54 protein-coding genes are annotated in these 51,469 nt (G+C 68.4%); 19 read left to right on the top strand and 35 right to left on the bottom strand.

Annotated elements, in window-relative coordinates; translation table 11 throughout:
• The coding region (locus tag CHC08_RS39730; protein ID WP_245878852.1) for a M28 family metallopeptidase at nucleotides 1-1,310 on the bottom strand (1,310 nt) is incomplete at its 3' end.
• An 84-nt stretch (nucleotides 1,311-1,394) separates the two neighbouring features.
• Entirely contained in the window at nucleotides 1,395-2,948 is a 1,554-nt protein-coding gene (locus tag CHC08_RS39725) for a M28 family peptidase (protein WP_245878851.1), read from the bottom strand.
• Nucleotides 2,949-3,177: 229 nt separating this feature from the next.
• On the opposite strand from CHC08_RS39725, the gene CHC08_RS39720 reads away from it, so the two are divergent.
• A complete protein-coding gene (locus tag CHC08_RS39720; RefSeq protein ID WP_089212554.1) occupies nucleotides 3,178-3,363 on the top strand; it encodes a PspC domain-containing protein in 186 nt (61 codons plus the stop codon).
• Nucleotides 3,364-3,378: 15 nt separating this feature from the next.
• Nucleotides 3,379-4,017 (top strand): lipoyl(octanoyl) transferase LipB, encoded by a 639-nt coding sequence (lipB, locus tag CHC08_RS39715; protein WP_089212546.1) that lies wholly within the window; start codon nucleotides 3,379-3,381, stop codon nucleotides 4,015-4,017.
• Between the two features lie 34 nt (nucleotides 4,018-4,051).
• Here the strand turns inward: lipB and CHC08_RS39710 are convergent, their stop codons facing one another.
• Together CHC08_RS39710 and CHC08_RS39705 are read right to left on the bottom strand one after the other, a co-directional pair.
• Nucleotides 4,052-5,611 (bottom strand): amino acid permease, encoded by a 1,560-nt coding sequence (locus CHC08_RS39710; protein ID WP_089212545.1) that lies wholly within the window; start codon nucleotides 5,609-5,611, stop codon nucleotides 4,052-4,054.
• Nucleotides 5,608-6,561: a phosphotransferase gene (locus CHC08_RS39705; protein WP_179282486.1), complete on the bottom strand. Its 954-nt coding sequence runs from the start codon at nucleotides 6,559-6,561 to the stop codon at nucleotides 5,608-5,610. Before CHC08_RS39705 ends, CHC08_RS39710 begins: the two co-directional genes overlap by 4 nt.
• A 75-nt stretch (nucleotides 6,562-6,636) precedes the next feature.
• On the opposite strand from CHC08_RS39705, the gene CHC08_RS39700 reads away from it, so the two are divergent.
• A complete protein-coding gene (locus CHC08_RS39700) occupies nucleotides 6,637-9,300 on the top strand; it encodes a GcvT family protein (protein ID WP_179282485.1) in 2,664 nt (887 codons plus the stop codon).
• 133 nt (nucleotides 9,301-9,433) lie between these two features.
• Here CHC08_RS39700 and CHC08_RS39695 read toward each other — a convergent pair whose 3' ends face one another.
• From CHC08_RS39695 to CHC08_RS39650, 11 genes are all read right to left on the bottom strand, one after another.
• Entirely contained in the window at nucleotides 9,434-10,741 is a 1,308-nt protein-coding gene (locus CHC08_RS39695) for an MFS transporter (protein WP_089212543.1), read from the bottom strand.
• Nucleotides 10,738-11,343: a winged helix-turn-helix domain-containing protein gene (locus CHC08_RS39690; RefSeq protein WP_089212542.1), complete on the bottom strand. Its 606-nt coding sequence runs from the start codon at nucleotides 11,341-11,343 to the stop codon at nucleotides 10,738-10,740. The genes CHC08_RS39695 and CHC08_RS39690 overlap by 4 nt, the downstream gene beginning before the upstream one ends.
• A gap of 294 nt (nucleotides 11,344-11,637) precedes the next feature.
• Complete coding sequence (locus tag CHC08_RS39685) at nucleotides 11,638-12,300, bottom strand: HAD-IA family hydrolase (protein WP_089212541.1); 663 nt, start codon at nucleotides 12,298-12,300, stop codon at nucleotides 11,638-11,640.
• Nucleotides 12,221-12,871, bottom strand: coding sequence for a thymidylate synthase (locus tag CHC08_RS39680; protein WP_143653546.1), 651 nt, complete (start codon nucleotides 12,869-12,871; stop codon nucleotides 12,221-12,223). The genes CHC08_RS39685 and CHC08_RS39680 overlap by 80 nt, the downstream gene beginning before the upstream one ends.
• A gap of 51 nt (nucleotides 12,872-12,922) precedes the next feature.
• Nucleotides 12,923-13,564, bottom strand: a complete 642-nt coding sequence (locus tag CHC08_RS39675; protein WP_143653545.1) for a hypothetical protein — start codon at nucleotides 13,562-13,564, stop codon at nucleotides 12,923-12,925.
• 331 nt (nucleotides 13,565-13,895) lie between these two features.
• Nucleotides 13,896-14,693 (bottom strand): STAS domain-containing protein, encoded by a 798-nt coding sequence (locus CHC08_RS39670; protein WP_089212538.1) that lies wholly within the window; start codon nucleotides 14,691-14,693, stop codon nucleotides 13,896-13,898.
• 174 nt (nucleotides 14,694-14,867) lie between these two features.
• Nucleotides 14,868-15,824 (bottom strand): hypothetical protein, encoded by a 957-nt coding sequence (locus CHC08_RS39665; protein ID WP_089212537.1) that lies wholly within the window; start codon nucleotides 15,822-15,824, stop codon nucleotides 14,868-14,870.
• A 175-nt stretch (nucleotides 15,825-15,999) separates the two neighbouring features.
• Nucleotides 16,000-16,788: an aminotransferase class IV family protein gene (locus CHC08_RS39660; RefSeq protein WP_218825709.1), complete on the bottom strand. Its 789-nt coding sequence runs from the start codon at nucleotides 16,786-16,788 to the stop codon at nucleotides 16,000-16,002.
• A gap of 90 nt (nucleotides 16,789-16,878) precedes the next feature.
• Complete coding sequence (locus CHC08_RS39655; protein ID WP_089212536.1) at nucleotides 16,879-17,163, bottom strand: YiaA/YiaB family inner membrane protein; 285 nt, start codon at nucleotides 17,161-17,163, stop codon at nucleotides 16,879-16,881.
• Between the two features lie 48 nt (nucleotides 17,164-17,211).
• Nucleotides 17,212-17,349 (bottom strand): hypothetical protein, encoded by a 138-nt coding sequence (locus tag CHC08_RS50105; RefSeq protein ID WP_179282484.1) that lies wholly within the window; start codon nucleotides 17,347-17,349, stop codon nucleotides 17,212-17,214.
• Nucleotides 17,346-18,290: an oxidoreductase gene (locus CHC08_RS39650; RefSeq protein WP_089212535.1), complete on the bottom strand. Its 945-nt coding sequence runs from the start codon at nucleotides 18,288-18,290 to the stop codon at nucleotides 17,346-17,348. The genes CHC08_RS50105 and CHC08_RS39650 overlap by 4 nt, the downstream gene beginning before the upstream one ends.
• 141 nt (nucleotides 18,291-18,431) lie before the next feature.
• On the opposite strand from CHC08_RS39650, the gene CHC08_RS39645 reads away from it, so the two are divergent.
• From CHC08_RS39645 to CHC08_RS39635, 3 genes are all read left to right on the top strand, one after another.
• Nucleotides 18,432-19,010, top strand: a complete 579-nt coding sequence (locus CHC08_RS39645; protein WP_245878850.1) for a TetR/AcrR family transcriptional regulator — start codon at nucleotides 18,432-18,434, stop codon at nucleotides 19,008-19,010.
• Between the two features lie 270 nt (nucleotides 19,011-19,280).
• Nucleotides 19,281-19,832, top strand: a complete 552-nt coding sequence (locus CHC08_RS39640) for an RNA polymerase sigma factor (RefSeq protein ID WP_089212534.1) — start codon at nucleotides 19,281-19,283, stop codon at nucleotides 19,830-19,832.
• On the top strand, nucleotides 19,829-20,716 hold the full coding sequence (locus tag CHC08_RS39635; protein WP_089212533.1) for a hypothetical protein: 888 nt from the start codon (nucleotides 19,829-19,831) through the stop codon (nucleotides 20,714-20,716). Before CHC08_RS39640 ends, CHC08_RS39635 begins: the two co-directional genes overlap by 4 nt.
• A 178-nt stretch (nucleotides 20,717-20,894) precedes the next feature.
• Here CHC08_RS39635 and CHC08_RS39630 read toward each other — a convergent pair whose 3' ends face one another.
• Entirely contained in the window at nucleotides 20,895-22,466 is a 1,572-nt protein-coding gene (locus CHC08_RS39630) for an amidase family protein (protein WP_218825708.1), read from the bottom strand.
• Between the two features lie 298 nt (nucleotides 22,467-22,764).
• On the opposite strand from CHC08_RS39630, the gene CHC08_RS39625 reads away from it, so the two are divergent.
• On the top strand, nucleotides 22,765-23,139 hold the full coding sequence (locus CHC08_RS39625) for a hypothetical protein (protein ID WP_089212532.1): 375 nt from the start codon (nucleotides 22,765-22,767) through the stop codon (nucleotides 23,137-23,139).
• A 140-nt stretch (nucleotides 23,140-23,279) separates the two neighbouring features.
• Here the strand turns inward: CHC08_RS39625 and CHC08_RS39620 are convergent, their stop codons facing one another.
• Together CHC08_RS39620 and CHC08_RS39615 are read right to left on the bottom strand one after the other, a co-directional pair.
• On the bottom strand, nucleotides 23,280-24,134 hold the full coding sequence (locus tag CHC08_RS39620) for a TIGR03619 family F420-dependent LLM class oxidoreductase (protein ID WP_245878849.1): 855 nt from the start codon (nucleotides 24,132-24,134) through the stop codon (nucleotides 23,280-23,282).
• A gap of 473 nt (nucleotides 24,135-24,607) precedes the next feature.
• Nucleotides 24,608-24,895, bottom strand: coding sequence for a winged helix-turn-helix transcriptional regulator (locus CHC08_RS39615; RefSeq protein ID WP_245878848.1), 288 nt, complete (start codon nucleotides 24,893-24,895; stop codon nucleotides 24,608-24,610).
• A 73-nt stretch (nucleotides 24,896-24,968) separates the two neighbouring features.
• Between CHC08_RS39615 and CHC08_RS39610 the strand changes: the two genes are divergently transcribed.
• Nucleotides 24,969-25,262, top strand: coding sequence for an alpha/beta hydrolase family protein (locus CHC08_RS39610; RefSeq protein WP_179282482.1), 294 nt, complete (start codon nucleotides 24,969-24,971; stop codon nucleotides 25,260-25,262).
• A 182-nt stretch (nucleotides 25,263-25,444) separates the two neighbouring features.
• Here the strand turns inward: CHC08_RS39610 and CHC08_RS39605 are convergent, their stop codons facing one another.
• The 7 genes from CHC08_RS39605 to CHC08_RS39580 all read right to left on the bottom strand — a co-directional run bounded on the left by CHC08_RS39605 (nucleotide 25,445) and on the right by CHC08_RS39580 (nucleotide 30,947).
• Nucleotides 25,445-26,254 (bottom strand): SAM-dependent methyltransferase, encoded by an 810-nt coding sequence (locus CHC08_RS39605; RefSeq protein WP_089212530.1) that lies wholly within the window; start codon nucleotides 26,252-26,254, stop codon nucleotides 25,445-25,447.
• Nucleotides 26,255-26,398: 144 nt separating this feature from the next.
• On the bottom strand, nucleotides 26,399-27,343 hold the full coding sequence (locus tag CHC08_RS39600; protein ID WP_089212529.1) for a ribose-phosphate diphosphokinase: 945 nt from the start codon (nucleotides 27,341-27,343) through the stop codon (nucleotides 26,399-26,401).
• A 73-nt stretch (nucleotides 27,344-27,416) separates the two neighbouring features.
• Entirely contained in the window at nucleotides 27,417-28,682 is a 1,266-nt protein-coding gene (locus CHC08_RS39595; RefSeq protein WP_089212528.1) for an RNA polymerase sigma factor, read from the bottom strand.
• Nucleotides 28,683-28,834: 152 nt separating this feature from the next.
• On the bottom strand, nucleotides 28,835-29,209 hold the full coding sequence (locus tag CHC08_RS39590; RefSeq protein WP_089212527.1) for a YciI family protein: 375 nt from the start codon (nucleotides 29,207-29,209) through the stop codon (nucleotides 28,835-28,837).
• Nucleotides 29,210-29,276: 67 nt separating this feature from the next.
• A complete protein-coding gene (locus CHC08_RS39585; RefSeq protein WP_089212526.1) occupies nucleotides 29,277-29,969 on the bottom strand; it encodes a DUF998 domain-containing protein in 693 nt (230 codons plus the stop codon).
• Nucleotides 29,970-30,372: 403 nt separating this feature from the next.
• The gene (locus CHC08_RS52035; protein WP_245878853.1) at nucleotides 30,373-30,510 is read right to left on the bottom strand and encodes a response regulator transcription factor; all 138 of its coding nucleotides are present in this window, start codon (nucleotides 30,508-30,510) and stop codon (nucleotides 30,373-30,375) included.
• On the bottom strand, nucleotides 30,474-30,947 hold the full coding sequence (locus CHC08_RS39580; RefSeq protein ID WP_245878847.1) for a response regulator: 474 nt from the start codon (nucleotides 30,945-30,947) through the stop codon (nucleotides 30,474-30,476). Before CHC08_RS39580 ends, CHC08_RS52035 begins: the two co-directional genes overlap by 37 nt.
• Nucleotides 30,948-31,056: 109 nt before the next feature.
• Here CHC08_RS39580 and CHC08_RS50100 point away from each other — a divergent pair, with 109 nt between their 5' ends.
• From CHC08_RS50100 to CHC08_RS39565, 3 genes are read left to right on the top strand one after another with little or no spacing between them, the layout of a single operon-like run.
• The gene (locus CHC08_RS50100; protein WP_089212525.1) at nucleotides 31,057-31,311 is read left to right on the top strand and encodes a cell division protein SepF; all 255 of its coding nucleotides are present in this window, start codon (nucleotides 31,057-31,059) and stop codon (nucleotides 31,309-31,311) included.
• A 3-nt stretch (nucleotides 31,312-31,314) separates the two neighbouring features.
• Nucleotides 31,315-31,878: a GNAT family N-acetyltransferase gene (locus CHC08_RS39570; RefSeq protein ID WP_089212524.1), complete on the top strand. Its 564-nt coding sequence runs from the start codon at nucleotides 31,315-31,317 to the stop codon at nucleotides 31,876-31,878.
• Between the two features lie 57 nt (nucleotides 31,879-31,935).
• A complete protein-coding gene (locus CHC08_RS39565; protein ID WP_179282481.1) occupies nucleotides 31,936-32,418 on the top strand; it encodes a GNAT family N-acetyltransferase in 483 nt (160 codons plus the stop codon).
• Between the two features lie 133 nt (nucleotides 32,419-32,551).
• Here the strand turns inward: CHC08_RS39565 and CHC08_RS39560 are convergent, their stop codons facing one another.
• The gene (locus CHC08_RS39560; RefSeq protein ID WP_089212522.1) at nucleotides 32,552-33,094 is read right to left on the bottom strand and encodes a GNAT family N-acetyltransferase; all 543 of its coding nucleotides are present in this window, start codon (nucleotides 33,092-33,094) and stop codon (nucleotides 32,552-32,554) included.
• Between the two features lie 49 nt (nucleotides 33,095-33,143).
• Nucleotides 33,144-33,494 (bottom strand): DUF1801 domain-containing protein, encoded by a 351-nt coding sequence (locus CHC08_RS39555; RefSeq protein ID WP_179282480.1) that lies wholly within the window; start codon nucleotides 33,492-33,494, stop codon nucleotides 33,144-33,146.
• 353 nt (nucleotides 33,495-33,847) lie between these two features.
• On the opposite strand from CHC08_RS39555, the gene CHC08_RS39550 reads away from it, so the two are divergent.
• Nucleotides 33,848-34,714: an alpha/beta fold hydrolase gene (locus CHC08_RS39550; protein ID WP_218825707.1), complete on the top strand. Its 867-nt coding sequence runs from the start codon at nucleotides 33,848-33,850 to the stop codon at nucleotides 34,712-34,714.
• Nucleotides 34,715-34,853: 139 nt separating this feature from the next.
• On the opposite strand, the gene fxsT is transcribed toward CHC08_RS39550, so the two are convergent.
• The 7 genes from fxsT to CHC08_RS39515 form a co-directional block, all read right to left on the bottom strand.
• Nucleotides 34,854-38,744, bottom strand: coding sequence for an FxSxx-COOH system tetratricopeptide repeat protein (fxsT, locus tag CHC08_RS39545; protein WP_143653544.1), 3,891 nt, complete (start codon nucleotides 38,742-38,744; stop codon nucleotides 34,854-34,856).
• A gap of 4 nt (nucleotides 38,745-38,748) precedes the next feature.
• A complete protein-coding gene (locus CHC08_RS39540) occupies nucleotides 38,749-39,963 on the bottom strand; it encodes a TIR-like protein FxsC (RefSeq protein WP_089212519.1) in 1,215 nt (404 codons plus the stop codon).
• A 122-nt stretch (nucleotides 39,964-40,085) separates the two neighbouring features.
• A complete protein-coding gene (locus CHC08_RS39535; RefSeq protein WP_089212518.1) occupies nucleotides 40,086-42,374 on the bottom strand; it encodes an FxsB family cyclophane-forming radical SAM/SPASM peptide maturase in 2,289 nt (762 codons plus the stop codon).
• Between the two features lie 19 nt (nucleotides 42,375-42,393).
• Complete coding sequence (gene fxsA / locus CHC08_RS53085; protein ID WP_143653543.1) at nucleotides 42,394-42,567, bottom strand: FxSxx-COOH cyclophane-containing RiPP peptide; 174 nt, start codon at nucleotides 42,565-42,567, stop codon at nucleotides 42,394-42,396.
• A gap of 1,023 nt (nucleotides 42,568-43,590) precedes the next feature.
• Nucleotides 43,591-43,857 carry a hypothetical protein gene (locus CHC08_RS39530; protein WP_143653542.1) on the bottom strand — a complete coding sequence of 89 codons (267 nt, stop codon included), beginning with the start codon at nucleotides 43,855-43,857 and terminating at the stop codon, nucleotides 43,591-43,593.
• 462 nt (nucleotides 43,858-44,319) lie between these two features.
• On the bottom strand, nucleotides 44,320-44,517 hold the full coding sequence (locus tag CHC08_RS39525; protein WP_089212516.1) for a hypothetical protein: 198 nt from the start codon (nucleotides 44,515-44,517) through the stop codon (nucleotides 44,320-44,322).
• A 568-nt stretch (nucleotides 44,518-45,085) separates the two neighbouring features.
• Nucleotides 45,086-45,622 carry an NUDIX hydrolase family protein gene (locus CHC08_RS39515; protein ID WP_089212514.1) on the bottom strand — a complete coding sequence of 179 codons (537 nt, stop codon included), beginning with the start codon at nucleotides 45,620-45,622 and terminating at the stop codon, nucleotides 45,086-45,088.
• A gap of 245 nt (nucleotides 45,623-45,867) precedes the next feature.
• Here CHC08_RS39515 and CHC08_RS39510 point away from each other — a divergent pair, with 245 nt between their 5' ends.
• The 3 genes from CHC08_RS39510 to CHC08_RS39500 are packed head-to-tail and all read left to right on the top strand — an operon-like array spanning nucleotide 45,868 to nucleotide 47,125.
• Complete coding sequence (locus CHC08_RS39510) at nucleotides 45,868-46,224, top strand: VOC family protein (protein ID WP_089212513.1); 357 nt, start codon at nucleotides 45,868-45,870, stop codon at nucleotides 46,222-46,224.
• Complete coding sequence (locus CHC08_RS39505; protein ID WP_089212547.1) at nucleotides 46,221-46,574, top strand: ArsR/SmtB family transcription factor; 354 nt, start codon at nucleotides 46,221-46,223, stop codon at nucleotides 46,572-46,574. The genes CHC08_RS39510 and CHC08_RS39505 overlap by 4 nt, the downstream gene beginning before the upstream one ends.
• Nucleotides 46,575-46,600: 26 nt before the next feature.
• Complete coding sequence (locus CHC08_RS39500; RefSeq protein ID WP_089212512.1) at nucleotides 46,601-47,125, top strand: SRPBCC domain-containing protein; 525 nt, start codon at nucleotides 46,601-46,603, stop codon at nucleotides 47,123-47,125.
• 141 nt (nucleotides 47,126-47,266) lie between these two features.
• Here CHC08_RS39500 and CHC08_RS52620 read toward each other — a convergent pair whose 3' ends face one another.
• Entirely contained in the window at nucleotides 47,267-47,395 is a 129-nt protein-coding gene (locus tag CHC08_RS52620) for a hypothetical protein (protein WP_275937239.1), read from the bottom strand.
• 108 nt (nucleotides 47,396-47,503) lie between these two features.
• Between CHC08_RS52620 and CHC08_RS39495 the strand changes: the two genes are divergently transcribed.
• The 4 genes from CHC08_RS39495 to pgi all read left to right on the top strand — a co-directional run bounded on the left by CHC08_RS39495 (nucleotide 47,504) and on the right by pgi (nucleotide 51,038).
• Nucleotides 47,504-47,860, top strand: coding sequence for an ArsR/SmtB family transcription factor (locus tag CHC08_RS39495; RefSeq protein ID WP_089212511.1), 357 nt, complete (start codon nucleotides 47,504-47,506; stop codon nucleotides 47,858-47,860).
• Nucleotides 47,860-48,324, top strand: a complete 465-nt coding sequence (locus CHC08_RS39490) for an SRPBCC family protein (RefSeq protein ID WP_089212510.1) — start codon at nucleotides 47,860-47,862, stop codon at nucleotides 48,322-48,324. The genes CHC08_RS39495 and CHC08_RS39490 overlap by 1 nt, the downstream gene beginning before the upstream one ends.
• A 10-nt stretch (nucleotides 48,325-48,334) precedes the next feature.
• Nucleotides 48,335-49,117, top strand: coding sequence for an alpha/beta fold hydrolase (locus CHC08_RS39485; RefSeq protein ID WP_089212509.1), 783 nt, complete (start codon nucleotides 48,335-48,337; stop codon nucleotides 49,115-49,117).
• A gap of 286 nt (nucleotides 49,118-49,403) precedes the next feature.
• Nucleotides 49,404-51,038, top strand: coding sequence for a glucose-6-phosphate isomerase (gene pgi / locus CHC08_RS39480; RefSeq protein WP_089212508.1), 1,635 nt, complete (start codon nucleotides 49,404-49,406; stop codon nucleotides 51,036-51,038).
• Nucleotides 51,039-51,469: the final 431 nt, after the last annotated feature.

Raw genomic sequence — 51,469 nt, 5'->3', positions numbered from 1 at the left:
AGGAAGTCGGCGCTGGAGGCGTTGGAGCCGTGCGCGAGATACCAGGAGAACGACAAATTCAGCGTTCCGCTCGGCAGGGTGATCGCGGGTGAGCGGACGCTGGTTGTGCCGCCGTCGAGGTCGTAGTCGCCGGCGGCCGCGCCCGCCAGTCGTCCGGTGACCAGGTCGTTGGAGCCGCTGACGGTGGTGCCGAGCTGCTTGGCACCACCGGAGGTGGTGGCCTCCGGGTCACCGCGCTCCCACTGGCCGAGCGTGGCGGTGTCGGTGGCGCCGGGGTTGGTCGTCCAGCCGGTCGCCGTCTCGAAGGTGTCGGAGTAGACCGTCGTCGGCGGGGTGGGCGGGGTGCCCGTGGCGATCGTCCACACCGCGTTGGCGATCGCGTCGGCGTTGCGGTTGAGCGCGGTGTCGTTGATGTTCGCCGTGGTGTCGCACGCCCGGTGGTAGCAGGCGTCGAACGCCTGCCCCGCCGTACCGCCCCAGAGGGTCGCCTGGGCGCTGGACTTGATGCCCTCCGCGCCGGTGAAGGTGCCGCCCGCAGGGATTCCCACGCTGATGAACGGCCCGTAGTCGGAGCGCCCGTCGAAGTCGGTGCCCCGGGTGGGCACGCCGATCGAGGCGAAGTAGGCCTGGAGCGTCGCCTCCAGCTGCGCCGAGCCCGCCGGGCCGGGACCCGAGCCGGTGCCGTCGGAGTTGTCCCCGTCGTAGAGGAAGTAGCCGGGGTTGGGCGAGCCGACCATGTCGAAGTTCAGGTAGCCCTTGATCTTCGTCCGCTCGGAGGAGGGGAGGTTGTTGACGTAGTACTGGGAGCCGCGCAGGCCCAGCTCCTCGGCTCCCCACCAGGCGAAACGGAGGTGCTTGGTGGGTGCCAGCGCCTGGCGGGAGACCTCGAGCGCGGTCTCCAAAATGGCGGCGCTGCCGGAGCCGTTGTCGTTGATGCCCGGCCCCGCGGTCACGCTGTCGAGGTGTCCGCCGACCATGAGGATGTCGTTCGGGTCGCCGCCCGGCCAGTCGGCGATGACGTTGTAGCCGGTCGCGCCGCTGTAGGTGAACGGCTGGAGGGTGGTGGTGAACCCGGCGCCGTCCAGCAGGCCCTTGACGTAGTTGGCCGAGGCCAGGTGCCCCGGCCGGCCATGAGCGCGGTTACCGCCGTTGGCGGTGGCGATGGACTGCAGCTGGGTCAGGTGTGCTTTCACGGCGGTCAGCGAGATGTCCGGTGGGACGGCTGCCGACGCGGCCGTTGTCGGTGCGGTGAGTGCCAGGGGGATGGCCAGGATCACTGCCATGCCCATGGCCTTCGGACTGCGCATCATGCTCCTCGGGTTGGGAGGGTGGGGGGTCCCCGAAGCGGCGCGCATCCCTTGCGGGGATGCGCGCCGTACAGCGTGGTGGTGCGCTTAGATGGCCGCGTCCTCGGGCGCCTGCGCGGCAGGCTTCGCGGCGAGCTTGGAGAGGGTCGTCGCGGCGGGGGCGGGGATGGAGGAAAGGTCGTAGGCGAAGTACGCGGTGGCGTAGCCGATGGCCTTGGAGTTGCGGTCGAGCGCGGCGGCGTTGATGTTGGTGATGCCGTCGCAGTCGGCGTGGTAGCAGGGGTCGTAGGGGGCGTCCGCCGTACCGCCCCAGATGGCGGCCTCCTCGGCGGTCTTGACGCCCTCGGCGCCGGTGAAGATGCCGCCCGACGGGATGCCGTTCGCGATGAAGGCGCCGTAGTCGGAGCGGCCGTCGAAGTCGGTGCCCTTGAAGGGCAGGTGACGCTTGCCGTAGAACTTCTCGAGACGCTTCTCGATCTGGGCGGAGCCCGCCGGGCCGGGGCCCGCGCCCTCGGCGTCGGAGTCGTCACCGTCATAGAGGAAGGTGACGTCGTTCGGCGAGGCGATCATGTCGAAGTTCATGTAGACCCGGATCTTTTTCCGCTCGGCGGCGGAGAGACCCGCGACGTACTGGTCGGAGCCGAGCAGGCCCAGCTCCTCCGCGCTCCACCAGGCGAAGCGCAGCCTGTTCTTGGTGGGCACGTTGGCCAGCTTGAGCGCGGTCTCCAGGATGGCGGCGCTGCCGGAGGCGTTGTCGTTGATACCGGGACCCTCGGGAACGCTGTCCAGGTGGGCGCCGGCCATGACGACCTGGTCCGACTTGCCCCATCGGGATTCGGCGATGAGGTTCTTGCTCTGGCCGACCGTGGTCTTGGCGTCCACCTTCAGGTGCACGCTCGTGTTCGGGCTGTCGGCCAGGTCCAGGCCGACGGTGGTGCTCGCCATCACGATCGGGAAGCCGAAGCGCCACTCGGAGATGTCGAACAGGAGCGGGTCGGTACGGCCCGGCTGACCTTCGTTGAAGAAGATCACACCGCTCGCGCCGGCCGCCTTGGCGTTGGTGGCCTTGTCGACGAACGGGCAGGTGCCGCGCTGGAGCAGCGCGATCCGGCCCGGAACGAACCCGGCGAAGTCGGCGGTCTCGCAGCCGGAGGTGGAGGTGTTGGGGGCCGGCGGCGGCGGGATGATCAGATCGACGCCCTGGACCTGCGCCGTGACGTCACCCGAACCGGAGGAGATCACGGTCACGTAGTCGGCCGGGTTGGCGTAGGTCTTCACCTCGGGGGCCGTCTGCTGCAGCACCGAGGGGCTGAGCTCTTCCCAGTTGAGCGGGAACTCGACGTTGGTCGTGGAGGTCTTGTAGCCCGCCTTGCGGAGCTTGTCCTGCACGTAGGCGAGGGAGGCCGCGTGGCCGGGCGTGCCCGCCGCGCGGTTGCCGCCGTTGGCGTTCGCTATTTCCTGGAAACGGTCCAGGTGCTTCTTGACGTTCGAACCCTTGATCTGGGTGGCGAAGGCATTCGCCAGGACGTCCGTGACGTCGATGGTGGTGGCACTCGCCGGAGGGGAGAAGGCGAGGGGGAGGGCGACGGCCGTGACCAGGGCGGCGGTCCGGACCATGCTGCGTCGTAACGTCAGGCGCATAACGCTCCTTGGGATGGAACGCAGGGAGAAATCCCTACAGGTACAAAGCGGAACGTACAGGCAGTAACCGTCTCCGTATAGGTGTTCTGTATAGATGTTCTGACCCCGAGTTGCGGTAAATGGTCGCGATCTCAACCCTGTCAGGGTTTTCTCAGGGATACGGAGGGAACGGGAGCATCTCCTCCATCCGTTGGATCGGATGAAGAACATCGATTCGGGGAGAGGCAACGTGCACCGTTCAAGAAACCACAAGATAATCGCCGGCGTCTGCGGCGGGATCGCGGACAGCCTCGGCTGGTCGCCCACGGTCGTCCGGGTGTTGTGGCTGCTGCTCTCGCTCATCCCGGGACCGCTCTGGGTGGCCTACGTCCTAATGTGGATCTTCGTCCCCAAGGCGCCCGCAGCCCGATACTGAAAATAAGCTGATGGCATGAGGCAACGACCCCTGTCCCTGATCCAGGACGACCTGGTCGACTACGAGAAGGCCATGGAGCGGATGGCGGAGCTGGTCGGCGAGCGGCAGCGCGACGAGCGCTCCGACACGCTCTGGCTGCTCAGCCATCCGCAGGTCTACACGGTCGGCAGGCGCACGCTGGAGCAGCACCTGCCCGACCCGTCCCACGGCATCCCCGTCCTGAGCACGGGCCGGGGCGGCCAGCTCACCTATCACGGTCCCGGCCAGCTGGTCGGATACCTGATCGTCAAGCTCGGCGAGGACGAGGGGATCGTCGACTACGTCCGCGAGGTCGAGCTCAGGCTCGTCAGCGCGCTCGACGCGCTGGGTGTCCCGGCCGAACGCCGTGACACCCCGCCCGGCTCCGAGCTGCTCACGGGCGTGTGGACGAAGGAGACGGGCCGGAAGATCATCTCGATCGGCATGCGGCAGAGCCGCAGCGTGACCAGCCACGGGTTCGCCCTCAACGTCGACGGCGACCTGACCCCGTGGGACTGGGCGGTGGCCTGCGGCATGCCCGAAGTCGACATGACCTCCATGGGGCGGGAGGCGCCGGCCACCGCCGCCATGGATCGGGTCCGGGCGGCGGTGGCGGAGGCCTTCGAGGCGAGCTGACCGGTCTCCCGGCCTTCCGGGCGACCGGATTTGGTCAGCCGATCGTCTCCTTGCCGCCCAGGTCCGCCGGAGCGACCGGATCGGACGCGTCGACCGTACGGCGCGGGCCGGTGAACCAGTGCTTGGCCGACAGCGCCCACCACAGGCCCACGGCCAGCACCATCGCGCCGACCACGATCGGCGCGTAGTTGACCGCGGTCCAGGTGAACTCGGAGCTGAACGGCACGGCGGCCGGGACCAGCGGCATGATGAAGTAGATCGAGACGATGACGATCTCGACGATGGCGATCCAGCACATGACCTTGTACTTCGACCCCAGCGTCCAGGGTCCCGGCTGGAACCGATCTCCCATCCGCAGCCGGAGCCAGATCGGGATCGCGAAGGCGATGTAGAGGCCGATGACCGCCACCGACACGACCGCGTAGAAGGCCAGCGGCAAGCCACCGGGGGCCTCGTACAACGCGGGCAGGGTGAGGACCAGCGCGGCCACGCAGCCGAAGATGATCGCGTTGACGGGGGTCCGGTTGGCGTCCACCCTCGACCACAGGCGCCAGCCGGGGATCGCGCCGTCCCGGGAGAACGCGTACGTCATCCTGGACATCGAGGTCACGCAGCTCATCCCGCAGAAGAACTGGCCGATGGTGGAGATCGCGAAGATCGCCGTGGCCAGGTTGCCGGGGAGCGCGCTGTCGAAGATGGCGCCGACGAAGCCGCCCGCGCCGTTGATCGCGTCCACGTCGGTGGCCGCGAACAGGAAGGCCAGCAGCAGGACCCAGCCGCCGATCGCCGAGTAGAAGATCGACTGCCACAGTCCCCTGGCGGCGGCGGTGGAGGCGCCCTGGGTCTCCTCCGACACGTGCGCGCACGCGTCGAACCCGGTGATCGTGTACTGGGTCAGCAGGAAGCCGAGCGGCAGCACGTAGAACCAGTAGGACGAGTCGGAGAAGCCGGAGTTGTTGATCGTCTCGGTGAAGACGAACGACATCGACTGGTGCGAGTCGGGACCGAAGACCAGGATCAGCACGACCACCGCCGCGCCGAACACGTGCCACCACACCGAGACGTTCTGCAGCGTCGCGATCAGCCGGTGGGAGAAGACGTTGATCAGGCCGTGCAGTACGAGGATGACCGCGAAGAGGATGAACGCGTTGGTCAGGGTGGGGTCCCAGCCGGGGAAGAACCGGTTGAGGGTGATGTTCAGGAAGGTCGCGCAGCCGTAGTCGACCGAGGCCGTGACCGCGATCAGGCCGATGAGGTTGAACCACCCGGTGAACCAGCCGTGGATCGGCTTGCCCATCTTGGCGGCCCACCAGTAGATGCCGCCGGCGGTCGGATAGGCCGACACCAGCTCCGACATGCAGAGACCGATGATCAGAATGAAGATGGAGATCAGCGGCCAGCCCCACGAGATGGCGACGGGACCGCCGTTGTTCCAGGCCTGGCCGAAGGTGGTGAAGCACCCCGCCAGGATGGAGATGATCGAGAAGGAGATGGCGAAGTTGGAGAAGCCGCTCCAGGTTCTGGAGAGTTCCTGTTTGTAACCGAGCTCAGCGAGCCGCTTCGCGTCCTCGTCGACCGATGTTGGCTTGGTCATTCAAGCCTCCTTGCATGGTGGTGCGGGGGGTGGGGAGATCCGGGGCGAGAACCTCGGACGTCATCGATGAGCCGCCCGAACTCCGGGTCGTCGAGGTCTCGCACGGCTTGCTCGAACTTGTCGGCCGCCTCGGCGTCGTAGTCGAAGTCGGCGTCGGCCGCCTGCTCCTTCAGCAGTCCGTGGTGCACGGCGAACCAGAGCGTCCAGGTCAGGTTGGACATGATCAGGTTGAGCCGGACCCTGGAGGTCAGCCGCGACTCGTCCCGGCCGAAGTAGGCGCGTGCCAGACGCAGGGTCAGGTCGGGGTCGTAGTCCGCCTCCGCGGCGATGTCGCCCAGCTCGAAGGCCGGGTCGTTGTTCCCGGAGAGCTGGTAGTCGACGATCCTGATCTCCGTGCCGCACAGGATGAGGTTTCCCGGCAGCAGGTCGTTGTGGCACGGCACCGTCGGCAGCGGATCGGCGGCCAGCGCGCGCTCGATGTCGGCCACCACCGGCAGCAGGTCCTCGTAACCCTCGGGTTTCGGAAGCTCGTGGGTATGACAGAGCGCGAGGAACTGGTCGAGCTTGCCGAAGATGGAGAAGTCGTTGACGAACCTGGGGCCGGCGTGCAGGCGGCGGCAGGCGGCCGCGATGGGACCGGTGAGCGTCCGCACGGTGTGCGCGTCCAGCGTGGTCCCGTCGAGATACTCCAGCAGCAGGGCGTCGGGCATCCGGTGCAGCACCCTCGGGCCGACCCCCGCGTCGGCCGCGCGCAGCGTGTTGGCGATCTCCTGGTCGAGGGGGATGCCGAGACCCGCCTCGGAGACCCGTGGATCGAGCACTCGCAGCAGCCATCGCTGTCCGTCGGCTGCGTCCAGCCGGGCGATCCGGTGGCTGAGCCCACCTTTGATCGGCGTCTCGGTTATGGGCTGTCCGGCCCATTTTCGGACGTCAGCGAGAGCATCTGGCATACGGCACTCCTTTGGCCTACCTTCGTACCATTGATCAGATTCTGAGTACAGGTTGTTACAGAGGGGTTGCCGGCCTTGAAACTTCCCAACTCCGCGCGAGCGGTCGTGATCGGTGGTGGGGTGGCCGGGTGCAGCGTGGCCTACCATCTGGCACGGCTCGGCTGGACCGAGGTGATCCTGGTCGAGCAGCACGAGCTCACCGAGGGGACCACCTGGCACTCGGCCGGATTCGTGGGCCAGCTCCGCTCGACCGTCACCCAGACCAAAATGATTATGTATTCGGCCGGTCTCTATCCCGAGCTCGCCGACCTGACCGGATTGGACCCCGGCTGGCACGGAGTCGGTGGGCTCCGCCTGGCGACCACGCCCGAACGGGTGGAGGAGTCGCTGCGGCTGGCCGGGGCCGGGGAGACCTACGGCCTGGGTCTGGAGGTGCTCTCCGGCGCGGAGGCGAGGGAGATGCTCCCGCTGCTCGACACCGGCGACGTGCGTGCCGCGCTCTGGCTGCCCGGCGACGGCTGGCTTGATCCGGCGCTGCTGGCCAGGGCGCTCGCGGCCGGGGCTTCGAGGTTGGGCGTACGGATCTTCACCGGGGTTCGCGTGGTGGGGCTCGACGTGGCGGGCGGCGAGATCTCCGGGGTGCGCCTCGCGTCGACGGACGCTTCGACCGCTTCGACCGCTTCGGGAGCCGAGGAGTGGACGGTCCAGGCCGGGACCGTGGTCATCGCGGCGGGGGCCGCCAGCGGACGGGTCGGGAGGCTGGCCGGGGTGGACATCCCAGTCGTGCCGATCAAGCATCAGTATGTCGTCACCGAATCGTTCGACGTTCCCACATCGACGCCCACGGTCCGGGACCCGGACAACATCGTCTATTTCCGGGAAGAGGCCGGCGGGATCCTGGTCGGGGGATACATCCGGACGCCGGAGATCTGGGACACGGCCCATCCGCTGGAGGAACCCCGGACGCTGTTCCCCGCTGATATGCCGAAATTTCAGGAATCGTGGGAGTCGGCGGTGCGGAGGGTCCCCTCGCTGGGCGAGGCCGCGATCGCGAAGGTCGTCCACGGGCCGGAGGCGTTCACCCCGGACGGCGAGTTCCTGCTGGGCGAGACCATGGTCCGCGGCCTGTGGGCGGCGGCGGGATTCTGCGTCCACGGGCTGGCGGCGGCGGGCGGCGTGGGCAAGGTCATGGCCGAGTGGATCGTGGACGGCTCGCCCGAGTACGACGTGTTCGGCATGGACCTGCGCCGATTCGGCGGCCATGCCCGCTCTGCCTCATGGGCCCGCGCCAAGGCGCTGGACTCCTACTCGAAGTACTACGACATCGTCTACCCGGGCGAGGAGCGCACCGCCGCCCGGCCGCTGCGCCGCTCCCCGGCGTGGGTACGGCATGCGGAGCTGGGCGCCGCCTTCGGCGAGAAGTCGGGCTGGGAGCGGGTCAACTGGTTCGAGTCCAACGCGAGCCTCTCGCAGGAGGCGGGCCCGTTGCAGGAGGCGCGTCCGGAGGGGTGGGCGGGCAGGATCTGGTCCTCGGCGGTCCGGCAGGAGTGCCTGGCCACGCGGGACGCGGCGGGACTGTTCGACCAGACGTCGTTCTCGAAGCTGGAGGTGTCGGGACCCGCGGCCCTGACGGGGTTGCAGCGGGTGTGCGCCGGGCAGCTCGACAAGCCCGTCGGCTCGATCGTCTACACCCAGCTCCTGAACGAGCGCGGCGGCATCGAGGCCGACCTGACCGTCACCCGTCTGGCCGAGGACCGATTCCGTCTGGTCACCGGCACCGCCTTCGGCGTCCACGACGCCGCCTGGCTCCGCGGCCACGGCCTCGATGTCCGGGACGTCACCTCGGCCCACGCCTGCTACTGCCTCTGGGGGCCGAGGGCGCTCGACATCCTCGGCTCCGTCTCCGCCGACGACCTGACCTTCGGCTACATGAAGGCCAGAGAGATCAGTGTCGGAAACGTCCCCGTACTGGCCCAGCGGGTGACGTTCGTGGGCGAGTTCGGCTGGGAGCTGTACTGCCCGTCGGAGTACGGGCTGACGCTGTGGGACACGCTCATGGAGGCGGGCACGCCGTACGGCATGCGACCTGCCGGATATCGCGCGATCGACTCGATGCGCCTGGAGAAGGGCTACCGCGTCTGGGGTCTGGACATCACCCCGGAGACCACCCCGTACGAGGGGGGCCTGGGCTTCGCGGTGGCCGGGGACAAGGACTTCCTCGGCCGGGCCGCGCTGGAGGCGGCCGCCCGGCGTCCCTCCCAGGATCTGCCCGCCACGGACGCGGCGGCTCCCGACCTGGACGCGGACCCGCCCGCCGTGAACGCGGCGGCTCAGGATCGGGACGCATCAGCTCAGGACCGGGACGCGTCGGCTCCCGGCCCGGACGAGGACCCGTCGGGAGCCGGGCCCGCCGCGAACCCGACGGCTCGGGACACGGACGCGTCCGGCCGGCGCCTGGTCTGCCTCGTTCTGGACGATCCCCGCCAGGTCTGCCTCGGTGGCGAGCCGGTCCGGGTCGGCGGCCGACCCGCCTCGCGGGTGACCAGCGGCGGGTACGGCCACCGCGTTGACCGCTCGATCGCCTACGCCTACCTGCCGGCGGGGGCCGCTCCCGGCGACCGCGTCGAGGTCGGGGTCACCGGCACGTGGGTCGACGCCACCGTCACCGCCGAACCCCTCTACGACCCGTCCTCGACACGGATCAGGCGCCTCCCAGATCGACTGTCGATGATGGGGTGACCAGCCGAGATGGCTCGGGCCTGAAAGATTGTGGAAACTCGGATCCGAGGGGGCGGGCGGAGGCGACGGGTGGATTTCGCGCCCATCTCTCCGCGAGGGGCCGGAGCGCCTGCGAACCGGCCGTGCTCGCCGGTCATACGGAGGCGGACTCGATGCCTGCCGGGACCGAGGGCTCCTTCGACGAGTCTTCCCTGGGGGATGCCGGTAGGTCCCGGACCCGGCGGATCGGGGAGAAGTAGAGGATCAGCGCGGCCAGCGGGACCCCCGCCGTCATGATCCACATCGCCGGGCGGACGCCGAGGGCGGTGCCGAGGGCGCCGCCCAGCAGCGCGCCGAGCGGGATCGTTCCGTAGTTGAGGAACGCGGCGCTCGCGGTGAGCCTGCCGAACAGGGCGGGCGGGCAGTACGCCTGCTGGAAGCTCGACTTGATGACGTTTCCGGCCACCACACCGGCGGAGACGCAGAAGCTGCCGACGACGTACAGAAGCAGTCCCGCGCCGCCGACGGTGAGCGGGATGAGCAGGGCGAACACGGGGAGACCCAGTTCGAAGAGCAGCGTCGCGCGGGCGGTGCCGATTCGGGCGGCGACCCTGCGGGCGGCGAAGGCCCCGGCGATGCCACCGGTGCTGGCGGCCGCGATCAGTCCGCCGACGGCGCCGGAATCGAGGCCGACGTTTCGGACCAGGAAGACCACCAGGATCGACTGGTAGCCGACCAGCGCAAGGTTGGAGGCGGACCCGAAGAGCGTCAGCGTACGGAGCCAGGGATCGCCGGCGACCAGTCGCAGGCCTTCGCCGACCTCTCTGACCAGCGCCCTGGGCGGACGCTCGACCTTGGCGACGGGTGGTTCGCGGTGCCGGATGCCCGACAGGCAGAGCAGGGACACGAGAAACGTCGCGGCGTTGGCGAACAACCCGTTCACCGCGCCCGCCACCTGCGCGATCAGACCGCCGGCCCCGAGTCCGGCGATCTGCGCGGCGGACGCGCTCCCGTGCAACTTGGCATTGCCCTCGGGCTGGTCGGCGGGCTCCAGAATGCTGGGGAGATAGGCGCTGTAGGCGGTCTGGAAGAACACGGCGGCCGTGCCGGCCAGCAGCGTGACGGCCAGCAGCAGGCCGATGCTCAGCCAGCCGTACCACGCGGCGATCGGGACACCGACGAACAGCAGGAAGGAGACGGCCGCGGCGGCGAGCATGATCGGCCTGCGGCGGAACCTGTCCACCCAGACGCCGACGGGAAGGCCGATGACCAGCCAGGGCAGCCACGAGGCGGCGCTCAGCAGGCTGACCTCGAAGGTGCCGGCGTTCAGGGTGGAGACCGCGACCAGCGGCATCGCCACACCCGTGACGGAGGCGCCGAACTTGCCGGCCGTCTCACCGCACCAGAGCAGTCGGAAATCACGGTGGCGACGGAGCAGGCCACCGCGCGTGCTGTTGCTCATCTGGTGTCGCGTTCCTTCCGCGGGAACGACTGAAACTGCACGATGATGGGCAGCGCGTCCGGATCGGGCTCGGCGCCCGGCGCCGGGAGATGGCGCTCGATGACGGCGGTCAGCTCCTCGTTCAACGCCTTGAGCTGGTCCGGCGTCATCCGCAGGTCGCTCCAGGCAGAGAGGGTGCCGACGTTGCGCCATTCGTCGCCCCAGTCCTCGCCGATGTAGTCGATGACCCGGTTGAACTGCTGGTTCACCAGTTCGTGCAGGTAGACCGAGAGCGCGCCCCGGGTCTCGGGGTTGTCGCGGAAGTCGACGGTGTTCAGCACGCTCTGCTGCTTCACCACCCGCCACCAGCGCTCGCGTTTGGTGCCCCGCCCGGTCTCCTCCTCGATGAAGCCGTGCTCGGCGAGGTGGCGCAGGTGCCAGCTGACGGTTCCGGTGTTCTCACCGAGCCGTTCGGAGAGTCCCGTGGAGGTGGCGGGGCCGTCGAGTTGCAGCAGCTCAAGCAGTCTCACCCGCAGGGGGTGCGCCAACCCGCGCAGGCTGCGGGCATCGATGCGACGGGTTGGTTTGGCCGGTTCGGGGGTGACTTGGGGGTCGTCGGTCATGACGATGACGATATCTTGCAGAGGACTCTCTGCATAGGAGTATCCGCAGAGAACTCTCTGCAAGTTGCCGTCACCGTGTGAAGGCATCGTGCGGAGACTCCAGTACGCGATGACTCAACAGCGCGACTTCACGGCGCGGTGACTTAGCAGTGCGACTCCGCTGTGTGGGGACTCCGCTATGCGCCGGCTCGGCTGTGGGGCGGCTCCACGGCGCGGGGGACTCCGCTGTGCGCCGGCTCGGCTCCACGGTGCGGTGACTTCGCTGTGCGGTGACTTAACCGCATGGCGACGGTTCTATACGGTGCGGAGGTCGGCGACGGTGCGATGAACGGGGATGCCGGGGATGGGAGACGCTCCGGTCCGGTTCACCCAGCAGAAGTCCACGCCCGCGGCCTCCGCACAGCCGCCGTCGCTCACCGGTGAGTCGCCGACCATCAGGGCGTCGTCCGCTTTGGCCTCCAGCAGGTTCAGGGCATGGTGGAGCAGCTCGCCGTCGGGTTTGCGCAGTCCCACCTCGGGCGCGATCACCACGTGCTCGAAGAACCCGCCGATCCGGGTGCGGCTGAGCTTGGCCCGCTGAACGTGGGCGATGCCGTCGGTCACCAGTGCCAGCCGGAACCGCCGTGACAACCGCCGCAGGGCGGCGCGGGCCTCGGAGAAGAGGGTCACGTTGCGACCCAGCGCGTCCTCGAACGCGGAGGCGACCGGGGGCGGGGCGCCCATCCGGGCCCAGCGTTCCAGCCGCAACTCGGCAAGGGTGATCCGGTGCTCGCGGTAGGCCGCCCAGAGCGGTTCGTTGGCAGCGTGAAACTGTCTCAGGAACTCGGATCGGCCGGTACGGAAGAACCGGCGGTGGATCTCGTGGAGGGCCAGACGCTCAGTCTGGGCGTAGTCGACCACGGTCCCGTCGAGATCGACGAGCAGGACCTGGTGTTGACTCTCCCTCGCCGAGCCCATCGTGCTCCGACAGCTGGAGAATCTTCTCGACCGTCACCTCGTCCGCGACATAGATGTGAGGAACGTCGACGAAGACCCTCATTGACCCACAGCTCACCCCGAGGTCACCGGCGACCTCGCTCTGGATACTACGCAGCGGCACGTAGTTCAGGTAGGCCGTGAACACGTTCTGCGACCGGAAGGCGGCGGTCATGACCAGCCGTCCGGCGCGGAGCCGGAAGGCCAGACTGGTCAGGCAGGGAACCGCATCGGGAGATTCGCCCGGGACGGTGAGCGAGATCCAGCCACTCTTGGTGTACGGCTTGGCGCGGAGCACATCGGTGATCCAGCGGAGCTGGTCGACACCGAGGAGCTGGTGGAGCCGCCCGCCGTAGCTGTACTTGAACGGCGGCACGACCGTCCGTTCGCTGAACTTGCTGGCGTACAGCGGGATCTTCCCCGCGTCGCCGTAGGATTTCAGGACCGGATCGTCCCAGGCCAGCCCGTTGATCTCGAACAGCACCGCCGAGGCTTCGATGATCGGGCCCCGGTCGTCCTCGGCGGGCCCGCCGTTGTTTCTCACGTGTCGCATCAGCCAGATCCACGTCTCCCCACAAGACGCGAATCTGAGGAGGTCGGGCATTCAGGTCTCCACGTTGGGGAAATGGTAGGGATTGTGTGGGAGTCGGCGCTGCCGGGAGACATTGGCGCGTACGTAGTAGACGAAGTAGTGGATCAGCGCGAGCAGCCCGATGACCACCGTGAGCAGGGCCGCGTTGGGCTCGGCTCCGATCAGGCCGAGCACGCCGACCGCGATGTAGGAGCTGTTGACCAGGGCCAGCATCATGACGTTGATCCCGGGCCAGGCCAGTGGTGCGTAGGTTTCCGGATATCGGGGGTCAACCGGCAGGTTGGGGGTCCAGCCGAGGGCCGAGAAGTGATCCTTGAGCTGGACGACGTAGAGCAGGCGAAAGTTGTTGAGGGCCCGCGCGGTCCTCATGTGCGCGTTGACCGCCTCGATCAGCCGCAGGAAGGGCAGCACGTTGAGCACTCCGAACCCGGCGACCGTCGCGAAGAGGTACGCAGGCACGGCGTGCCAGGTGGTGAGTGCGGTCGGACTGACCACCTTCGCGCTGACCAGCGCGATCGCGGCGGCGAACGGGGCGGCGAGCAGGCTCATGGAGAGCCGGGTCATCTTGATGCGCTCATCCTTGGCCGCGAGGTAGACCTGGTAGGTCCCGGTAAAGTCCACGGAGATGAGCGCGAGGAATTCCCTGGGTTCCACGGGTAGCTCGTCCAGCCTTTCAGGCAAGGACTCCGCGGTCATCCGAGGCGACATCTTTCGCATCGGGACCCCACTTTCGAGGGCTAGTGGATTTTCCCGGTAAGAAGATATTGACGCACTTGTCAGGCCAATGAGTGTGTTTTAGCGACATACGTCTCAGAACTTCTTCGAGGAAGATTCTCTCCGCCGCGGTGGCCTGACGAATGGGCCCTGTGGCTGATCTACCGGCCCTGCGACCTGCCGAGATCCCTTCCACGCCGGCGACCGGCACCATCGTTCGCCCGTTCGCCCGTTCGTCTACGTCTTCCGTCGCCCCGGATCTTCTCCCCCTTCAGGGAGTTCTGATCTGCTCTACCTCTTTCAGGGCGTCCTCCACGGAGGCGTACATGGTGAAGTAGGGCAGGAGCCCGGTCGTGTCCAGCATGTGGCGCAGCGTCCGCGTCACCCCTGTCAGAACCAGGTGAGTCCCCGTTTCCTGGCTCCTGTGCAGGATCCACAGCAGTTCCGCAAGTCCGGTGGAGTCGCAGAAGGTGAGCCCCGCCAGGTCGAGGATCAGCCAGGGAGCGGTCTCCGGCTGGAGCGGCGTGCCGGGCGACGTCTCGAGAAAGAGCGAAGCCTGCGGCGGGAAGGTTCCAGGGGAGAGCGGCGACGAGGTCTCCGGAAAGAGCAGTGAAGGAGCCTCAGGGGAGAACTGCGGCGAGGGCTCCGGCGAGAGCGGTGAGGGGGCCTCGGGGGAGAGAGGTGACGGAGTCTCCGGCGAGAGCGGTGAAGGAGCCTCAGGGGAGAGCGGCGAGGGCGTCTCCGGCGAGAAGGGTGATGGGGTCTCCGGGGAGAACGGCGATGGCGAGAGCGGAGAGGGGGCCTCGGGAGAGAACGGTGACGAGGTCTCCGGAGAGAGCGGAGAGATGGCCTCGGCCGGGAGTGAGAGCGGGGATGGGCCGGAGAGCGGAGAGGGAAGCCCAGACGGAAGCGGAGACGAGGCGTCGGCGCCCATGCCCCAGATCTGGGTGACCTCCCTCCGGAAGATCGGCGCGTAGTCGTAGTCGAGCTCTCCGGTCGCCCGGACCACGATGGCGGTCCCGTGCACACCGGACGAGATGGAGAGCATGTTCGCACTCTCGGGTGGCATGGAAGACTCCTTAGACCCGCGGTTCACAGGGCGGGCGTTCCCTCCGTCCTACCAGGTATGCAGGTTTGGCAGCCCGGGACGGCGAGGAATTACAGTGTACCTGGGGGAGTTCGTCCCATCCTGCGTACGGGGAAAAGAGAACGGCCGTACCTGCCCCGGGTACGAACCCGTACTTCATTCGCCGATGAGCCGTTCGACGCCGATGCCACTGATCAGCAGTCGCTCCTTGCGGTTGCCGAGCAGCTTCTGCGTCCAGCCGACGAAGCCGCCGTCGCCGATCTCCCTCCACTCGTGGGCGACGGTCGCGTACACCTTGAAACACAGGCCGGTGTAGTAGCCGCGACCGCTTTCGCGGTCCGGATCCTTTACCACCAGGACGTCGGACCGTCCCGAGAGTGCCTTCTCGATCTCTTCGACCACCGGCGCGAAGCGTTCTTCAAGCATGGTCAGCCGGATCTCTGTGCCCTGGCCGCCGGCGGTGCCCACGAGGTCGGCGGTGAGGCTCAGGTGCTCGATGGCGTGCTGCCGCTCGAACGCGAGGTTGCCCGTGTCGCGGCCGGCCGACACCAGGCCCATCAGGGTGAAGTGGGGGCTCATGGATGCTTGGCCAAACCACTGGGCACGTACTACGCGCTGGATCGCGCCGAGCCGTACGCAGTCGGCCGAGCGCGGATCACCCTGCGACAGTCGCTGTCGTCGCAGGGCCGCCTCCAACGCGAGGGCGTTTGTCGGGTCGGCTGCCACCTCGCTGCCCCGGATCGTCGAGACGACCTTGTTCTGATCGACCGTCGCGAGCACCGAGTGCGTCCCCAGGGGCACGACCGGCGACAGTGTGACCATCTCGAACTCCGCGGGCATGGCGGACAGCAGGGCGTCCTCGACCTGGCGCAACCGGGCGAACGGGAGCGCCGAGGGCGAGGCGAAACGATCACTGTGGTGGCGGCGAAACACGTCCGCCGGTGTGAGAGCACGCGCGCGGACACGCATGGTCTCCAGCAGCAGCGTGGTCAGATCCGCTCCCGAGAGCCGGGCCAGCGTGTCGAGGACCGCCGCATCACCCGCCTGCCGCAGGATCCGGCCCAGCGCGGTGTCGTCGTTGTTTTCCCGGGAAGACGGGGTGGCGTCGGTCATGCCTGTAACAGGTATCAGCGCACTCAGCGGTTCCGCAAACGACTTTCCGCGCGTACGGCATCCCACGCCGCCCGTCTCCGCTGTCGCGCGATGGGCGAGCCCGGAGCACTCATGATCGGCAGGACGTCGGTTCCGACCGGAGCCCGCGGCGCTGCCGACCGATGAGGTTCGACGGTCAGATCGTGTCCCAGGGAACGGTCTCGTAGACCTGGGCCAGCGTTTTCATGAGGTCCACACCTACGGGGAAGGTCAGGTCGTCGATTCGTCCGACGGGGGCGATCCCCTGGGAGTTGGTGATGAAGACCGCTTCGAAGGAGGGCAGATCGGCAAGACACACCGTGCTCCGCCGTGACGGCAGGCCGGCACCGTCCAACCTCGGCTCAAGCAGTTGCAGGGTGATTCCCTGCAGGGCGGGTGCCTCGGGCCAGGTGACCGTGGTTCCGTCGAAGAATCCGATGTTGGTGATCGCGCCCTCGGCTATGACCCCGCCGGGGCCGGTCAGCAGCGCCTGGTCGAAACCGTCGCGTTCGGCCAGACGCCCGTAGTAGATCTGCCCGAAGCCGCCGATGTGCTTGATGTGAGGGACGGGGCGCTGGTAGGGGACGGCTTTGAGACGGTGAGGAGCGCTCGGCATGGTGGCCGGTCCGCGTACGGTGACCATGATGGAGACCGCGTCAGCCGTGTCCGGCCCGAAGACGTAGACCCGCACGGACGCGTCGCCGATGTCGTCGCCGAGAGCGTGCCGGATGTGGTCGCGGACGCGGTCGTGGTCAAGCTCGGCATCGAACAGTTCCCGGGTGGACGCGTCCAGCCTTTGCAGATGCAGCTCCAGACCGCGTACCTTCCCGCTCCTGACCTGCATGGCGGTGAAGTGGCCGTAGTTGACGAGTGCGGGGAGGCGCAGCTGCTCGGCTGAGGCGGGACGACCGTCAAACTCAATTCGCAAGATCGCTGGATTGCTCACGATTCTCACGATAGCCAGCGATATGGACAATGCTCAGCGTGCGTCCGGCGGATGCCTGACGGGGATCGGGTCTCGTGCGGGCTTGACGGGTCAGTCATTTCTGAAGGGGTCGTGCTCGGCCAGCAGTTTGTCCAGTCTGGCCTGGTCGACTCGGCTGACGACGGTGGCCTCCTCGTTCCGGTCCCGGACGCACTTGGCGAGTGTGAACGTCGACGTCACCACGTAGAGCAGTCCGAGGCCCATGAAGGATCGGACCCACGTGGTCACCGGCAGATAGGTGATGCCGACGGCGAGAGCCGTCAGGGACAGTCCGAACGAGATGACGGCCTGCACGTAGAACGCGGTCGTTGTCGTGGTTTTCACCTGTTGTGTCATGCATCCCATCGTCGAGACAGTTCGCCCTGGGAGCATGAGCGCGACTACTTAGTTACTGGTGAGTACGAACAGGTCGGCGCGGTTGGGGAACCCCGGCCCGGAAAGCCTGCGGTCGGTGCGGCGCGCATCTGGCCGGTGCTGTCGAGAGCCGGTGCCGTCGAGAACGGTCGGAGACGGGGACCTCATGCCTGTTCCTTGGCGGGGGTCTGCTCGGAGATCGGGTAGGTGACTCGGGTCAGCCGTTCGGATTCCGTCCACAGCCAACGCTGGAGATCGAGGTCGTGGGAGCGGGCGGTGGACTCGACGTGGACGGGAAAACCGGTCCATTCGCCCCATCCGTCGGGGCCGTAGTAATCACCGCCGCGAGCGGACGGGTCGATCGCGGCGCGTAGCGTCGTCAGGGCGCTCAGCCGTGCGTCCTGGACGAGCTTCGAGACGACGGGAGCCAGGAGGCGGTTCGTCCCCAGCCGGTTGTGCAGGGGGCTGTGGCGCATCAGGTCGGTCCGTGAGCCCCCCGGATGCGCCGCCACCGCGATGGTCCGCGCGCCGGTGGCGGCCAGGCGCCGCTGCAGTTCGTAGGTGAACAGCAGGTTGGCCAGCTTGGACTGGGCATACGCGGCCATGCGGCGATACTTCCTGCGCTCCCACATCAGGTCGTCGACGTGGAGGTCGCCTCGCTTGTGGCCGTTGCTGCTCACCGTCACGATCCGTGAGCCGGGAACCTCCAGCAACAGGTCCAGCAGCAGCCCGGTGAGCGCGAAATGTCCGAGGTGGTTGACGCCGAACTGCAGCTCGAAACCGTCCTCCGTACGGCCGTAGGGCGGGATCATGATTCCCGCGTTGTTGATGAGCAGGTCGAGACGGGGATGGCGGGTGCGGAGGTCGTCGGCGGCCTGCCGTACGGAGGTCAGGGAGGCCAGGTCGAGTCTCAGCGTCGTGACCGCACCGCCGATCCGCACCGCCGCGGCCTCGGCCTTGGCCGTGTCGCGGCACGCCAGCACGACGGTGGCACCTCGCTCGGCGAGCACCTTGGCGGTCTCGAAACCGATGCCGGTGTTGGCACCGGTGATCACTGCCGTACGGCCGCGTAGATCGCCGATCTTGTCGGCCGTCCATCGTTCCGTCATACGTGTTCGCTGCCTCATCACGCGCTCCGTTCGTCATCAAATAATCGGAATGGCTATCCCGCTTTGACGATACGGAATGACCGTCCCGGTTGTCTAGAGGCTTAGAATCGGAGTCCTGTCCTGATTCGAGGGAAGTGGGCGGTGAGCGACAGCGACGGCGGATCCGCCCGGCCTCTGCGTGCGGACGCCAGGCGTAACCGGGCGCGGGTGCTGGAGGTGGCGGTCGAGATCTTCGCCACGGAAGGCCTGTCCGTGCCGGTTCACGAGATCGCCCGCCGGGCCGGAGTGGGCACGGGCACCGTCAGCCGGCACTTCCCGACCAAGGAGTCGCTGTTCGAGGCGATCGTCCTCGATCGCGTCGAGCGCATCGTGGACCGGGCCCGCGAGCTCACGACGGCCCAGGATCCCGGTGCCGCGTTCTTCGAGCTGTTCGCCATGCTGGTGGAGGCGGGGGCCACGAACCGTGGGCTGGCCGAGGGGTTCGCCGGCATCGGGTTCGACATGGACGCCGCCGCTCTGCGTGCTGGATACGACGTGATGGGCGTGATGCGCGAGCTGCTTGTCCGTGCCCAGCGAGCGGGGGCGGTGCGAGCCGACCTCGACGTGGCGGATGTGAAGGCCCTCATGATGGGCTGTCTGGTCAGGGAGCGTGACGCCATGGATGTCGAGGCGCGGAACCGCATGATCGCGATCGTCTGCCAGGGCTTCCGTCCCGCTTAGAGGTCCCAGCAGAATGATCTCTGCTGTGCTTTGACCTCTCGCTGTGGCGACGGCGAGAGGGTGGGCAGGTGGCGCGGCTGAAGCCGTGGGAGGTCAGCGACAAGACCTTCGCGACCACGTCAAACGGCATCATGGCAGCGGTCGCCGGCGGCATCGGCATCACCCCGCAGCCAATCCGAATTCCGTCGATGTTCGAGCCCGTGCACGGATCGGCGCCCAATTTCCTGATAAAACCTGAAATGCGGGTGTCCCTCCGGACATGGACCAGATGTGAGCACCCAAGCGCAAACGTTGAGGTTCGAGGCGGTCTACGCCGAGACCTACGAACAGATCCTCGGATACGTCGTGCGCCGCTGCCCGAGCTCAGAGGACGCGGCGGACGTCGTAGCAGAGACCTACGCGACCGCCTGGCGGCGGATTGACGCTCTCCCACATGGTGAGGAGGCGCGGCTGTGGCTGTACGGTGTGGCCCGCAAGACCCTCGCCAACCACCGCCGTGGCCAGGCGCGCAGGCAGCGGAGGAGCGGCGAGTCGAGTGTCGCCGAGCTGGACGTCGACATCGCCGACCTCTACTCCCGCACTCCCGAGAGCACCGTCGAACTGGGCACGATCGCCAGGACCTTCCGCGAGCTGAGGGACGACGACCGTGAGCTGCTGTCACTGGTCGCCTGGGAGGGCCTCGATCACGCGCAGATCGCCATGGTCATGGGGGTGTCCCGCAACGCGGTGCGCATCAGGCTGCACCGTGCGCGCAAGCGCTTCTCCCAAGCCCTGACCAGTGCCGGAGTGATCGCTCACCACTTTGCGATGGAGTCCGCATGAACGAGTTGCAGCAGATCGCCAGGGTAAACGACAAGGACCTCGCCGGCCAGGCGTCCGGCGCGGGGGCGCGGGCGCTGCTGGCAGCCATCGTCGCCGAGGAGCCCGTTCCCGAGCCGCGGCGGCGGCCGGTCAAGCGTTTCGTGCTGGCCGCCGCGGTCACCGCGGTGCTCGCGGCCGTGGCCGTGATCGGCCCGAGCATTGTCAACGGCCGGGGCACCGCCACCTCCTACGCCAACTCGGCCATCGAGGTCTGGCAGGAGGGCGGCCAGTGGAAAGGGCGGATCAAGGACCCGTTCGCCAACCCGGCGGAGTTCGAAGAGGCCTTCCGCGCCGTCGGTGTCGACGTGAAGCTCGAGCTCTTGCCCTCTTCCCCTCGGTGGGTGGGTCAGATCTTCGGGGGCGGGTCCGTCCCCACAGAGCGCATGGGCACCTCGAACTTCTCGGTCGACCAGGAGCCCGCAGGCTGCGCGCTCACGAGTCCGGACTGCACCTTGCTGCTGTCCTTCCCCATCGACTCGGCCGGGCAGCACCTCAAGGTGGGCCGCCCGGCCAAGCCGGGGGAGGCCTACGAAGACCACCCCATGGCCACGGCCAAGGGCCGCTCGCTCGATGGGTACCGGGTGGACGAGAAGACCGTGGGCGAGGTCCTGCCGGAGATCGAGAAACGCGGGCTGAAGGTCGTTTACCAGATCATCGACCCCAACTCCAACGGCCAGGGCTACGGGGTGGACCCGAACAAGCAGAGCACTCCCGTCGGCGACGACTGGGTGGTCTGGGAGGCGGAAGAGGCGCAGCTCGGCGTGGTCCGCCTGATCGTCACCGACAGACGCTACGACAAGAATCCGGTCTACGGCGGCCCGCGCGACGACGTCGTCAAGGACTAGCCACGAACCTCCCGTGCGGCTCTGCGGCCTGCTCGCCGGCAGGCCGTGGAGCCACCAGGATGCGGTGGGCGGCTGCCGAGGCGCCCACCCGGTTGCGCAGCGGCCCTCGCGTTCAGCCGGAGATGATGAATCCCGCCTCGCGTCCACTCGAAGGCGGGCGCGAGACGGGATCAGGGGGTCAGGGCGCGCAGTCTCGGGGCTGCTTGCCCGGCTGGGCGCACCGGAACAGGGACGGGTTGATCACCGACGGCGGGCGCCACTCGTGCGAGGCCTGCTCGTAGGCATAGGCGTAGGCGAGGAGCTTGGCCTCGGTGTAGGCCGTTCCGAGGAAGGTCATGCCGAACGGGCGCCCGTTGGCCGGGTCGTACCCGATGGGTACGGCGACCGAGGGGTACTGCGCCCGCGCGCCGATGCCCGCCGAGCCGGGGCCGACGAACACGAGCGCGTCGAAGTCGCCGGACTGCAGGGCCGAGTCGATGCGCTGGCGGGCGCCGGAGATGCCGTTGTCACGGTCGGCCTCGTAGGCGGCCTTGGTCGCGGGGTCGTCCAGGTTGATGTTGTTCGAGGTCTCCAGCAGGGTCTGGCCGAACTTGATCGACCCCTCGCCGACGTGGGCGAGGTTGAAGCGCACGACGTCGTCCAGCGTCTTCATGGGAGCGCGGGCGGGAAGCCGGGCGAAGTAGGCGTTCAGGTCGCGCTTGAACTCGTAGTTGAGGATGCTCGCGGGCAGCCCGCCCGTGTCCACGGTCGCCGGGGCGACCGTGGCGCCCTGGGCGCGCAGCACGTCGACGGCCTTGGTGAAGGCGGTGCCCTGGTTCCCCGTCGGCGTGCCGACGACGCCGATCCGCACGTTCTTGAGCGCGTCCTTCGACAGCGCCGCCGTGTAGTCGGTGCCGACGACGTCCTTGCTGGTCGCGGTCGCCGGGTCCTCGGGGTCGATGCCGGTGATCGCGGTCAGCAGTGCCGCCGCGTCGTACACGGAACGGGCCATCGGTCCGGCCGTGTCCTGGCTCGCGGCGATCGGGATGATCCCGGTCCGGCTGACCAGTCCGACGGTCGGCTTCACGCCGACGAGCGAGTTGGCCACCGACGGGCTGAGGATCGACCCGGAGGTCTCGGTGCCGATGGTCACCGCCGCGAGCGAGGAGGCCGCCGCCACGCCGGAGCCCGAACTCGATCCGCTCGGGGTCTGGCTGACGTCGTAGGGGTTGAGGACCTGTCCTCCGAGCCCGCTGTATCCGGACGGCATCCCCGCGGTGGTGAAGTTCGCGAACTCGGTCAGGTTGGTCTTGCCGAGGATGACCGCCCCCGCCGCCCGCAGTCGCTTGACGAGGAAGGCGTCGTCCTTGGGATAGGAGTTGGCCAGTGCCTGCGCGCCCGCGGTCGTCGGCAGCTGCCTGATGTCGGTGTTGTCCTTCACCAGCACGGGGATACCGTGCATCGGGCCGCGTACCCTGCCCCTGCTGCGGTCCCTGTCGGCCTGCTTGGCCTCTTCCAGAGCGTCGTCGTTGAGCACCCGGACGGCGTTCAGGCCGGGGCCGTGGGTGTTGAGTGCTCGGATGCGTTCGATATAGGCGTTGACGAGCCACTCAGACGTGATTTTCTTCGCGCTCAGGGCCTGCTGCAGCTGCGCCACCGTCGCCGTTTCCAGGTTGATGGAGAACGAGGGCTTGTTGGACGCGGCTTGGGACGGCGAGATGAGTGCCACCGTTCCCAGAGCCACGACGGTGGCGAACGACGTGACATACACGCTGGTACGGGAGGGCAGACGGCGTAATCCAGATCGGAAACCAGAACGATTCATTGAGGCGTACGTCCTTAGGGGGGTCCCATCTCGGCTGGACAGCCCGAGAAACCGATGATCACACAGGGATGATCAAACAGGAAGGGTGCAATGCACGCGTTATACCTACATTTCGGATGCGTTGATCCATCGCCGGTCCGGGGTGAACGGCTCCCATGGCTCGACGGCCGGAGCCAACGGGCTCGGCGGGGACCAGCCAAGATCGTGAAAGCGGACGCGACCCCGCCGAGCTATCTTGGGAGGGGTGGAAGAGAACCGGGCACGACGGATTGTTGACGCACTGCGCGAACGTGGCGTGAACGCCCACCTGGCGAGGGTCGGCGTATATCAGTTCGGGATACGCGTGTCACTGCCCGACGGGCGTGAGGCCGATTGGGACACCGACGGTACGGCGGGCCTCGAAGCTCAGGTGATGCGGAACGGCATGCTGGTTGGTTTTGTACCCGTGATCGAGGGGTCAGAGGACTTCGACGAGCAGCAGGTCCTCGATGCCATCGTGCGGACCGACTACGACAAGCCCATCGCCCGGCAACGTTCGGTGGCCCCGCCACCGGCCCCGCCCCTGCCTCGGGTGGGCGGCGTCTTCCGTCGCTTCCTCGACGGCTTCCGTTACCGATGACGGTACCGATGGCGGTCTGACGGCCGATCCCGGCACGACGGACCGGGTGGTCGTGCCCGAGCACATCGCGAGCTCGGGCACCTCCGAGACCGGACGACGGCCGGCAGGGATCCGACCGATACCGTCGGCGTCCGGCGGTCCTACTTCTTCAGCTGAGCGATGACGGCGGCCAGCGCGCTCCAGTGACGCTCCGGGTGGCGGGTCTCCTCGGGGTCGCCGCCGAACGGGTCCAGGAGAACGGTCCCGGCGCCGAACTCCCGCAGCTCCTCCAGGTCGGCGCTGACCTGATCGAGCGTGCCCTCGCCCGCTCGCCGGTCCTCGTCGGCGAGAGGCGTGTCGGTGAGACGCAGCTTTATCCGCGGGGCGAGGGCGACCTGCCCTTCGGCCCGCAGGCGGACCAGTGCCTCCCGGAACCAGGGCATGGTGAAGCTGATGGGATGCCAGGCGTCGCCGTACCGGATCGCACGGCGCATGGCCGCGTCGCTGTTGCCACCGACCCAGATCGGCAGTCCGTCCGGCCGTGGCGCCGTGTGAACGCCGGTGAAGTCGGCGAACGGCCCGTGATGCTCGGCGACGTCCTGGTTCCAGTGGGTGCGCACCGCCGCGAGGTAGTCGTCGGTCATCGCGCCGCGCCGGTTGAACGGCAACCCCAGGGCCTCGAACTCCTGTCGCGCCCATCCCACGCCGACGCCGAGGACAAATCTCCCCCCGCTGAGCCGGTGGAGGGTCGTCGCCATCTGGACGGTCAGCAGCGGATGCCGGTACGGCATGATCAGGACCGTGGTGCCGATCCGGATCCGCTTCGTGATGCCCGCCAGCCACGCGAGCGTGGTGAACGGCTCGTAGAACGGCGGCGGATACTGCTCGGCGACGTCGGGGGTCACCGTCACGTGGTCGGACACCATGAGCAGATCAAAGCCGAGTCCCTCGACGACCCGCGCCCACCGCTCCAGAGTGGCAGGGTCGGTACCCGGGCCGAAGTTTGGGACGTTCACACCTATTTGCACTGAATGCTCCATTTATAAATCATTTGAGCTATCTGTCACTGTATTTCGTCATATGCAAATGGGTCACATGGCGGTTTTGATGTGATCGACCGGTCAAACCGGGATTCCCGGCTTCCACGTTCCGGCAGCCGCGCGGCCTGCTCGCGGAGCGCCACTCGGAATCGCTCAGAACCCCTGGGAACCGAGCTTAAACGGTGCTTACGGCCATGTGAACGGACTCTTCGCGGCATTACGGGAGTATCGGCGAGGATCCTTCGGTCTTTCCGCTCCAAGGCCGTGACTCGACCTTCCGGCTCCGCAACCGTGACTCGACCTGCGGAGATCGCCGGGCCGGATGGTCCGCCTGTCACGGGGCCCAGCCCCACCGCGCGCCGGAACGGGAACACGGAGATCTCGACCCGGGAACGGTCTCAGTGCGAAGGTCGCCGGGCCGGCTCGTGGGAGTCGGCGTGTGCCGCAGCCTATTCACAGATCGCGGCCAGCGGCTCCTGCAGCGTCTTTCCCAGGGCGGTCAGCGAATACTCGACGTGCTGTGGCGCGGTCTCCTTCAGGACGCGCCGCTCGACCAGCGCGTCGGACTCCATCCCCCGCAGCGTCTCGGTCAGGACCTTCTGGGTGATGCCGGGTAACCGGCGGCGCAGCTCGGCGTGCCGCTGAGGACCGGCCAGAAGCGCATAGATCACAAGCACCCGCCACTTCGCCGCGAACCGCTCCAGGGCCTGCCGGGTCGCGCAGCTCTCCTCCAGCACCTCTGGGATCGGCGATGAGCCGTACGCCTACTACGGCACGGCCCGATCCACCTCACCGCACTGGGAGAGCAGGGTGACGAGGGGATCTCTCCACTCGCTGATGACCTTCGACGCGCTCGGCGCCGCGCCGCTGCTCGCCGACACTCCCCTGCTGGTCGTCCACGGCAAGGTCGACGCCTACTGCTCACCGGAGATCGCCGCGGAGTTGCATGAGAACACCGGCGGTGACAAGGAGATCGTCTGGCTGGACTGCGACCGGCACATCGATCTGTACGACGTGGAACCCCACGTCACCCGGGCCGTCGAGGCCGCCACCGCCTTCCTGCGCCGCCTGTGGGGGAGCAAAGATGCCCTTTTTGCCGGCTGACGAGAGGAGGGGCCCGATCCCCGGCGAACCGGGCAGGGCATCGATCCGGGCAGGGCATCGATCCGGGTACGGGCGGCTCGGCCGGCGAGACGCGGGCGTAGGGCTCCCGCCGTGCGGACGTTGGACGCTCCGGCACGGCGACCTACGCCCGCCTCCCCTCCCCTCCACACCGCACCCGCCTGCTAACGGAGCAGACCCACTCCGCTGTATCCGTTGACGCCGGGAAGCTGGGGAAGACCGGGCAGGTCCGACTCCGGACGCCAGTCCTCGGTGGACACCAGGCCGGGCTCCACGAGCTCGAATCCGTCGAAGAAGCGCAGGATCTGTGCCCGTGGGCGAGGCGTCGCGGAGCCCGCGGACGTACGGGTGTAGAGCTCGCGGCCCTCGCGCAGCTTGTCCTCGTCGAGATCGCCGAAGGAGAGGTGGCTGATCACTATGCCGCTGCCGGGAGCCAGCCGGTTCCGCAGGGCCGCGGTGACTTTCTCGGCGACGTCGTCGCTGGGAATGAAGTGCAGCACCGCGAGCAGGAGCAGGCCCACCGGCTGATCGAAGTCGATGTGCTCGCGGATCCGCGGGTCGTCGAGGATGGCCTCGGGTTCCCTCAGGTCGCCGTCCACGACGATGGTCTGCCCGTTGTCCGCGAGAAGGGCGCGGCCGTGGGTGAGCACGATCGGGTCGTTGTCGACATAGACGACACGGGAGTCCGGGGCCGCGCGCAGCGCCACCTGGTGCACGTTCTCCTGAGTGGGCAGGCCGGCGCCGATGTCGAGGAACTGGCGCACCCCGGTCTCCACCAGCAGGTTCACGGCACGGCTGAGGAAGCGCCGGTTGGCCTGGACGCCCTCCCTGACGTTCGGCGTGAGCTCGATGAGCTTCTCGGCCGCCGCCCGGTCGGAGGCGAAATTGTCCTTGCCGCCAAGGAGGTAGTCATAGATGCGGGCAACGCTGGGGACGGTCGGATCGATCCCCGCTGGTGCCTGTTCCGTTTCCATTTATACCGTCCTTTAATGGATTAATCAGACCCGTATTATGGCCCGCCCGGGTGAACCGGAGAGTCCATATCCGGACAACGACGCAGATGCACTTTTTGTCCCGGCACCGGCGTTCACCCGCCGGAGTCGCCCCGCGGCGTGGGGTCAGGGGGTGTCGAACAGGGTGCTGACCGATTCGCCGTCATGGATGCGGCGCATGGCTTCGGCGAGCGCGGGGGCGATCGACAGGATGCGGAGCTTGGAGCCGGGCTTGGGGTTGGGGAAGGGCACGGTGTTGGTGCAGACGATCTCCTCGACATCGGGCTGGTCACCGAGGCGATCGATGGCTCCGTCGGTGAAGAGACCATGGGTGCAGGCGACGCGTACCGAGTTGACCTTGCGTTCGCGGAGACGGTCGAGCAGCTCGACGACCGTCGTGCCCTTGGCGATCTCGTCGTCCAGGACGATGACGTCCTTGCCCGCGACGTCGCCGATGATCGAGCTGATGATGACGCGGTCGTCGCTGAGTCGCTGCTTGGCGCCCATGGCGACGTCGACTCCCAGGAGGCGGGCGAAGGCCGCGGCCTCCTTGGCGTTGCCCAGGTCAGGGGAGACGATGACCGTGTTGGAAAGGTCGTACTGACGGAAGTGGGCGGCCAGCTCACGCCGGGCGTGCAGGTGGTCGACCGGAATGCTGAAAAAACCGTGCACCTGGGGTGAGTGCAGCGTCATGGTCAGCACCCGGCTGGCTCCGGCGGCCACCAGGAGATCGGCGACCAGGCGCCCCCCGATGGAGATCCGCGGGGCGTCCTTCTTGTCCGATCGGGCGTAGGCGTAGTGCGGCATCACCACGGTCGTCCTGGCCGCGGAGGCTCCCCTGGCGGCGTCCAGCATGAGGAGCAGTTCGACGAGGTTCTCCTGGACCGGGGGCACAAGGGGCTGGATGAGAAACACGTCCCGTTCCCGGCAGTTGGCCTGCAACTGCACTTCCAGACAGTCATTGGCGAAACGCTTGACCCGGACCGGATGCAGCGGGGTCTCGAGGTAGGAGCAGATTTCGGCGGCCAGTTCGGGGTGGGCACTACCGCTGAACACGGTGATGTCTCGCACGAGGCGCTCCTTGCTTGTGGACCGGTTCCGGATCGGCCAGGCGAGCGGAATGCTACAGGGGGCCGTACCGGCCTCACCGCTGGTGGGGGGTGCCTGTCGCGCGGGCGAGGAAGAGGGTTCGCTCGCGCTCGTTGCGGGTGAGCGCGGCGGCCCGCTCGAAATCCTCGCGCGCCTCGTCGAGACGGCCCAGCTTCTCCAGAAGGTCGCCTCGTACGGCGGGCAGCTGCGGATAGTCCCTGAGCGCGCGCTCCTCCACCAGCCCGTCCACGATCTCCAGGCCCCGCGCAGGGCCGTACGCCATGCCCACCGCGACCGCCCGGTTCAGCTCCACGACGGGGGAGGGGGCGACGTGGGCGAGCACCCGGTAGAGGGCCGCCATCCGCTCCCAGTCCGTGTCCTCGGCGGACAGCGCGCGGGCGTGGCAGGCGGCGATCGCGGCCTGCAGGCCGTACGGGCCGAAGGTGCCGAGCGCCTCGACGCGTTCGAGCGCGTCCAGCCCGCGGCGGATGAGCAGCCGGTCCCACAGCCTTCGGTCCTGGTCGAGGAGCAGGACGGGCTCGCCGCCTGGGCCCGTCCTCGTGCGGATGCGCGACGCCTGGATCTCCATCAGAGCGACGAGACCGTGCACCTCGGCCTCCTCCGGCATGAGAGCCGCCAGGACCCGGCCCAGGCGTAGCGCCTCCTCGCAGAGCGAGGGGCGCATCCAGTCGTCGCCGGCGGTCGCCGAATAGCCCTCGTTGAAGATGAGATACACGACCTCCAGGACCGACGAGAGCCGGTCGGCCAGCTCGGCCGGCGCCGGCATCTCGATCCGCACCCGTTTGTCGGCGAGGGTGCGCTTGGCCCGGTGAATCCGCTGCCCGACGGTTGGCTCGGGCACGAGGAAGGCCCGTGCGATCTCCCCCGTCGTCAGGCCGCCGAGCAGGCGGAGGGTGAGCGCCAGGCGCCCCTCGGTGGACAGCGCGGGATGGCAGGCCGTGAAGAGCAGGCGCAGCACGTCGTCGCCGATGTGATCGTCGAGGGCGTCGTCCAGCTCGGCTTCGGCCGACTCCTGACGGATCTCCATGTCCCGGCCGACCACTTCGAGCTTCTGCTCGTACCGGGTCCTGCGGCGCAGCAGGTCGATCGCCCGGTGCTTGGCCGTGAGCATGAGCCATGCGCCGGGATTGTCCGGCACGCCCGACGTGGGCCACTGCTCCAGCGCGATGACCAGGGCATCCTGTGCCAGCTCCTCGGCCAGGCCGACATCGTGCACCATCCGGGCAAGCCCCGCGATGATCCGCGCCGATTCGATGCGCCAGACCGCCTCTATCGCCCGACGAGGATCGCTGATCGTCATGACCCCCGATCCAAGCACCTCACCCACCCCTGCCGCCATGCGCCCGAACGCGCGACCGGTGAGGTGAAAAGCGGGCGCCCCCGGCCAGAGTCCCACAGGGGACCCTGGCCGGGGGCGCTACCGCGGCGTGCCGCAGGTCACGGCCGGTGGGATCACTCGGGGGCGGCGAAGTCCTCGGGGCCGAAGACGCGGAGGACGTCGGCCTCGCCCTCCCAGCCCGCCCAGTGATCGCGGTGGACCTTCAGGAAGCGGGAGGTCCACTCGACGGCCTCCTCCTTCGACCGGACCTGGTAGAGGGCGTAGCTGACGAGCTCCTTCGCCTCGGCGAACGGGCCGTCCGTGACGCTCACCTTGCCTCCGACGAGCTCGACCCGCGCGCCCTGAGCGCTCGGGGCCAGTCCGGCGTTGTCGAGCATGACGCCGGCCCTGGTGGCCTCCTCCCCGAGCTTGGCGATGGCCTCCATCAGCTCGGTGGCCGGCGGGGTGGCCGGCTGGCTGGTGGCCTTGAGGATGATCATGTATCGCATCGTGGGTCTCCCTTGATCTCGGTTTCGGGCGGTGCGGTCGGATGGGTCGGACGGTGTTTCGGGGGGTCTAGGAGGGCTGGGGCGTGGCGCGCCGGTAGAGGTGAAGCGACAGGCCCGAGAGCCAGGTCCAGACGATCACGATTCCGGCGACGAAGGTCAGATTGGCCCAGACGGCGCCCGCGCCGATCGCGACGGCGGCGAAGGCCGCGAGGAACAGCACGCCGGTGACCCGGGAGGAGACGGCCCATCCCGTACGGCCTTCCGCGGTGAACCGGCGGCTGATGACGAAGCAGGCCGCGATCAGGCAGAGGAAACCGACTGCGCCGCAGGCGAAGTGGAGCATCCCGTGCCAGCTGATCGCTCCCGCGCCCTCCGGCGTCCCCGCGGGGAAGCCCATCGCCGGGTCCGCCCGGAAGATCCCCGCGCCGATCAGGCTCATTCCGTACACGCCGACGAGCAGGGGAGCCCAGGTCGCGCCACGCCCCGGGGCGAGGGCCCGGCGCAGGCCGGCCGCGCAGGCGATGGTCGCCAGTGCGGCGACCATGAAGTTGGTGATCTGGATCCAGCCGAGGTCGCCGTTGGCGAGCAGGCTCCACTGGTGCCGGGCGAGGTCGAAACCGTCCCGGGTCAGCGCCTGGGCGAGGGACACCGCGATGTACACCGGTCCGGCGATGACGCCGTAGCCCAGGAGCGACCTGGTGACGTTCGTCTGCGGGTCGCAGGTCGCCGGGTTCGCGGTCCTCGTCGTCTGCTGGGTCATGGCCCTTCTCCTCACGCGTCCGGAGCCGATTCTCGGTTCTTCCCGGCCCTCTGACTACGCTTCGAACGAGACCGGGCGGATTTGACAAGAGGGCCGAATCTTTTTCAAGATTCTTTAGGGCGTGTGTTCTCGCAGCTCAGCGCCGAGGTCGGGCGACGGCCTGGAGTCTCCGGTGCCGGGATGAGACGGAGAGGCGTGATCGGCACCGAGCCCGCACTGCCGCCACGACCGCCGATCAGAGCGGTAGCGATTCCGACCTCATGCGGCGCGTCGGGCGGCGAGATGAAGCCGGAGGTGCTCTGGCCGTCATCGCTCGTGCACGGAGCGTGGGTGATCAGGCGGCGAAGGCGGTGAGCCCCATGCCCTGGAGCGGTGCCGAGTCTCCCTCTGTTGCGGGAGGGATCTACTCTCCGGGAAGGATGAGGCCGGACTCGTAGGAACGGATCACGGCCTGGACGCGGTCGCGCAGGCCGAGCTTGGACAGCACGTTGCTCACGTGGGTCTTCACGGTGTGCTCGCTGACGACAAGACGCGCGGCGATCTCCGCGTTGGAGAGCCCGCGGCCGAGCAGTTCCAGGGTTCTTTCTCGCGGACGGTGAGCACGTCCAGGCCGGTGGGCGCGGGCTGCCGCCGTGGTCCCTTGCTCACCATGTCGCTGATCAGGCGCCGGGTGACCGAAGGCGCGAGCAGTGACTCCCCCGAGGCGACCACCTGTACGGCGTGCACGAGGTCGGCGCGGCGCACGTCCTTCGGCAGGAAGCCACTCGCCCCCGCGTGCAGGGCGTCGTAGACGTAGTCGTCCTGGTCGAACGTGGTGAGCATGAGCACCCGGCACGCGGTCTCCGCGCACACCACCGCCGCCGCCTTGATGCCGTTCATGCGCGGCATGCGGATGTCGAGGAGGAGGACATCGGGCCGGTGCTCCCGTACGGCCGCGATGGCGGCGTGCCCGTCACCGAGCGGGAGGAGCCCCGTCACCTCCGCCCGCCTTCGGATCCGCCCGCGAGGAGAGCCCGGAGCCGGGGAGCAACGCGCTGAGCGCGTCCATGAGGTGGAACTGCCGCCGCAAAGTGTGGAGACTGGGGCGGTGTTCAAGACACTCTGTCCTCAGAACTACAACGAGGCGCTCTACGTCGGGCACTACTTCCGTACGGGTGTCCCCGTGGTGATGGACCTCACCGAGATGCCGGACGGCGAGGCCAAGCAGTTCGTCGACTTCGCCGCCGGTCTGGTGTTCGGCAGGGGCGGGGATATGGACCGCCTGGCTCCCCGGGTGTTCCTGCTGATGCCTCACGGAATGGCCGGCCGCGGACCGGAGGCCGATGAAGTCGATAAATTGTGACGCATGAAGATCTTTCTGGAGACCGACCGCCTGACGCTGCGTCGCTTCACCGAGGCCGATGAGGACAACCTGGTCGAGCTCGACGGTGACCCCGCGGTCATGCGTTTCCTCAACGGAGGCAGGCCCACTCCCCGTGACGAGATCCGGAGCAGGGTCCTCCCGGCGTTCCTCGGCTATTACAGCCGGTTCGAGGGATTCGGTTTCTGGGCGGCGGAGGAGAAGTCCACCTGCCGGTTCCTGGGCTGGTTCCACTTCCGGCCACGGCTGGACGAGCCGCAGGACGGCGAGATCGAGCTCGGCTACCGGCTGCGCGCGTCCGCCTGGGGCAGGGGTTACGCCACCGAGGGGTCGCGCGCGCTGATCGGCAAGGGCTTCACCGAGCTGGGGGTGGAGCGCGTGTTCGCGGGGACGATGGCCGTCAACCTCGGTTCCCGGCGCGTGATGGAGAAGTGCGGCCTGACGCTGGTGCGCACCTTCCATCAGGACTGGCCGGACGCCATCGAGGGTTCCGAACACGGAGAGGTCGAGTACGCGCTGACCAGGGCCGACTGGGAAGCGCGTCCCTGAGAACCCACAGTGCAAGATCCAGAGTTTCCGTACGCCCCCATGCTGAGGAGCAATGCCGTGCATCCCCCACAGATTCGCCGGGCGACCCTCGACGACGCCGCTCTGCTCGCCGAGCTGAACCGCTTCGTGCAGGACATCCACGCGGAGCACCGGCCGGACCTCTTCAAGGGAGATCCGTCGAGCGAGGAGCTCACCGCGGGGTTCAGGGACCTGCTCGGCCGTGAATCCGTCCGGGTTCTCATCGCCGAGCTTCCTGATGGCCGACCGGCGGGATATGCGATGGCGACCGTCAACGAACGTACCGGCAGCGCGCTCACGCACGCGGGCTCGTTCATTCTTCTGGACCATCTGGCCGTGGCCCCCGAGGCGACTCGCCGCGGAATCGGGACCGCCCTGCTGAACGCCGTTCGCGAGACAGGCCGGCAGGCCGGGTGCACCCGCTTCATGACGGAGGTCTGGGACTTCAACTCCACGGCGGTGGCCTTCTTCGAGGCATCGGGCTTCTCTCCGGCCTGGCGACGGCTTGATCAGCCCCTGTGAACAGGGGAGTCATCGGCGCTCCGGCGTGACGCACGCGCCTTCGCCGGTCGGATCGCGGGCCTGAAGGCGCTTTACGCGCCCCGATCCGGCCTTCGCGTCGAATCGGGGCTCACGTACGCGGGCCTGAAGGTGTCTACGCGCCCTGGTTCAGCCTCTGTGTCGAATCGGGGCTCACGTAGTAGTGCACCAGCGCGTTCTCGCCCGCCGCGTTCAGCCAGTCGGCGCGAGCGCTCGCCACACGTTGCCATCCGGCACGTTCGTACAGGGCGATGGCCGCGTGGCCGTCGTCGGACACGTTGAGCGTGAGGGGCAGTCCGAGGTCGCTCGCCTCCCGGCGGACCACGTCAAGCAGGTGGGTGGCGTGCCCGTGACCTCGCCCCCGGGGGGCGACAAAGAGCCGGGTGATCGATCCGACGACACCGATCGGCGTGCCGAGGGCCAAGGCCAGGGGCGGTTCAAATGTTGCCACGTCAATGGAGGAGAGCCCTATGTGGCCGACGATGTCGGAACCCTCAACCGCCACCCACGCCTGAACAAGATCCAATGGTGTCAGCCATCCCTGGGGATCGGAGGGCCAGTTCACCGGGTAACCGTCGGACGTGTGCACCGCGGCGAGAGCATCGACACAGGCGCACAGATCCTCGCTGGATCTTGGGCGGATCAAGGACGTCGTCATCGGGCAATCCTCGCAGAAGGGACTAAATGCCCAAATCGGGTCAGATGATCTATTCGCCGTCCAGCTTCACGGCCTGCGCTATGTAGTCGCGGAGGGCGTCCCGGTCCATGGAATCCAGTTTTTTGATCTTGACGTGCCGTGTCTTCTTGCCCACGCCCGCCAGCAGACCGTGGGCGTCCTCGAACTCGGCGCCCCGCTCGAAGGCGAAGGTGATGTGCGTCTTGCTGGGGCTGATGATCGCCAGAGGCTTGTTGCCCTTCCAGGCGGGGGACCCGTAGATGATCGTCTCGTCCGCCTCCGGTGCGCACTCCGCCATGAGCTCGCGGAGAACCCTGACGATGTCCTGGTGCTCCGGGATGACCCTGGTCTTCACATATTCGTCCACGTCTGCGCTGCTCATGGACCCTCCTTTGAATTGCCTGGTTCGGGCCTGTCGCGCGACGTCCAGGTCCCGGCGTGGGGCGCCCTCCGCGGGCGCCTTCCGGCACCGTGGAAGCCGCGCCCGTACATAAAGCATTGAAGGTGGGGGCGCCGTCAAGATGCGTGGGACAACGCCGTATATGTCCCTCCATCCGGCGTTCGGATGGGGAAGGTCTTGGTCCGCTCCCCGTAGAGGGTGAATCGACGTATGCCGGGGCGCCGTGGGTGGCGGTGCCGTTCTCCGGTGCGGCACGGATGTCTCTGTATGAAATTGATATGGGACAAAACTCGCGATAAAGAGAAAATTGGTCTGGAATGACACGGGGAGGTATTTTGACGAGGCTCGTACGGATTAACAATGAAAGGGTTCTCGCGGTCGACGAGAGGGGCGAACCAGGGGGAAAGCCGGTCTTCCTGCTGCACGGAACGCCGGGCAGCAGGGTCGGCCCGTTGCCGCGCGCATCGGTCATCTACCGGCTGGGGGTCCGGCTGATCACCTATGACCGGCCGGGATACGGGATGTCCGACCGCAGGTTCGGCCGGACCGTGGCCGATGTGGCGGAGGATGTGGCGGCCGTCGCCGACGCCCTGGAGCTCGACTCGTTCGCGGTGATCGGCCGGTCGGGTGGCGCGCCACACGCGCTCGCCTGCGCGGCACTGCTGCCGGGCCGTATGACGAGGGCGGCGGCGCTGGTCACGCTCGCCCCGCCGGAGGCCGAGGGGCTGGACTGGTTCCGGGGCATGGCGGCGTCGAACGTGATCGAGCACACGACGGCGGCGAGCGGCTCCGGGCCGATCACGGCGCTGCTGGCCCCCGCCGCCGCCCGGATCAGGGCCGACCCGACCGACCTGGTCCCCGCGCTCGACGACGACCTGCCCGAGCCGGACCGGAACGTGGTGGCCGACTACGGCATCCGCAGGATGCTGGCGCACAACTTCGCCGAGGCGCTGCGCAGCTCGACCGCCGGATGGGTCGACGACGCCCTGGCCTTCTGCTCGCCGTGGGGCTTCGATCCCCGGAACATTACCGTGCCGACGCTGCTCTGGCACGGCGACGCGGACGTGTTCTCTCCCGTCGAGCACTCGCGCTGGATGGGCCGCCGCATTCCGGGCGCCACCGTGGTCATCCAGAAGGGCGCGGCCCACTTCGGAGCGCTGCAGGTCCTGCCTGACGTGCTCGCCTGGGTGGCGGAGACGTGAGCCAGGTTCTGCCTGACGTGCTCGCCTGGGTGGCGGAGGCGTGATCCGGAAGGGCTGAGCTTCCAGGTCCCGCCCGGCGTGGTGAGGCGTGACCTGGAGGAGCGGCTCCGCAGCCCGGGTCGGGCTGCGGAGGGGGGACCTAGAAGGGCTGAGGTTCCAGGTCCCGGTTGATCCGGCGCCAATCCCTGAGGTTGCCCAGGGTCGGGTGGGTCTCGCCCATGACCCGGGCCATCACCGGCAGCAGCCGCTCGCGCTGCCGCTCCGCCGGCTCGGCCTGCCCGGACGTCCACAGGGTCACCGACAGGTTGGCCTCGCAGGCGAGCGCGTCCGGATGCTCGGACCCCAGCTTGACCCGTAGCGCGTCGAGGGTCTGACGTTCGAGCTCCTCGGCCTGGGCGGTGCTCCCGTCGTCACCGAGGCAGTTCGCGTAGTTGATCGCGGCGGACAGGGTGAACGGGTGGGTCTCGCCGAGCTGCCGGCGCAGTCCGTTCAGGGCGATGTTCGACTGGGCGAGGGCCTCGCGCAGCGCGCCCGTCCCCCGGAGGTAGATCGTCAGGTTGTTGAGCGCGATGAGCGTTCCCGGGTGGTTCTCGCCGAGGTCCGCCCGGTACGTGCGCACGATCTCGGCGGCGAGGTTACGGGCGCCCACCTTGTCGTCCAGGGCGGACAGGCAGCAGGCAAGCTCCAGGGTCGCGGCCAGCGCGTCCGGAGTTCCGGGATAGTGCTGCTGGTAGCGGTCGTACGTCTCCTTGGCCAGCTCCAGCGCCTTCTCCTGGTCGCCGGCCCGGCGCAGGGAGACCGCGAGGCTCTTGGCCGCCCGGAGCGTGTCGACGAACCGCTCGCCCAGCGCCTCCCGGTAGTGCTGCAGGCTGCCCTGCAGAAGCTCGACCGACTCCCGGTAGAGGCCCACCTCGCGCAGGTCGCGCGCGAGCTGGACGGCGGAGAACAGGGTGTAGGGGTGATTGACGCCGAGCACGCGGGTCCGCCGCTGCAGGGTGTCCTCGTCGAGCTCGCGGGCGCTGAAGCCGTCGCCGACCAGCCGGTAGCACACGGCCAGGTTGTTGGCCGCCGCGAGCGTACGCGGATGGTCCTCGCCGAACAGCGTCTTCCACCGGGCATAGGTGACCTTGTCCAGCTCCAGCGCGCCCTCGTAGTCGCCCTCGGCGCGGAAGTCGGCCCCGAGCCCGCCCCGGGTGAGCAGGGTGTGGGGATGGTTCTCACCGACCACGCTCCGCTGCTGGTCGAGCACCCACCCGTCCAACTCCTTGGCCTTCGCGTAGTCCCCCTGGGAACGGGTCACGTTCGCGATGTTGAACAGCAGGTGCAGGCGCTGGCGGTCATGGATGCCGAAGATCAGCTCCCAGTAGTCCGCGAGGCGGTCGCCGAGGGAGCGCGCGGAGGCGAAGTCACCGCGCTTCCACAGGTAGCGCACCCGATCGGTGAGCAGCTGGCGGGTCTCCTCCTCGGTGCACTCGGTGGCCCGGCAGGTCTGCAGGTGCTGCCAGATGAGGTCGTACCTGATCCAGTTCTCCGGGTCGTCCACGTCGCCCTGACGCGGCCTCGCGCCGACGAGGATCCGGTGCACCTGGTGGCAGACCTGCTGCTGCTCCTCCTCGCTCATCTGGCTGCGGATGACCGCCTGGACCAATCGGTGCACCTGGATCGTGTTGTTGCCCTGGTCCACCTTGGCCAGCGCGAACCTGCCGATCTCCTGGATGACCCGGCCGAGGACGAGCTTCTCGCGCAGCGTGTCGTCGTACGGCAGGAGCGCCTCGACCATCTCGTCGCTGTAGAGGAGCTGCATCGAGATGGGCTCGGGGGCGAAGAACGCGCAGAGCTGGAGCAGCCGGACCGAGGCGGGCGAGCTCTCCTGGAGCTTGGCGAGGGAGAGGTTCCAGGTCACCGCCACCGGGTGCGGGTAGTCGGCGGGCTGGCTGAGCGACAGGACACGGGCCGTCTCGGTCTCCAGCTGCTCCAGGAAGGTGCCGGCCGGCATGCCCGTCTCCGCCAGCCAGGCGGCGGCCTGCTCGACGGCGAGGGGCAGGTTGCCCAGGGCGTCGGCGACGCGCACCGCGTCTTCCGCGGCGAGGCCGGGGACGCGGCGGCTCAGGTGCTCCAGGCTCTCGTCCCGGCTGAAGACGTCGACCTCCAGCGGCGCCGCCACCGCCGACCACGCCTGGTTGCGTGAGGTGATCAGGACGTGGCCCGACGAGCCGCCGGGGAAGAAGTCCCGCAGCTCCTCCGGCTCGCCGGCGTTGTCGAAGATCAGCAGCCAGCGTCCGTGGGGTTCCCCGCGCCGCAGTGCCTCGCGGACCGCGGTGACGACCTCCGCGACGTTCTCGCTGACGGGGATGCGCAGCTGCCTGGCGAGTTCCTCGAAGGTCGAGTTGATCCGCTCCCGGTCCTCGGAGGAGATCCACCAGACGAGGTCGTAGTCGGCGCGGAACCGGTGTGCGTACTCCAGGGCGACCTGGGTCTTTCCGACTCCGCCCAGACCGTAGAGCGCCTGGGGGAGCACCACGGCCGAGTTGCCGCCGACGAGCTGGCTGCGCAGCGTGTCCAGCACGGCGCCGCGCCCGGTGAAGGCCGCGTTCCGGGCCGAGACGTTCCACACGGTCGGCTCGCTGCCGGGGAAGCGCGCGCCGAGCGCGGTCGTGTCGAGCGCGGCGCCGTCCTCCGTCCGGCCGAAGGCCTTCAACAGGGTCTCGGCGGCCGCGTGCTCCCCGATCCTGGTGAGGTCCGGCAGGGCGCGGTCGCCGAACGGGGAGGGATAGCGCGACTCCGTGACGCGTACGGGGATCAGCTCGACGCGGTTCGCGGATCCGGCGCCGGTCAACCGCTGCCACACCTCAAGGGCACGGGGTGATCGCACGTACGCGTTGGACAGCACGACGATCGTCCGCGGCGCGTCCCCCGCGAAGTCGGCGGCGTGCTCGGTCTCGACGCCGCGCAGCGAGACGCGGTAGCCGTACCGGTCGAGCAGGGCCGCCATCCAGTCGGCCCACATGCGGTCCTCGGAGGCGTAGCTGACGTACACGTCGGTCTGGTACGTCGGGTCGCGGCGGACGAACGCCTTCAGATGGTGCAGCCGTACGGACTCCTCCATCTGCGGGAACGACGTCACCGCGCCCTCGGTGACCGCCCCGGTGAGCCGTTCGAACGCGGCCAGTATGGAGCCCGGCCGGTTCGGCTCGTCCCCGAACGTCGCCAGGATCTCCTCGAACGCGTAGAAGGGTGTGTACGGAACCTCCACCGCGCCCCAGTAGTGGTTGACCTCCTCCGGCGTCATCCCCTTGGGAAACCGGTCGAACTTGCGCTTGGCGAGGTTGCGGCCCGCGTCGCACTTCTCCTTCTCGCCCGTGTCGATGCGCATGGGGACCGGCAGGATCCGGATGTTGCGGTCGCGGTAACGGTCGTCGATGTGCCGTGCCACCGAGGAGGCGCCGTCGATGCCCTGGTCGGAGAGGGTGAAGCAGTCGACGAGGACGTCCGGCATCTGCACGGTGCAGATCTCCGCGATGTCGCTCAGCCCGGTGCGGCTGTCGATGAGCGTGTAGTCGTAGCAGGCCTTCATGTCGTCGCGCAGCGCGTCGAAGAACTGGCCGCCGCCCTGCCGCTCGTAGAAGTTGTCCCAGTCGAAGCTGGAGACCAGGGAGGAGTAGTCGCGGTTCTGCCGCCCGGCCGAGACGAAGTCGAGGGTGCCCTCGCCGGGAAACTCGAAGTCGAGGGAGACGGCGTGCGGCTCGACCCTGGCGTACTCACGGTGCCAGTCGCGCGGCCGCGCCTCGTTTTTCATGGCCGCCCACTGGTAGGTGGTGATCAGATCGATCACTCCCGACGTGTTGGCGACCATCCCGTTGTCGAGAAAGGGCCGGAAGAACTTGTGCAGACCGGGAGACTCCAGGTCCCAGTCGAGGACGAGCACCCTGAGGCCGCTGCTCGCGAGGATCCACGCCGTGTTGGCCAGCGCCATCGTGCGCCCGGTGCCGCCCTTGTAGCTGTAGAAGGTGACGATCCGGCCCTCGCTCATTGTTTTACTCCTCCGGCCCGATGAGCCTGGGTCTGTCGACTTTGCCGCCCTCCGGCGGGTAGGCGGGGGCGTGCTTGAAGTACTGCTGGGCAGCGCGGTTCAGCGTGTCCGGCAGGTGGCTCTTGAAGGCGTCAAGGGTGGGGATGTCGGAGACCGCGGCGGGCTCGGTGAGCTTGTTGCCGAGGGCGGCGGTCAGGTGAACGCGCAACTGCGATTCCCGCGCGATGGTCTCGGTGTCCTCGCGATTCCACGGGACCATCACCGCGATCCACTGGCGGCCGGGCCGGTCGATGGGGCGCAGCGTCGCTCGGCACTCCTCACGCGTGGTGGCCCACGGGTCCACCAGCATCACGCCGGGCGAGCGCGGCTCCTCGGCGGCGAGCGCCTCCGCGTGGTCCTCCAGCGATCCCACCTCGGGCAGGAAGCCCCGGGAACGTGCCAGTTCGGTGGCGAAGTCGGCCAGCGGCCGCATGCCGTTCCGGCTCCGGTACGGGTCCCACTCATGCGGGGTCCTGCCGTAGTGGTAGGCGTCCCGGCCGTCGGGGAGGTGCTGCATGTCGGGCGCGACCACGGTGAGGGTCATCGGCCGCTCGGGGGTGTTGTCGGTGAACGCGCTGGGCATCTCCCGGTAGTCGTCCACCCGGCCCACGGGCATCGTGACCTGCTCGGCGACTTCGATGATCCGCTGTGCGAGCCGCAGGGTCGCGTCCTGGTACTGGTTCCGGTACTTGTTCAGCTTCATGATCCCGTAGAAGCCCTCTTCGGCGTACCGGGCGCCCAGGTCGGCGTGGTTGAACTGGATGTCCTCCGCCGCCTCCGGCAGCGCGACGCTCCGCATCGGCGTCCAGATGGCGGGCACGATCGCGGCGGGCAGCGGCTCCCCGTGGCCGTGGGTACGGTCCAGGAAAGCGGCCCATTCCTTTCCGCAGTGCTCGCTCTCGAAGTAACGCGGAGAATAGAGCGGGACGAACACGCGGCACGTCGAAAGCTGTTTGGAGAGCGTGAGCGCCCAGTCGTCCCCGGTGCGCAACGCGCGGTCCATGTATCCGGCCGATCCTGCCGGGACTTTGGTGAGGTGCATGATGTGCCCGCACAACACCCGGAAGAGCTTCTCGACCCACTGGTTGGGATCGCCGCCCCCGTCGGTAAGGTCGTACGGCGGAACGTGCGCGTAACTGAGAAAGAAATACGGTCCGGCTGATTCCTTCTCGGCAGACATCCGCCTCCTTCCCCCCGGGATCTCACTATAGGAACGTGGCCTATGGCAGGAAAGTGCCACCGGGAAAAAATATAGGCGCAGGCACAATTACGGATCGCAACGCGAAGAATTATCGGGCGGTTTCAGCCCGCGATCCACTTCGCATGGTGCTCGCGGGCCAGCAGCGCGGCCGCGGCCGCGGCCTCCTCGGACACGGGCTCGGCCAGCCAGGGCGCGACCGACCCGCGCATCCCGGCCACGAAGAGCTCGCCGAGCGGTGTCATCGACCCGGACTCCGCGAGGCTCTCGATCGCCTCGGCCGTCTGCTCCCGCCAGCGGGCGAACTGAACGTCGCCCCGGGCCGGCGCGACCCGCCGCCGCACCTGCCAGTAGTGGGTGACCGCGATGTGCGCGTATGTCCCCTGGAGCAGGCCTTCGAGCGGCCTCGGGTCATCTCGCCAGGGCGCGTAGAACAGCCGGCCGTCCGACTCGTCGAACAGGCTCACCGCGTCGAGCACGGCGCCCAGCTTGACGTGCTGGAACTCGTGGATCATGAGGAGCGCGAGCGTCGCGGGGTCGGCGGGCAGGGCGGCGGCGATCGCGCCGAACGCCTGCCGCGCAGTGGAGCTTCGGTCCCCCGCCTTGCCCGGCACCAGGGGCATCAGCGTGGTGAGCCCCTCGCGCAGGCCAGGCGCGTAGTCCGGGTGATCGGCCTCGACCATCGCCCAGGCTTGCTCGAACGCGACCTGCCACGCCGCGGCGTCCTCCTCCGACAGGCGCGCGGTCGCGGCGTGCGCGTGGCAGTCGCGGAACGGGTCGGTGTCTTCCAGGGCGACCGAGAAGTCTCCCGCGGTGAGCCTGCGGAGGGGATGCCACACGCCGGGCTCGCGGCCGGGCAGCGTGAACCGGCCCCCCGCGATGTCGAGGCGCGCCGTACGGCCCGCGCCGGCCTCGAGCACGCCCAGCGTGGGCAGGTGGATCGAGCCGTCAAGGATCTGCACGTCGATCGAGGCCTCGATGCCCGCCCGGATCGCGGCGGCGGCGGCGATGTTGGCCAGATGCCCGGTGTGTCCTGGCTCGCGCAGGCACTCCACCGCCCAGACCCGGACGTACGGGTGGGCGAGCACGGCTTCGACGGCCTCGCGATGCTCGGCGTCCAGCCGGGTGAGCAGCTCCCACGCGGCGCCGGTCTCGCCCCGGGCGTGGACGGCGGCGAGCAGCGCGCGGCGCAGGCTGCGCTGCGCCTCGGCGAGCCGGGTGACGTCGTCGCCGCCGCCGAAGCCGCCGGCGAGCGCGTCGATGGTCTCGTACGGCACGGTGTGAACGGGCATCTCGGTCCTACGGCGGACGTGGGTGATGAGCGCGAGCAGGTCGTCGCTGTAAACGCTCGGATTGACGAACCCGGAACCGGTCCGGAAGCGGTGGGCGTAGAGGCCGCCGCCGCAGCTGTCGACCACCGGGCAGGCGCGGCAGGTGTCGCACAGTCCGTCCAGGCCCTGCTGCCGGGCGAGGATGCCGGTGTGCCGGGCCACCGCGTCGAGGTCGTCCCGCAGCACGTGCAGCCCGGTGGCGGGCGCGCCGTCGTAGGTGGTCTTCAGCGAGTCGGCCTGTTCGTACGCGCCGTCGGTCTCGATCACCACCAGGTCGGACGGCTGGAGCCCCAGGGACTCGGTCAGGCTGGACTCGCCGCGGCTGGTCCTGATGATGGACTCGAACATCCGGACCGGGGTCCGGCCGCCCTCGGCGAACCAGGTCTCGAAGATCGCGATGAGCCAGTCGGCGTATGCCGTGGGCGTCGGCCGGGCGGGAGGGTCGTCCCAGGTCGCGTGGGGCAGGAGGAAGTCGATGCGGGGCGGGTCGAGATCGGCCAGACCGCGGTAGACGGCGATCGGGTCGTTGGCGACGTCGATCGTGCACAGCAGCCCGGCGTACAGCTCGGGCCGCCCGCGCAGCAACTCGATCGCGCGGATGACCTGGTCGTAACTGCTGCGCCCGTCGCGGTAGCGCCGGTGCCTGTCGTTGGCCGCGCGGTCGCCGTCGAGGGAGATGCCCACCTTCACGTCGTGTTCGGCGAAGACGTCCAGGAAGCCGTCGTCGAGCAGCACGCCGTTGGTGTGGATCCGCAGATCGAGCTCGCAGAGCGGGCCGACCTGGGTGCGTAGATCGCCTGCGATCCGGCCGAGCCGGTCGCGGCCCGCGAGCAACGGCTCGCCGCCATGGAGGACAACGTGCACGCGGTCGAGCGCGTGCTCCTTGACATGCTCCGCGATGCGCAGCGCCGACCAGGCGATGATCTCGTCCGACATCACTCCGGGACGGCCACGCCAGCTCTGATCCGCGTGTTCGTATACGTAACAGTGGTCGCATGCGAGATCGCACCGACTGTGTACTTTTAGTACGAATTGCCGGAATGGCACGAAGGGCCTGATCATGGCGGCCCTCCTCGGGGGATCAGATCGACGAGTTGAAGGCTGCCACGGCGACGGGCGGAACGGCGGAGGACGTGGGAACAATCCTGCGGAGAATATCGCCGAGGTCGTCTTCGCGGACGAGAGACAGCGGCACGTCTCGAAGGTCTTTGATGCCAGTTGAGACGCTTGCTGGCTTCTCTTCCGTAAGGTTCATAACCCCGTGCCAATACTCGAACGAGCATTCGAAGAATGCTGCAGATGGGCGAGAATTCTAATATCGCCACGCTACCTTGGACGGCACAGGTGCGCGTAGCCTTCCGAGGAAGTTATTCCACCGGCTTGACCAGGTCAAACGCCGGGCATTCGGCATCGGGTACGACGGGTAACCAGACCCGTGACCGTACTCCGCCACCGTTTGGAAACCATAAACCATAATATTCCAATGTAAAAACCCTATCCCAACTATGGGGTGTGATCCAGAGCGCCGCCTCCCGGATCATCCCGTCGAAAGCGGTCCGTAACCAACGGACGCGCGGGGCCGCCGGAGTCGAGCGGGGGCCATACGGCGATGTGCCCCCGGGGCTCATGTGGCGGATGGGGTGGGGGCGGGGCGCGGTTTGAAGTGGGTTAAATGTTCCTTCTGTCGGAAATGTTATTTATTGTTCGATTTAAGTCATTATGTGAGGTGGTTGACCGGAGGAGCAGCCGGGTCGCGACGGGTGTGGACGATCATCGGAATATCGGACACCCGGGCGATGCCCGGAGTCCAATGGCGGTGCACAGTGCCGCAGGCCGGGGCGGCCGTCTGGATCGCACGGTTCGCCGGCGAGCGCCGCAGGCGTTCGACGTCTCTCACCGGGATCGGTGCGGTGGATCGTGTTCTGGGTTACAACTGGTTCACAAATGGAACCAGTGAATGCGGCGGCACGTGGTGCATACAAAGCAGGTCGCGTCGCGGTTGGCCCAGTCAAGATTGAGGAATGACATTCCCGTGGTCTGCAGCTTCCATCGATGAGACTCGAAGAGCTGATTTTTACACGTGTCACAACTCAAGTTTTGGCCATGGGGAAGTGTGACAGGCTCAGACATGCTGATAATGCTAGCCATATATTCCCGGGTTGCGCGGTCGCCGTATATTTTGGTGAGCGATTCGGAGTCGAAGCAGCTCACCGGCCCCATCCCGCTAGTTCGATGATTTCTTCCCGTCGCCGGTCGGCGTGCGGACGTAGAGACCGATTCATGAATATCCGAAGTCATCGGTGGACTTCAGGGTGAAATCGCGGTCGCCCATGAGGGCCAGATAGCGCTCGTCGTCCTCCACGAAGGCGCTGTTCTGGTGCTTTCTGCCGCCGGTGACCACCCAGACACGCTCAATGCCTTTCATGGCGGCGGTCAACTGCGCCGCGGTTCTCGGAGTGACCTGGCCGGGAGCATAGGTGAGGTCGCGCAGGTTCCGGTAGGCGTCCCCGTACACCGCGGCGAACAAGCGCCAGCGTTCGTCCACGGAGAGTACGGGGTGGACAGGGCCACGACGGGGTTGCGCGTCACGCTGGATGCGGCATTTCCCCGGCGGAACGGCCAGGTTGCTCGCCGCCGCTTCCGGCCGGCCTCACCCGGTCTTTCGCGGCTCCCCCGGTGTCACGTCGGCGCTGGTGCGGCAGTCGAAAGCAGTCGATGGCGCCGATCGGCGGATGGCCGGGGAACTGTCGCGATGAGCCGGGAACTCCTGGAGCGTACGAGGTTGCTCGCGATGGCTCCGGAGGCACCGCCGTGTACGGGGTGCGGTTGACATCCGGCGCGGGACGGAGCGGGAAACCCCTCATGCCGGAGATCGGGGGTGTGCGGTGAAGGGGTTCTTCTCGGTGACCTCATGCGTGCCCGGGAGGATCGTCGGACCCGGTCCCTGAGCACTCCTGCTCGAATGGCCGGAGGTGTCATCGTCCCGGCCGCGCCCGCAGGCGGGATTTCAGCCCCAGGGGGTGTTGTCGGTGCCGCCGCCACCGGTGGTGGGGGTCGGGGTGGGGGTCGGGGTCGGGCTGGTGACCGGTACGACGGTGTCCGCGGTCGCGGAGGTGGCGAAGACGCTGCCGGCGCCGATGGCGCCGACGGGAATCAGGGCGGCGAAAGCGAGGCGGATGACGAGGGAGCGGAGGGTGCTGTTCATGGCCTTTACCTCATGTCTTCTTGGCGCTGACCTGCGCGTTTTTCGAATAACCACAAGGTATTCGCGGCTGACATCCGATCCCTATCCGTTCGCTTCTGGTCCGGCATCCACCGGCGATGGCGTGGCGTCGGCGGGCGATGGCGTGGCGTCGACCGGCGGGAAGCCCGGCGTTGGAGGGCGGGAAGCCCGGTGTGAAACCGGGGGAGCATGCCGGGGGAGAGGCGGCCAACGAGCGCTTCCGGGGCGATGACGATCCCCACGGCTTCCTCGACGGTAGGCACGCCGGGGACCGCGGCCACGGCGTCGTCGATCAGAGTCGCCTCGGCCTCGATCGCGCGGGCGGATCGCCGAGGGGCGAACGCGGGGCGTGAGCCCGTCGCCATCGCCGGGACAGGCCGTCGCTGTGCGGGCGGCCGTCACCTCACCGGAGGGGTGGACGAACGGCGGGCGCGCTCAAGCCGAGGGGCGCGTCGGGCGGCGGCAGAGGCACCGTCGAACGCACCCGGGCGCGCTCAAGCCCGGGGGCGCGCCCCCCTGTCACGTGGACCGGGGCGCGGACCCTATCCGTTCAGGAGAGGACCCCGACGTGCGCGAGGGCCTGCATCAACAGAACACCCTGTCCGCCGGGCATCTCCTGCTGCACCAGCGGGGAGGCCGCCTCCTCCGGCGTGAACCAGACGAGGTCGAGAGCGTCCTGGCGAGGGCGGCAGTCGCCGGAGACCGGGACGACGTAGGCGAGGGACACGGCGTGCTGGCGTGGATCGTGGTACGGCGTGACGCCCGGTGTCGGGAAATACTCGGCGACGGTGAACGGCTGCGGAGAGGCCGGGATGTGGGGCAGCGCCACGGGCCCGAGGTCTTTCTCCAGATGGCGCAGCAGCGCGTCGCGGACACGCTCGTGGTGGAGCACCCGCCCGGAGACCAGCGCCCGGCTGACCGCCCCGTCTGAGGCGATGCGCAGCAGCAGGCCAACGCGGGTCACCAGGCCGGTGTCGTCGACCCGCACGGGTACGGCGTCGACATAGAGGATCGGCATCCGTTCCCGCACCGACTCCAGTTCTTCCGGAGCAAGCCATCCAGGTACGGTTTCGGTCTTTTCGAACATCTGCTGATCGTACTTCCCCGTTGCGCCGGTGCGGTTGGAGCTGGGCCTTCTCCGTGTCGCGTCTCATGGCCGAGCCGTTCCGTGATCTCAGCCTCGGCGGCCGGGCCGAGTGCGAGCCGGTACGCCTCCGGCTCCGCGCACCTGATCCGTCAGAGATCCTTCCGCCCCGGCCGGACATCGTTGACGCAATCGTAAGTCATCGCTAACGTTAGCAACTACTGACGGACTTGAGTGGAGGAACGACCATGGGACAGCCGATCGCATTCTTCGAGGTGGTCAGCCCGGATCACCGGCGGGCGCAGACGTTCTACGGCGAGCTGTTCGACTGGCAGATCGCCCCGGACCCGGCAATGGGCGGCTACGGCCTGGTGGAGACCGAGGCCGGCGAGCACGCCATCGGCGGCGGCATCGGGCCGTCGATGCAGCCCGGCGACACCGGGGTGAAGATCTACGTGAAGGTCGACGACCTGGACGCCTACCTGGACCGGGCCGAGGCGCTCGGCGGCAAGCGCCTGGTGCCCCCGATGGACCTGCCCGGTGACTTCGGCCGATTCGCGATCTTCACCGACCCGGACGGAAACCAGGTCGGTCTGTGGGCATGATCGAACGGGACGCGACCGACGAGGCGCTGCACGCACTCGCCGAGCCGCGCCGTCGTGCCATCCTGCGGCTCGTCGCCCATGACGAGCTGGCAGCAGGGGAGATCGCCGCGGCGTTCGAGGTCAGCCGTACGGCGATCAGCCAGCACGTGACCGTGTTGAAGAACGCGGGACTGCTCACCGAACGCCGCGACGGCACCCGGCGGCTGTACCGGGCCCGGCCGGAAGGCCTGGCCGAGCTGCGGGCGTCGCTCGACGAGATGTGGGCCGATGCCCTGGACACCGCCCGCCGGCTGGTCGAGGCCGATCGCGGCCTCCGCGACACCACCGAGGAGGTCGGCCGTGCCGGCTGACCGGCGCCCGCCGAGGAGGCCGGCCCATGACCACCCATAGCCGACCACCGGTCACTCCGCTGCGGCGGCCACCGGTCCGCCAGACCACCCTCGTGCGCAGCGACGTCGACCACACCTTCGAGGTTTTCGTCCGCTCGATCGGCGTGTGGTGGCCGGTGCAGCCGTTCTCCGCCGGGCAGGACCGGGTGCGCGACGTCACCGTCGAGCAGCGGGCCGGCGGCCGCGTCTACGAGACCTGGCAGGACGGCACCGTGGTCGAGTGGGGCACGCTGCTCGTCTGGCAGCCGCCCCACCGCCTCACCATGACCTGGACCTCCACGCCCGTACCGACGGAGGTGGAGCTGGCCTTCACCGCCCTCGGCCCGGCGCTGACCAGGGTCGCCGTGGAACACCGAGGCTGGGAGTCGCTCAGCGAGGCCCAGCTGTCCGAGGACTGCGCCCTGCCCGGCGGCTACACCGGCGGCGGCTACGGCACGGGCTGGACCACCGTTCTCGCCCGCTTCACCGCCGCGGCCGAGGCGCCGCGTTCCCAGCCCGGGGGGTGGCGATAGGCCGTTTCCTCTACGGGCCCGCCCCTCGGCCAGGCTTTCCCGCCACCGTGACCGAAACCTGCCCCGACAGGACGGGCCCGTCCCTTGGTACGGCCGCCCGCCACCCCGCTGCCGACCAGTTGAGCCCTTCATGGAGAAGGGTCAGGCCACCTTGGAGGCCGGGGCCCTGAAGGTGTTGCAGACGCCGGGGGACTCGGCGTCGAAACCGCGCCTTGCCCAGTAGGCCCGGTTCTTGGTCGTGCCGTTGCCCTTGGTCTCGCCTTCCATCAAGTGCCGGTTGATGAAGGAGTCGACGCCGTGCGCTGTTGAGGCCCTGGTCGGCGCGTCTTATACAACCAATAGGTTGTGCAAGCTTGTGGTTGTAAGTAGGGTCGGGGCATGGCAGTCGTTGAAGACGAGTTGAGCCTGGTGTTCTCGGCGCTGGCCGACCCCACCAGGCGCGCGATCCTGGAGCGACTGGCTCGTGGTGACGCGACGGTGAACCAGCTCGCCGAGCCGTTCGCGATGACGCAGCAGGCGGTCTCCAAACACCTGAAGGTGCTTGAGCGTGCCCGCCTGATCACGCGGACCCGGACCGCGCAGTCACGGCCCTGCGTCCTGGACGCGGAGCACCTCGACCAGGCAGCCGGCTGGATCGTTCGGCACCGGCAGGTCTGGGCCGACCGCCATGACCGCCTCGACGAGCACCTGGCCGCCCTGCAAGCCGGGCAGCGCCGGGATGAGGGGACGACGTGATGACCGAGACCGGCGAGCTCACCTACCGGCGTGTGCACCGGGCGTCGCCCGAGTTGCTGTTCGACTGCATGACCACGCCCGAACACCTCGCCCATTTCTGGGGTCCGGCCGGGACGACCACGCCGGTCGGCAACATCACCATCGATCTGCGGCCCGGTGGCGTCTTCGAGACCACCATGGTCAACGATGCCGACGGCAGCACATACACGATGCGGGCCGTCTACGTCGAGATACGCCGTCCCGAGCTGCTGGTGTGGATCGAGCCCGGCGTCGAAGGCGGCATGCGGACCACGATCACCTTCGTCGATCTGCGCGACGGGCGCACCGAGGTGGTCACCCATCAGACCAACGTGCCGGCCGCATACCTCAGCGCCGAGGCGAGGGCAGGCTTCGCCACCGGCCTCGACCGCCTCGACGTCTACCTGGCCGGTCTGAACGCCCGGCAAGAACACCGGCACGATTAGGGAGCACGGAATGTCGGCAGTCACGTCAGCGGACGGCACCACGATCGCCTACGAGCGCACCGGCAGCGGGCCGGCGCTCGTCCTCGTCGACGGTGCCATGTGCTACCGCGGCGCGGGGCCGATGCGGCCGCTCGCCGCGCTGCTGCAGAGCGCCTTCACCGTCTACGCCTACGACCGTCGCGGCCGGGGCGAGAGCTCGGACACCACGCCGTACGCGGTCGCCCGCGAGGTCGAGGACCTTCGTGCCCTCATCGCGCAGGCCGGTGGCGAGGCCCACGTCTACGCCATCTCCTCCGGTGCGGCCCTCGCCCTGGCGACCGCGGCGGCCGGCCCCGGGATCACCAAGCTGGCGCTCTACGAGCCACCGTTCATGGCCGAGGTCGAGGACGACACCCGGATCAAGGAGTACACCCGACGGCTCCACGAGCTGCTCGACGCCGGGCACAGGGGCGACGCCGTGGCACTTTTCATGACGTACGTCGGCGTACCCGCCCAGGCGGTCGCCGGCATCCGGGCACAGCCGGGCTGGGCCATGCTGGAGGCGATCGCCCCGACGCTCGCCTACGACGACGAGGTGCTCGCCGGCGGCGGCGTGCCGCGTGATCTGACGGCGACGATCTCCGTTCCGGCCCTGGTCCTCGCCGGTGGCGCCAGCCCGCAGAGCCTTCAGCGGGCGGCGAGGGCCACTGCGGACGCGCTTCCCACCGCGGAGCACCGGACGCTCGACGGCCAGACACACGATGTGGCCCCGCACGCCCTCGCACCCGCGTTGGCCGAGTTCTTCGGCGCCTGACCACGAGCGGGCACGGTGCCCGGCACGGATGGGTGAGGTGCGCGGCGGTGACCGCGAGTGCCGGTGATTCATCTCGGACGCGATGACCCGCGATCCCGGCACCGCGCGAAGTGAACCGTCCCGAGCCTGATGGAGACCGCGGTGTGACCCGACTCCACCGAACTCGGGGTGCGTGGCGTCCACGGGGCGAGGCGCATGAATACGCTCTCATGGAGAGAAGACACAGTGCACTCGCAGGGCCTGGCCCGTTTTGAGGCCTTTCCGATAGCTAACGGAGGAATTACCGATGCCGACCATCCCGCTCCGTGAGCGCGCCTCGTGGAAGGCGCTTGAGCAGCACCATGCCGAGATCGGCGGTCGCCACCTGCGCGAACTGTTCGCCGAGGATCCGGAGCGTGGCGAGCGCATGACCGCTGAGGCGGCCGGGTTGTATCTCGACTACTCGAAGAACCGCGTCACGGACGAGACGCTGCGCCTGCTGGTCGAGCTTGCCCGGGATTCCGAGGTGGAGCAGCGCAGGGACATGATGTTCCGGGGCGAGCCGATCAACACCTCCGAGCACAGGTCGGTGCTGCATGTCGCGCTGCGGATGCCGAAGGGCGCCTCGCTCGTCGTCAACGGGACCGACGTCGTCGCGGAGGTCCACGAGGTTCTCGACCGGATGGCCGACTTCGCCAGGCGCGTACGCTCCGGCCAGTGGAAGGGCCACACCGGCAAGCCGATCAAGAACATCGTCAACATCGGCATCGGGGGTTCCGATCTCGGGCCGGTCATGGCCTACGAGGCGCTCCGTCACTACAGCAAGCGCGACCTGACGTTCCGGTTCGTGTCGAACGTCGACTCCACCGACTTCGTGGAGGCGACCCGGGACCTGTTCGCCGACGAGACGCTGTTCATCGTCTCCTCCAAGACCTTCGGGACGCAGGAGACCCTCACCAACGCCCACTCGGCGCGCGACTGGGTCATCGGCCAGCTGGGTACGGACGAGGCGGTCGCGCAGCACTTCGCCGCGGTGTCCACCAACGCCGAACGTGTCGCGGAGTTCGGCATCGACACCGCCAACATGTTCGGCTTCTGGGACTGGGTGGGCGGGCGCTACTCGATGGACTCGGCCATCGGCCTGTCCACCATGGTCGCGATCGGCCCGGAGCACTTCCACGAGATGCTGGCCGGCTTCCACGAGATGGACGAGCACTTCCGCACGGCCCCGCTCGCGGAGAACCTGCCCGTGCTGATGGGGCTGCTCACCGTCTGGTACGTGAACTTCTTCGGAGCGCAGACCGTCGGCGTCATGCCGTACGAGCAGTATCTGAAGCGGTTCCCGGCCTATCTCCAGCAGCTCACCATGGAGTCGAACGGCAAGCACGTGACCCGCGACGGCGACCCCGTCGACTACGACACCGCACCGGTCTACTGGGGTGAGCCCGGCACGAACGGCCAGCACAGCTTCTACCAGCTCATCCACCAGGGCACGCGGCTGATCCCGGTCGATCTGATCGGATTCGGCGTGAGCCTCAACCCGCTGCGCGACCACCACGACCTGCTGATGGCCAACGTCTTCGCGCAGGCGCAGGCTCTCGCCTTCGGCAAGACGCGGGAGGAGATCCAGGCCGAGGGCACCGCGCCGGAAGTCGTGCCGCACCGGGTCATGGAGGGTAACCGTCCCACCAACGTGCTGCTCGCCGAGCGGCTCACCCCGCACGTGCTCGGCGCCCTCGTGGCGCTCTACGAGCACAGCGTGTTCGTCCAGGGGACGATCTGGGGGGTCGACTCCTTCGACCAGTGGGGAGTGGAACTCGGCAAGGCGCTCGCCGGCCAGATCGCCCCGCAACTGGAGAGCGACGCCGAGCCGGAGCTCACCCACGACTCCTCCACCAACGCCCTCATCCGTCGCTACCGGGGCCTGAAGAACAAGGGGTGATCGGGCAGACCATGGGGTCGGCACACTCCACCCGTCGACAGCCGCGCTGCGGCGGCCTCTGAGCGCTCGATCAGGCCGAGCGCGTGCGCACGGACCCGAGGGGAAGGCCGTCATGGGGGACCTTCGCCGGGTCTTCCCCGCTGATCGCGTCCCGGGTGGCGCCGCAGCCGGACCGGCCTCCATAGAGGAAGAGCGGGTGCTCCCGAGGGAGTACCCGCTCTTGGTTTCCTACTGTCCGCTTCCCCTTATCGGGGCGGAAGGCTGGTTGCCGGGACGGTTCAGAAGGAGTGGCCGTAGTAGTTGCCCCAGTCGAAGTCGCGGGAGTTGCCCTCGCCGATGTGGGTGCGGAAGCCGTCGAAGCCGCCGCGGGCGCTGATGTTGAACTTCCACTCGCCGTGACCGCCGGTGGAGAACCGGCGGGTGTGCCAGCC

The sequence above is a fragment of the Streptosporangium subroseum genome (assembly GCF_900188345.1).
In the GTDB taxonomy this organism is placed as follows: domain Bacteria; phylum Actinomycetota; class Actinomycetes; order Streptosporangiales; family Streptosporangiaceae; genus Streptosporangium; species Streptosporangium subroseum.
The sequence above is the reverse complement of the archived record's forward strand: the minus strand, read 5'-3'. Positions and strand labels throughout refer to the sequence as shown.

What these genes read in the sequence shown, in the direction of transcription:
- CHC08_RS39535 (WP_089212518.1), bottom strand. Translation starts at nt 42,374, where the DNA reads ATGATCAGGCCCTTCGTGCCATTCCGGCAATTCGTACTAAAAGTACAC.
- pgi (WP_089212508.1), top strand. Translation starts at nt 49,404, where the DNA reads ATGCCGACCATCCCGCTCCGTGAGCGCGCCTCGTGGAAGGCGCTTGAG.
- CHC08_RS39695 (WP_089212543.1), bottom strand. Translation starts at nt 10,741, where the DNA reads ATGAGCAACAGCACGCGCGGTGGCCTGCTCCGTCGCCACCGTGATTTC.
- CHC08_RS39685 (WP_089212541.1), bottom strand. Translation starts at nt 12,300, where the DNA reads ATGGGCTCGGCGAGGGAGAGTCAACACCAGGTCCTGCTCGTCGATCTC.
- CHC08_RS50105 (WP_179282484.1), bottom strand. Translation starts at nt 17,349, where the DNA reads ATGAGGTCCCCGTCTCCGACCGTTCTCGACGGCACCGGCTCTCGACAG.
- CHC08_RS39495 (WP_089212511.1), top strand. Translation starts at nt 47,504, where the DNA reads ATGGCAGTCGTTGAAGACGAGTTGAGCCTGGTGTTCTCGGCGCTGGCC.
- CHC08_RS39635 (WP_089212533.1), top strand. Translation starts at nt 19,829, where the DNA reads ATGAACGAGTTGCAGCAGATCGCCAGGGTAAACGACAAGGACCTCGCC.
- fxsA (WP_143653543.1), bottom strand. Translation starts at nt 42,567, where the DNA reads ATGAACCTTACGGAAGAGAAGCCAGCAAGCGTCTCAACTGGCATCAAA.
- CHC08_RS39585 (WP_089212526.1), bottom strand. Translation starts at nt 29,969, where the DNA reads ATGACCCAGCAGACGACGAGGACCGCGAACCCGGCGACCTGCGACCCG.
- CHC08_RS39655 (WP_089212536.1), bottom strand. Translation starts at nt 17,163, where the DNA reads ATGACACAACAGGTGAAAACCACGACAACGACCGCGTTCTACGTGCAG.
- CHC08_RS39505 (WP_089212547.1), top strand. Translation starts at nt 46,221, where the DNA reads ATGATCGAACGGGACGCGACCGACGAGGCGCTGCACGCACTCGCCGAG.
- CHC08_RS39605 (WP_089212530.1), bottom strand. Translation starts at nt 26,254, where the DNA reads ATGGAAACGGAACAGGCACCAGCGGGGATCGATCCGACCGTCCCCAGC.
- CHC08_RS39705 (WP_179282486.1), bottom strand. Translation starts at nt 6,561, where the DNA reads ATGCCAGATGCTCTCGCTGACGTCCGAAAATGGGCCGGACAGCCCATA.
- CHC08_RS39485 (WP_089212509.1), top strand. Translation starts at nt 48,335, where the DNA reads ATGTCGGCAGTCACGTCAGCGGACGGCACCACGATCGCCTACGAGCGC.
- CHC08_RS39595 (WP_089212528.1), bottom strand. Translation starts at nt 28,682, where the DNA reads ATGACGATCAGCGATCCTCGTCGGGCGATAGAGGCGGTCTGGCGCATC.
- CHC08_RS39570 (WP_089212524.1), top strand. Translation starts at nt 31,315, where the DNA reads ATGAAGATCTTTCTGGAGACCGACCGCCTGACGCTGCGTCGCTTCACC.
- CHC08_RS39680 (WP_143653546.1), bottom strand. Translation starts at nt 12,871, where the DNA reads ATGCGACACGTGAGAAACAACGGCGGGCCCGCCGAGGACGACCGGGGC.
- CHC08_RS39665 (WP_089212537.1), bottom strand. Translation starts at nt 15,824, where the DNA reads ATGACCGACGCCACCCCGTCTTCCCGGGAAAACAACGACGACACCGCG.
- CHC08_RS39555 (WP_179282480.1), bottom strand. Translation starts at nt 33,494, where the DNA reads ATGAGCAGCGCAGACGTGGACGAATATGTGAAGACCAGGGTCATCCCG.
- CHC08_RS39690 (WP_089212542.1), bottom strand. Translation starts at nt 11,343, where the DNA reads ATGACCGACGACCCCCAAGTCACCCCCGAACCGGCCAAACCAACCCGT.
- CHC08_RS39725 (WP_245878851.1), bottom strand. Translation starts at nt 2,948, where the DNA reads ATGCGCCTGACGTTACGACGCAGCATGGTCCGGACCGCCGCCCTGGTC.
- CHC08_RS39650 (WP_089212535.1), bottom strand. Translation starts at nt 18,290, where the DNA reads ATGACGGAACGATGGACGGCCGACAAGATCGGCGATCTACGCGGCCGT.
- CHC08_RS39500 (WP_089212512.1), top strand. Translation starts at nt 46,601, where the DNA reads ATGACCACCCATAGCCGACCACCGGTCACTCCGCTGCGGCGGCCACCG.
- CHC08_RS39515 (WP_089212514.1), bottom strand. Translation starts at nt 45,622, where the DNA reads ATGTTCGAAAAGACCGAAACCGTACCTGGATGGCTTGCTCCGGAAGAA.
- CHC08_RS39540 (WP_089212519.1), bottom strand. Translation starts at nt 39,963, where the DNA reads ATGTCTGCCGAGAAGGAATCAGCCGGACCGTATTTCTTTCTCAGTTAC.
- CHC08_RS39710 (WP_089212545.1), bottom strand. Translation starts at nt 5,611, where the DNA reads ATGACCAAGCCAACATCGGTCGACGAGGACGCGAAGCGGCTCGCTGAG.
- fxsT (WP_143653544.1), bottom strand. Translation starts at nt 38,744, where the DNA reads ATGAGCGAGGGCCGGATCGTCACCTTCTACAGCTACAAGGGCGGCACC.
- CHC08_RS39560 (WP_089212522.1), bottom strand. Translation starts at nt 33,094, where the DNA reads ATGACGACGTCCTTGATCCGCCCAAGATCCAGCGAGGATCTGTGCGCC.
- CHC08_RS39510 (WP_089212513.1), top strand. Translation starts at nt 45,868, where the DNA reads ATGGGACAGCCGATCGCATTCTTCGAGGTGGTCAGCCCGGATCACCGG.
- CHC08_RS39670 (WP_089212538.1), bottom strand. Translation starts at nt 14,693, where the DNA reads ATGCCACCCGAGAGTGCGAACATGCTCTCCATCTCGTCCGGTGTGCAC.
- CHC08_RS39525 (WP_089212516.1), bottom strand. Translation starts at nt 44,517, where the DNA reads ATGAACAGCACCCTCCGCTCCCTCGTCATCCGCCTCGCTTTCGCCGCC.
- lipB (WP_089212546.1), top strand. Translation starts at nt 3,379, where the DNA reads ATGAGGCAACGACCCCTGTCCCTGATCCAGGACGACCTGGTCGACTAC.
- CHC08_RS39590 (WP_089212527.1), bottom strand. Translation starts at nt 29,209, where the DNA reads ATGCGATACATGATCATCCTCAAGGCCACCAGCCAGCCGGCCACCCCG.
- CHC08_RS39490 (WP_089212510.1), top strand. Translation starts at nt 47,860, where the DNA reads ATGACCGAGACCGGCGAGCTCACCTACCGGCGTGTGCACCGGGCGTCG.